Origin of the sequence: Nonomuraea sp. NPDC052116, assembly GCF_040680035.1 — a bacterium.
Classification (GTDB): Bacteria; Actinomycetota; Actinomycetes; order Streptosporangiales; family Streptosporangiaceae; genus Nonomuraea; species Nonomuraea angiospora_A.
In genome coordinates, this window is the sequence record NZ_JBFAWA010000020.1 from 64,278 (window position 1) to 120,897 (window position 56,620).

56 protein-coding genes (1 of these 56 running past the window's edge) are annotated in these 56,620 nt (G+C 69.5%); 24 read left to right on the top strand and 32 right to left on the bottom strand.

What is annotated here, in order from left to right; translation table 11 throughout:
* Positions 1-61: 61 nt before the first annotated feature.
* Both AB0L65_RS33945 and AB0L65_RS33950 read right to left on the bottom strand, forming a co-directional pair.
* On the bottom strand, positions 62-286 hold the full coding sequence (locus tag AB0L65_RS33945; protein WP_350739697.1) for a DUF397 domain-containing protein: 225 nt from the start codon (positions 284-286) through the stop codon (positions 62-64).
* A gap of 53 nt (positions 287-339) precedes the next feature.
* On the bottom strand, positions 340-1,203 hold the full coding sequence (locus AB0L65_RS33950; protein WP_350739694.1) for a helix-turn-helix transcriptional regulator: 864 nt from the start codon (positions 1,201-1,203) through the stop codon (positions 340-342).
* Positions 1,204-1,911: 708 nt separating this feature from the next.
* Between AB0L65_RS33950 and AB0L65_RS33955 the strand changes: the two genes are divergently transcribed.
* The 6 genes from AB0L65_RS33955 to AB0L65_RS33980 all read left to right on the top strand — a co-directional run bounded on the left by AB0L65_RS33955 (position 1,912) and on the right by AB0L65_RS33980 (position 7,433).
* Entirely contained in the window at positions 1,912-2,070 is a 159-nt protein-coding gene (locus tag AB0L65_RS33955; RefSeq protein ID WP_364253693.1) for a hypothetical protein, read from the top strand.
* Position 2,071: 1 nt separating this feature from the next.
* Positions 2,072-2,719 carry a hypothetical protein gene (locus tag AB0L65_RS33960; protein WP_364253696.1) on the top strand — a complete coding sequence of 216 codons (648 nt, stop codon included), beginning with the start codon at positions 2,072-2,074 and terminating at the stop codon, positions 2,717-2,719.
* 124 nt (positions 2,720-2,843) lie between these two features.
* On the top strand, positions 2,844-5,024 hold the full coding sequence (locus tag AB0L65_RS33965; RefSeq protein ID WP_364253699.1) for a molybdopterin-dependent oxidoreductase: 2,181 nt from the start codon (positions 2,844-2,846) through the stop codon (positions 5,022-5,024).
* Between the two features lies 1 nt (position 5,025).
* Complete coding sequence (locus AB0L65_RS33970; protein ID WP_364253702.1) at positions 5,026-5,637, top strand: HD domain-containing protein; 612 nt, start codon at positions 5,026-5,028, stop codon at positions 5,635-5,637.
* 63 nt (positions 5,638-5,700) lie between these two features.
* A complete protein-coding gene (locus AB0L65_RS33975) occupies positions 5,701-6,579 on the top strand; it encodes a Rieske 2Fe-2S domain-containing protein (RefSeq protein ID WP_364253705.1) in 879 nt (292 codons plus the stop codon).
* Positions 6,580-6,608: 29 nt separating this feature from the next.
* Positions 6,609-7,433: an NAD(P)H-binding protein gene (locus AB0L65_RS33980; protein ID WP_364253708.1), complete on the top strand. Its 825-nt coding sequence runs from the start codon at positions 6,609-6,611 to the stop codon at positions 7,431-7,433.
* Here AB0L65_RS33980 and AB0L65_RS33985 read toward each other — a convergent pair.
* From AB0L65_RS33985 to AB0L65_RS34000, 4 genes are all read right to left on the bottom strand, one after another.
* A complete protein-coding gene (locus AB0L65_RS33985; protein ID WP_350739673.1) occupies positions 7,426-7,647 on the bottom strand; it encodes a hypothetical protein in 222 nt (73 codons plus the stop codon). The two genes, AB0L65_RS33980 and AB0L65_RS33985, sit on opposite strands and share 8 nt — an antisense overlap.
* 30 nt (positions 7,648-7,677) lie before the next feature.
* Positions 7,678-8,433 (bottom strand): sulfite exporter TauE/SafE family protein, encoded by a 756-nt coding sequence (locus tag AB0L65_RS33990; RefSeq protein WP_364253711.1) that lies wholly within the window; start codon positions 8,431-8,433, stop codon positions 7,678-7,680.
* Positions 8,434-8,442: 9 nt separating this feature from the next.
* Entirely contained in the window at positions 8,443-9,363 is a 921-nt protein-coding gene (locus tag AB0L65_RS33995; RefSeq protein ID WP_350739667.1) for an SPFH domain-containing protein, read from the bottom strand.
* A gap of 87 nt (positions 9,364-9,450) precedes the next feature.
* Entirely contained in the window at positions 9,451-10,239 is a 789-nt protein-coding gene (locus AB0L65_RS34000; RefSeq protein WP_364253715.1) for an ABC transporter ATP-binding protein, read from the bottom strand.
* Between the two features lie 68 nt (positions 10,240-10,307).
* On the opposite strand from AB0L65_RS34000, the gene AB0L65_RS34005 reads away from it, so the two are divergent.
* Positions 10,308-11,027, top strand: coding sequence for a hypothetical protein (locus tag AB0L65_RS34005; protein WP_364253718.1), 720 nt, complete (start codon positions 10,308-10,310; stop codon positions 11,025-11,027).
* Positions 11,028-11,035: 8 nt separating this feature from the next.
* Here the strand turns inward: AB0L65_RS34005 and AB0L65_RS34010 are convergent, their stop codons facing one another.
* Positions 11,036-13,918: a protein kinase gene (locus tag AB0L65_RS34010; protein WP_364253721.1), complete on the bottom strand. Its 2,883-nt coding sequence runs from the start codon at positions 13,916-13,918 to the stop codon at positions 11,036-11,038.
* A 170-nt stretch (positions 13,919-14,088) separates the two neighbouring features.
* Between AB0L65_RS34010 and AB0L65_RS34015 the strand changes: the two genes are divergently transcribed.
* Positions 14,089-14,739 carry a hypothetical protein gene (locus tag AB0L65_RS34015; RefSeq protein ID WP_364253724.1) on the top strand — a complete coding sequence of 217 codons (651 nt, stop codon included), beginning with the start codon at positions 14,089-14,091 and terminating at the stop codon, positions 14,737-14,739.
* A 42-nt stretch (positions 14,740-14,781) separates the two neighbouring features.
* Here the strand turns inward: AB0L65_RS34015 and AB0L65_RS34020 are convergent, their stop codons facing one another.
* Positions 14,782-15,393, bottom strand: a complete 612-nt coding sequence (locus tag AB0L65_RS34020) for a response regulator transcription factor (protein ID WP_357751265.1) — start codon at positions 15,391-15,393, stop codon at positions 14,782-14,784.
* On the bottom strand, positions 15,390-16,505 hold the full coding sequence (locus AB0L65_RS34025; protein WP_364253727.1) for a GAF domain-containing sensor histidine kinase: 1,116 nt from the start codon (positions 16,503-16,505) through the stop codon (positions 15,390-15,392). Before AB0L65_RS34025 ends, AB0L65_RS34020 begins: the two co-directional genes overlap by 4 nt.
* Before the next feature lie 94 nt (positions 16,506-16,599).
* Here AB0L65_RS34025 and AB0L65_RS34030 point away from each other — a divergent pair, with 94 nt between their 5' ends.
* The 4 genes from AB0L65_RS34030 (at position 16,600) to serB (ending at position 20,280) form a co-directional block, all read left to right on the top strand.
* Positions 16,600-17,256 carry an SDR family oxidoreductase gene (locus AB0L65_RS34030; RefSeq protein WP_355210142.1) on the top strand — a complete coding sequence of 219 codons (657 nt, stop codon included), beginning with the start codon at positions 16,600-16,602 and terminating at the stop codon, positions 17,254-17,256.
* A complete protein-coding gene (locus tag AB0L65_RS34035; RefSeq protein WP_364253730.1) occupies positions 17,253-18,263 on the top strand; it encodes an S-adenosylmethionine:tRNA ribosyltransferase-isomerase in 1,011 nt (336 codons plus the stop codon). The genes AB0L65_RS34030 and AB0L65_RS34035 overlap by 4 nt, the downstream gene beginning before the upstream one ends.
* A 101-nt stretch (positions 18,264-18,364) precedes the next feature.
* Positions 18,365-18,901, top strand: coding sequence for a hypothetical protein (locus AB0L65_RS34040; protein ID WP_364253733.1), 537 nt, complete (start codon positions 18,365-18,367; stop codon positions 18,899-18,901).
* A 155-nt stretch (positions 18,902-19,056) separates the two neighbouring features.
* Positions 19,057-20,280: a phosphoserine phosphatase SerB gene (serB, locus tag AB0L65_RS34045; RefSeq protein ID WP_364253736.1), complete on the top strand. Its 1,224-nt coding sequence runs from the start codon at positions 19,057-19,059 to the stop codon at positions 20,278-20,280.
* 222 nt (positions 20,281-20,502) lie between these two features.
* Here serB and AB0L65_RS34050 read toward each other — a convergent pair whose 3' ends face one another.
* From AB0L65_RS34050 to AB0L65_RS34065, 4 genes are all read right to left on the bottom strand, one after another.
* Entirely contained in the window at positions 20,503-20,976 is a 474-nt protein-coding gene (locus tag AB0L65_RS34050) for a histidine phosphatase family protein (RefSeq protein ID WP_364253739.1), read from the bottom strand.
* 599 nt (positions 20,977-21,575) lie between these two features.
* Positions 21,576-23,891 carry a sodium-translocating pyrophosphatase gene (locus AB0L65_RS34055; RefSeq protein WP_364253742.1) on the bottom strand — a complete coding sequence of 772 codons (2,316 nt, stop codon included), beginning with the start codon at positions 23,889-23,891 and terminating at the stop codon, positions 21,576-21,578.
* Positions 23,892-25,338: 1,447 nt separating this feature from the next.
* Positions 25,339-25,758 carry an ATP-binding protein gene (locus tag AB0L65_RS34060; RefSeq protein WP_350739630.1) on the bottom strand — a complete coding sequence of 140 codons (420 nt, stop codon included), beginning with the start codon at positions 25,756-25,758 and terminating at the stop codon, positions 25,339-25,341.
* A 1-nt stretch (position 25,759) separates the two neighbouring features.
* Positions 25,760-26,110 carry an STAS domain-containing protein gene (locus AB0L65_RS34065; RefSeq protein ID WP_043629845.1) on the bottom strand — a complete coding sequence of 117 codons (351 nt, stop codon included), beginning with the start codon at positions 26,108-26,110 and terminating at the stop codon, positions 25,760-25,762.
* Between the two features lie 409 nt (positions 26,111-26,519).
* On the opposite strand from AB0L65_RS34065, the gene AB0L65_RS34070 reads away from it, so the two are divergent.
* The gene (locus tag AB0L65_RS34070) at positions 26,520-29,156 is read left to right on the top strand and encodes a DEAD/DEAH box helicase (protein WP_364253745.1); all 2,637 of its coding nucleotides are present in this window, start codon (positions 26,520-26,522) and stop codon (positions 29,154-29,156) included.
* Between the two features lie 272 nt (positions 29,157-29,428).
* Here AB0L65_RS34070 and AB0L65_RS34075 read toward each other — a convergent pair whose 3' ends face one another.
* The gene (locus AB0L65_RS34075) at positions 29,429-31,099 is read right to left on the bottom strand and encodes a hypothetical protein (protein ID WP_364253748.1); all 1,671 of its coding nucleotides are present in this window, start codon (positions 31,097-31,099) and stop codon (positions 29,429-29,431) included.
* A 768-nt stretch (positions 31,100-31,867) separates the two neighbouring features.
* Here AB0L65_RS34075 and AB0L65_RS34080 point away from each other — a divergent pair.
* Positions 31,868-32,608 (top strand): class I SAM-dependent methyltransferase, encoded by a 741-nt coding sequence (locus tag AB0L65_RS34080; RefSeq protein WP_364253751.1) that lies wholly within the window; start codon positions 31,868-31,870, stop codon positions 32,606-32,608.
* Positions 32,609-32,637: 29 nt separating this feature from the next.
* Here the strand turns inward: AB0L65_RS34080 and AB0L65_RS34085 are convergent, their stop codons facing one another.
* The 5 genes from AB0L65_RS34085 to AB0L65_RS34105 form a co-directional block, all read right to left on the bottom strand.
* Positions 32,638-33,066: an Rv3654c family TadE-like protein gene (locus tag AB0L65_RS34085; protein WP_364254095.1), complete on the bottom strand. Its 429-nt coding sequence runs from the start codon at positions 33,064-33,066 to the stop codon at positions 32,638-32,640.
* Complete coding sequence (locus AB0L65_RS34090; protein WP_364253754.1) at positions 33,032-33,424, bottom strand: TadE family type IV pilus minor pilin; 393 nt, start codon at positions 33,422-33,424, stop codon at positions 33,032-33,034. The genes AB0L65_RS34085 and AB0L65_RS34090 overlap by 35 nt, the downstream gene beginning before the upstream one ends.
* A complete protein-coding gene (locus AB0L65_RS34095) occupies positions 33,421-33,888 on the bottom strand; it encodes a DUF4244 domain-containing protein (protein ID WP_364253757.1) in 468 nt (155 codons plus the stop codon). Before AB0L65_RS34095 ends, AB0L65_RS34090 begins: the two co-directional genes overlap by 4 nt.
* A 348-nt stretch (positions 33,889-34,236) precedes the next feature.
* A complete protein-coding gene (locus AB0L65_RS34100; protein WP_364253760.1) occupies positions 34,237-34,569 on the bottom strand; it encodes a hypothetical protein in 333 nt (110 codons plus the stop codon).
* A gap of 1,527 nt (positions 34,570-36,096) precedes the next feature.
* Positions 36,097-36,771 (bottom strand): SAM-dependent methyltransferase, encoded by a 675-nt coding sequence (locus AB0L65_RS34105; protein ID WP_364253763.1) that lies wholly within the window; start codon positions 36,769-36,771, stop codon positions 36,097-36,099.
* Between the two features lie 267 nt (positions 36,772-37,038).
* On the opposite strand from AB0L65_RS34105, the gene AB0L65_RS34110 reads away from it, so the two are divergent.
* Positions 37,039-37,440, top strand: a complete 402-nt coding sequence (locus tag AB0L65_RS34110) for a hypothetical protein (protein WP_364253766.1) — start codon at positions 37,039-37,041, stop codon at positions 37,438-37,440.
* A 462-nt stretch (positions 37,441-37,902) separates the two neighbouring features.
* On the opposite strand, the gene AB0L65_RS34115 is transcribed toward AB0L65_RS34110, so the two are convergent.
* From AB0L65_RS34115 to AB0L65_RS34135, 5 genes are all read right to left on the bottom strand, one after another.
* Positions 37,903-38,691 (bottom strand): type II secretion system F family protein, encoded by a 789-nt coding sequence (locus AB0L65_RS34115; protein ID WP_364253769.1) that lies wholly within the window; start codon positions 38,689-38,691, stop codon positions 37,903-37,905.
* A 456-nt stretch (positions 38,692-39,147) separates the two neighbouring features.
* A complete protein-coding gene (locus AB0L65_RS34120) occupies positions 39,148-39,813 on the bottom strand; it encodes a type II secretion system F family protein (RefSeq protein WP_364253772.1) in 666 nt (221 codons plus the stop codon).
* Positions 39,814-39,877: 64 nt separating this feature from the next.
* A complete protein-coding gene (locus AB0L65_RS34125; RefSeq protein WP_364253775.1) occupies positions 39,878-41,056 on the bottom strand; it encodes a TadA family conjugal transfer-associated ATPase in 1,179 nt (392 codons plus the stop codon).
* Positions 41,053-42,093: a septum site-determining protein Ssd gene (ssd, locus tag AB0L65_RS34130; protein ID WP_364253778.1), complete on the bottom strand. Its 1,041-nt coding sequence runs from the start codon at positions 42,091-42,093 to the stop codon at positions 41,053-41,055. The genes AB0L65_RS34125 and ssd overlap by 4 nt, the downstream gene beginning before the upstream one ends.
* 1,423 nt (positions 42,094-43,516) lie before the next feature.
* Complete coding sequence (locus AB0L65_RS34135; protein WP_363976925.1) at positions 43,517-44,299, bottom strand: oxidoreductase; 783 nt, start codon at positions 44,297-44,299, stop codon at positions 43,517-43,519.
* Between the two features lie 311 nt (positions 44,300-44,610).
* Here AB0L65_RS34135 and acs point away from each other — a divergent pair, with 311 nt between their 5' ends.
* A complete protein-coding gene (gene acs / locus AB0L65_RS34140; RefSeq protein ID WP_364253780.1) occupies positions 44,611-46,584 on the top strand; it encodes an acetate--CoA ligase in 1,974 nt (657 codons plus the stop codon).
* 173 nt (positions 46,585-46,757) lie between these two features.
* Here acs and AB0L65_RS34145 read toward each other — a convergent pair whose 3' ends face one another.
* Complete coding sequence (locus AB0L65_RS34145) at positions 46,758-46,889, bottom strand: hypothetical protein (protein WP_350732724.1); 132 nt, start codon at positions 46,887-46,889, stop codon at positions 46,758-46,760.
* Between AB0L65_RS34145 and AB0L65_RS34150 the strand changes: the two genes are divergently transcribed.
* The 3 genes from AB0L65_RS34150 to AB0L65_RS34160 are packed head-to-tail and all read left to right on the top strand — an operon-like array spanning position 46,888 to position 48,678.
* On the top strand, positions 46,888-47,328 hold the full coding sequence (locus AB0L65_RS34150; RefSeq protein WP_192789404.1) for a phage holin family protein: 441 nt from the start codon (positions 46,888-46,890) through the stop codon (positions 47,326-47,328). The genes AB0L65_RS34145 and AB0L65_RS34150 overlap by 2 nt on opposite strands.
* Positions 47,318-48,238 carry an alpha/beta hydrolase gene (locus AB0L65_RS34155; RefSeq protein WP_363976932.1) on the top strand — a complete coding sequence of 307 codons (921 nt, stop codon included), beginning with the start codon at positions 47,318-47,320 and terminating at the stop codon, positions 48,236-48,238. The genes AB0L65_RS34150 and AB0L65_RS34155 overlap by 11 nt, the downstream gene beginning before the upstream one ends.
* On the top strand, positions 48,235-48,678 hold the full coding sequence (locus AB0L65_RS34160) for a DUF309 domain-containing protein (RefSeq protein ID WP_364253783.1): 444 nt from the start codon (positions 48,235-48,237) through the stop codon (positions 48,676-48,678). Before AB0L65_RS34155 ends, AB0L65_RS34160 begins: the two co-directional genes overlap by 4 nt.
* A 10-nt stretch (positions 48,679-48,688) precedes the next feature.
* On the opposite strand, the gene AB0L65_RS34165 is transcribed toward AB0L65_RS34160, so the two are convergent.
* Complete coding sequence (locus AB0L65_RS34165; RefSeq protein WP_364253786.1) at positions 48,689-49,879, bottom strand: MarP family serine protease; 1,191 nt, start codon at positions 49,877-49,879, stop codon at positions 48,689-48,691.
* 81 nt (positions 49,880-49,960) lie between these two features.
* Here AB0L65_RS34165 and AB0L65_RS34170 point away from each other — a divergent pair, with 81 nt between their 5' ends.
* A complete protein-coding gene (locus AB0L65_RS34170) occupies positions 49,961-50,473 on the top strand; it encodes a HEAT repeat domain-containing protein (RefSeq protein WP_364253789.1) in 513 nt (170 codons plus the stop codon).
* Here the strand turns inward: AB0L65_RS34170 and AB0L65_RS34175 are convergent.
* Both AB0L65_RS34175 and nth read right to left on the bottom strand, forming a co-directional pair.
* Positions 50,470-51,087, bottom strand: coding sequence for a CoA pyrophosphatase (locus tag AB0L65_RS34175; RefSeq protein ID WP_364254098.1), 618 nt, complete (start codon positions 51,085-51,087; stop codon positions 50,470-50,472). The two genes, AB0L65_RS34170 and AB0L65_RS34175, sit on opposite strands and share 4 nt — an antisense overlap.
* Before the next feature lie 70 nt (positions 51,088-51,157).
* Positions 51,158-51,880, bottom strand: coding sequence for an endonuclease III (gene nth / locus AB0L65_RS34180; protein ID WP_364253792.1), 723 nt, complete (start codon positions 51,878-51,880; stop codon positions 51,158-51,160).
* 85 nt (positions 51,881-51,965) lie between these two features.
* On the opposite strand from nth, the gene AB0L65_RS34185 reads away from it, so the two are divergent.
* Complete coding sequence (locus AB0L65_RS34185; RefSeq protein ID WP_364253795.1) at positions 51,966-52,406, top strand: hypothetical protein; 441 nt, start codon at positions 51,966-51,968, stop codon at positions 52,404-52,406.
* 212 nt (positions 52,407-52,618) lie between these two features.
* A complete protein-coding gene (locus AB0L65_RS34190; protein ID WP_225965682.1) occupies positions 52,619-53,254 on the top strand; it encodes a Crp/Fnr family transcriptional regulator in 636 nt (211 codons plus the stop codon).
* On the opposite strand, the gene AB0L65_RS34195 is transcribed toward AB0L65_RS34190, so the two are convergent.
* Genes AB0L65_RS34195 through AB0L65_RS34210 form a run of 4 tightly spaced genes read right to left on the bottom strand, consistent with a single transcriptional unit; the run spans position 53,236 to position 55,456 of the window.
* Positions 53,236-54,024, bottom strand: coding sequence for an MBL fold metallo-hydrolase (locus tag AB0L65_RS34195; RefSeq protein WP_364253798.1), 789 nt, complete (start codon positions 54,022-54,024; stop codon positions 53,236-53,238). The genes AB0L65_RS34190 and AB0L65_RS34195 overlap by 19 nt on opposite strands.
* Positions 54,021-54,839: an NUDIX hydrolase gene (locus AB0L65_RS34200; protein WP_364253801.1), complete on the bottom strand. Its 819-nt coding sequence runs from the start codon at positions 54,837-54,839 to the stop codon at positions 54,021-54,023. The genes AB0L65_RS34195 and AB0L65_RS34200 overlap by 4 nt, the downstream gene beginning before the upstream one ends.
* Before the next feature lie 6 nt (positions 54,840-54,845).
* Entirely contained in the window at positions 54,846-55,304 is a 459-nt protein-coding gene (locus AB0L65_RS34205; RefSeq protein WP_319713134.1) for a RidA family protein, read from the bottom strand.
* Complete coding sequence (locus tag AB0L65_RS34210) at positions 55,301-55,456, bottom strand: DUF4177 domain-containing protein (RefSeq protein WP_217708645.1); 156 nt, start codon at positions 55,454-55,456, stop codon at positions 55,301-55,303. The genes AB0L65_RS34205 and AB0L65_RS34210 overlap by 4 nt, the downstream gene beginning before the upstream one ends.
* A 149-nt stretch (positions 55,457-55,605) precedes the next feature.
* On the opposite strand from AB0L65_RS34210, the gene AB0L65_RS34215 reads away from it, so the two are divergent.
* Positions 55,606-56,607: an ArsA-related P-loop ATPase gene (locus AB0L65_RS34215; RefSeq protein ID WP_364253804.1), complete on the top strand. Its 1,002-nt coding sequence runs from the start codon at positions 55,606-55,608 to the stop codon at positions 56,605-56,607.
* Positions 56,604-56,620 carry the 5' end (the start) of an ArsA family ATPase gene (locus tag AB0L65_RS34220; RefSeq protein ID WP_363976962.1) on the top strand. It continues 1,111 nt past the right edge of the window, so the window shows 17 of its 1,128 coding nt (coding positions 1-17); the start codon lies at positions 56,604-56,606; its stop codon lies beyond the right edge, outside the window. The genes AB0L65_RS34215 and AB0L65_RS34220 overlap by 4 nt, the downstream gene beginning before the upstream one ends.

Consider the following 56,620-nt stretch of genomic DNA (forward strand, 5'->3'; position numbering starts at 1 on the left):
GCGAAATATCCCTGAGCCGTCCTGCCGCGCGAGAAGAAATTGCTGCGGCGGTTACGGTTTTTCAGGCACCTGGTACGAGCGTGGCCAAGTCGAACTCGCCCTCACGCACTCCCGCGGTGAAGGCGGCCCACTCCTCAGGAGTGAAGACGAGAACGGGCCCGTCCTGCTCCTTGCTGTCCCTGAGCGCAACGTTGCCGTCAGCCAGGGGGGCGACCTCGACGCAGGCCGATGCGCCGTTGCAGAATCTGCTCTTCCGCCAGGCGGCCGCCGTAGTGTGGATGTACATTCTCTCCCCAAATGCGTAAAGGGGCTCCGTTGCCCCTTCCTGAGGTCTCGCCGTTAACGTCTCCACAGCATGGCCTTCCGCTGGATAAGAACGCGTGATTCGTCCTCGTCCAGGGCCTCCGACTTGATATGGTCGAAAGCCGCTTCGTACCCGGCCACCCGTTCGAGATCATCGACGAAGTGAGCAGTATACAGCTGCTCTAGGTACACAACATCATCAAATGCCGCAAACTTAAGATGAATAAACGCACCGGTGTTAACCGGATGAAGTGAGTCCAGGGTCAGGACGTGAATGCTGACGTGCGGCAGCAGGGAGACCTCCAGGAGATGCTCCATCTGCTCGCGCATGACCGAGGGCTCGCCGAAACGGCGTGTCAGCGCCGACTCGTCGAGAACCACCGTCAGCTCGCAGGGATCGGCCCGGTGCAACACCCGCTGCTGCCTGTCGAGGCGGGCTTCGACCCGGCTCCTGACACCGCTGTGCGTGATGCGCGCGATGCCACGGGTCGCCAGGATGACCTCCCTGGCATAATCCTCGGTCTGCAAGGTGCCAGGCACGATCTGGGGTTCCCAGTTGCGCTGGAATTTCGCCTCGGCCTCTAACCCGAGGAATCTTGTGTACTCCTCAGGTAGGGCGTCCTCGTAATCTTCCCACCAGCCGCGCTGCTCCGCATCCCGCAACAGGCCGAAGAGCTCGTCAAGTTTCTCCTCGTCCACGCGGTAAAGCTGCGCCATGACCTTGATGTCGTCGGCGCTGGGCATGGTCTTGGCGGCCTCGATGCGGCTGACCTTGCTCGCGGACCAGCCGAGCTCGCTGGCCGCCCTGGCCCCGGTGAGCTTCTTCCGCTCCCGGAGGAGGCGCAGCTCCTGACCGAGCCGGAGCCTGCGTACAGTCGGACTGCCCTGCTGCGATGGCACCGCCACTCTCCTTGTTCGGGAATGAAGGTGTAGCCGGTGGGGATCGTTTGGGGCCCGGCTTTTGGGGCCGTTCGCCCAATCTTACACTGCAAGTTGCATGTGGAGTGCCGCTCGTCCTTGTCAGAAGGCTTTCATGGGGAGAGCGTAGGGGCAAGACGAACTACGGCCAGGGGTGGGCCTGGGGTGGAACATCTCCCGTTGCACGCCGTGCATGACACTTCTGGTGCAAGTTGCACGGCAAGAGGTGAAGAAATGTAAATCTTCCCTTGCTTAAAGTATTGCAGCATCGCTCACCTCGGGGGACGATCGGTTCCAGGAGGGTTCTCGAGTGGTGAGGAGGCCGGGCATGACGACACGGCCGTACACATCGGGCCTTCCGACTTCGATCGCGCGGCCCCGCCCGGGCCGCCTCGCCGGCAACGTCGCCGCCCCGGATACGAAACTCCGCCCCAGGGAGGCCGCTTGCCGGAAGGACTTCGGAATCGCCTGAAGAACTCAGCGAGAGTCCGCTCATTCGAGCCTGGAAAAAACCGGGCCGAGGCTGACCACCAGCGCGCCGCATTCGGGCTGCCACCCTGCGGCGAGACCGGTCATCAGCCGTCGGTCCGGCGAAGAAGCCACCTCTGAAAATGCCGCGAAAGGGGTCTTCTCATGTACTCACAAGGTACCAAGGGACTCGCCCGAATCAAGTGCCGGATCCGAGAGCTTATGGCTTGGGCCGATCGCGAGATCTGCATGGAGCCCGACGAGTTCGCCCACCACGTCGGATGGACCGTGAGCAGGACCGGGTTCGGCTCCCGTCGCTACCGCGACCCACGGTTCGACCAGCTCAGCGTGCCACAGCGCGTGACGGAGGAGGTGTCCTGACGTGCCGAGGAACCCGCGCAACCAGATCTACCCCGCCAACGAGGACCTTCCCGCCGCCGGGCGCGGCGGGCCGCTGGTCAGGCTGTGGCGGGTCCGTACCGAGCTGATGCTGCTCGCCGCGCTGGCGCTGCTGACGCTCACCCTGCTGGGGGCCACCCAGGAGGGCCGGTGGTGGCCGTTCGTCCTGCTGACGAGCGCCGTCTCGGTGCCGGCCGCCACCAGGAGCGGGCGCAACTGGGTGAGCGCCCACTTCTGGTGCGTGGTCTCCAGGCACCGCCTGCACCGGGTCTGCCTGGAGACCACGATGCACACCAGGGCCGGGCGGATCCCGCTGGTGCTCTGGATCACGCCGACGACCACGGGCGAGAAGGCCCTGATCCTGACCAGGGCCGGCATCTCCGCCGAGGAGTTCGAGGCGTACAGCGAGGAGATCGCGGCCGCCTGCTGGGCCAGGAGCGCGAACGTCTACCGGCACCGGCGCCGGGCCCAGTTCGTGATCGTGGAGATCGTCAGACGCGACGAGGTCCCGGGGGCGACCTCTCCCGGACTCGACCGGCTGTACGGCAGACGGGCCTGGATCTCGCTGAGACCCGACCTCGAGGAGCCGCCTGATCTGCGCGCACCGGCCGCGCTGGCCAAGGCGGGCTGAGGACCTGGGGGAATCCGGGACATTTCCCCGGGTGGGAAGCCCCGGAGACCGCGGGGGCTCCGGGGCTTCCCCATGTGCGCGGTACGGGCCAAGATGAGTTCAGCTGGCGAACTCAGGAGTCGTGATGACGTCGACCGTCCACCGGACCTGTCCCCTCTGCGAGGCCGTCTGCGGCCTGACGCTCACCCTCGACGAGGGCGGGCACGTGACCAGCGTCCGCGGCGACAAGGACGATCCGTTCAGCAAGGGGTTCATCTGCCCGAAGGGGGCCAGCCTCGGCCGGCTCGACGAGGACCCCGACCGGCTGAGCAGGCCGCTGATCAGGGAGGGCGACCTGTGGCGCGAGGTCGGCTGGGAGGAGGCGTTCGCCGCCGTCAAGGCGGGCCTCGACCGGGTCGCCGACCGCCGGTCCGCCGCGATCTACCTCGGCAACCCGAACGCCCACAGCATGGCGGGCGCCCTGTACGGCGCGCCCCTGATCAAGGCGCTCGGCACCCGCAACGTCTACTCCGCCAGCACCGCCGACCAGATGCCCAAGCACGTCGCGAGCGGGCTCATGTTCGGGCACCCGCTGGCCATCCCGGTCCCCGACCTGGACAGGACCGACTACCTGCTCATGCTGGGGGCCAACCCGCTGGAGTCCAACGGCTCGCTGTGCACCGCGCCCGACTTCCCCGGGCGGCTGAAGGCCCTGCGCGGCCGCGGCGGCCGGCTCGTCGTGGTGGACCCGCGCCGTACGCGCACCGCCGCGCTGGCCGACGAGCACGTCTTCGTCCGCCCCGGGACGGACGCCTACCTGCTGTTCGGCATCGTCCACACGCTGTTCGCCGAGGATCTCGTCAAGCCGTCACACCAGGTCAACGGGTTGGCCGAGGTGCGCGAGGCGGCCAAGCACTTCCCGCCGGAGGCGGTCTCCGGGCGCACCGGGGTGCCCGCCGAGGTGATCGTGCGGCTGGCCAGGGAGCTGGCGGCAGCCCGTACGGCCGCCGTCTACGCCAGGATCGGCACCTGCACGGCCGAGTTCGGCACGCTGGCCCAGTGGCTCGTGGACGTGCTCAACGTGCTCACCGGCAACCTCGACCGGCCGGGCGGCGCCATGTTCCCCAAGCCCGCGACCGAGTTCGGCGCGCGACGCAGGCCGTACACGGTGGGCCGGTGGAAGAGCCGCGTCAGGGAGCTGCCGGAGAGCAACGGCGAGCTGCCGGTGGCCACGCTCGCCGACGAGATCGAGACGCCCGGCGAGGGGCGGGTCACGTTCCTGATCACGGTGGCGGGCAACCCCGTGCTGTCGGCGCCCCACGGGGCCAGGCTCGACGCGGCCTTCGGGCGGCTCGACTTCATGGTGAGCGTGGACCCGTACCTCAACGAGACCACCAGGCACGCGAACGTCATCCTCCCGCCACCGCGGATGCTGCAGTCGGGCCACTACGACTTCGCGCTGCTCGGGTTCGCGGTCCGCAACTACGCCCGCTACTCGCCGCCGCTGCTGCCACTGGACGGGCAGCCCTCCGAGGCCCAGATCCTGGCCAGGCTGGCCATGATCGCCTCGGGCCTGGAGGGGGACCTGGACGAGTTCGTGATCGGCGAGATGCTGCGCAAGGCCACCGAGACGCCCGGCTCCGGGGTCGAGGGACGGGACGTGGCCGGGCTGCGCGCCGAGCTGGAGGGCGAGACGGGCGGCGAGCGCCGGCTGGACCTCATGCTCAAGCTCGGCCCCTACGGCGAGTGGACCGGCAAGGGCGACCTGTCGCTGCGCAAGCTGCTCGACAACCCGCACGGCCTGGACCTCGGCCCGCTGGAGCCCCGGCTCGGCGAGGTGCTGAAGACCGCCTCGGGCCTGATCGAGCTGGCGCCGCCGCAGATCGTCGAGGACGTGGAACGGCTGCGCGGCAAGCTGGAGGAGGACCCGCCGGAGATCGTCCTGATCGGGCGGCGCCACCTGCGCTCCAACAACAGCTGGCTGCACAACGTGGGCCCGCTGGTCGGCGGCAGCAACACCTGCACGCTGCAGATCAACCCGGCCGACGTGACCAGGCTCGGGCTCGACGGCGAGGCGGTGGTCCGCTCCGCGAAGGGGCAGCTCACGGTGCCGCTCGAACCCACCGACACGATCATGCCGGGGGTGGTCAGCCTGCCGCACGGCTGGGGCCACGCGGGCAGCTCACAGAGCGTGGCGGCCGAGCACGCGGGGGTCAGCGTCAACACGCTCACCGACGAATCCACCGTCGACGTACTGAGTGGTAACGCAGTGTTCAACGGAGTTCCGGTCACGATTTCACCAACCGGGGTGATCATCGCACAATAGGGTGTCGCGCGTGACTATCGCGCCAGAAGAGGACCGCCTGAACGCCCAGATCGCCTTCGCCATCGAGATCGACAAGTTGAAGCGGATCATCCGCCGCAACCATTTGATGGACGGCTCGCGGCGGGAGAACACCGCCGAGCACTCCTGGTACGTGGGCACGTTGGCGATGATCCTCGGCGAGCATGCCCCACCCGGGACCGACCTCCAACGGGTGGTGGCCATGTTGCTCGTGCACGACCTGGTCGAGATCGACGCCGGCGACACGTTCATCTATGACCCCGTGGAGGTGGCCGCGCAGGCCGGCGCCGAGCGCGCCGCCGCCGACCGCATCTTCGGACTGCTGCCCGCCGACCAGGGGCAGTGGATGCGGGAGCTGTGGGACGAGTTCGAGGCCAGGAAGACGCCGGAGGCCAGGTTCGCCAAGGCGCTCGACCGTTTCTCCCCGATCCTGGCCAACCACCTCACCGAGGGTGGCACGTGGCCGCTGTTCAAGGTCAAGGCCGCACAGGTCAGGGAGAAGGTACAGATCATCGAGGAAGGTTCGCCGTCCCTCGGCGCGTACGCGCTGGAGCTGGTCGAACTCTCCGTGGCCAGGGGACACCTGTCCGAGTGATCCCCACATGGGCGGGGTAGGGGACTTGTCGTGAAAGAGGAAGTGCGAGCGAAACGTCGGCCGTTGCGGGGTTTGGCCGGGCCGGTTGCTCTCGCCGACCGGCTGGAGAAGTCCAAGACCCTGGACACGCCGATCAGAGTGCTGGCCAAGACCGTACGCCAGCGCATCCGTCCCGGCCGGCTACGTGACCTGCTGCACGGCGTCCCCACGGGCAAACCACTGCACCCGCCGCTGGCCACGGTCAGCCTGGGCTGCTGGCTGTCCGCGGCGGTGCTGGACCTGACCGACGGCGATCCGCGGGCCTCGCGCGTGCTGCTGGCCACGGGCATCGCCAACGCGCTGCCCACGGCGGCGGCCGGGCTGACCGACTGGTCCTCTCTCCACCGCGAGCAGCAGCGCGTGGGCTTCGTCCACATGCTGTCGAACGTGGCCGCGCTGGGCCTGTTCTCCGGCTCCCTGCTGGCCCGGGTACGCGGGCGCGAGCAGATGGGCCGCACCCTGACCCTGGCCGGGCTCGGCCTGGCCGGGCTCGGCGGCTATCTCGGCGGCCACATGGCCTACCGGCAGGCGGCCGGGGCCAACCACGCCCCGCAGGTCTCCCACCTGGTGCCGCTGGGCTGGCACGACCTGTGCCTGCTCAAGGACCTGCCGGAGGGCCGGCCCGTCGCGCGGCGGCTCGGCTACATCCAGCTCTTCGTGCTGCGCCAGGGCGAGGCCGTCACCGTGCTCGCCGACCGCTGCCCGCACCTGGCCGGCCCGCTGCACCAGGGCAGGCTGGTCATGGAGAACGGGGAGGCGTGCGTGGTCTGCCCGTGGCACGGCAGCACGTTCCGGCTGGCCGACGGCTCGGTGCGGCACGGTCCTGCGACCGCCCCCGCGCCCATGTTCGAGACGCGGATCCGGCGTGACGGCACGCTCCAGGTGCGGCCGGGGTTGACCTGAAGTTCGCTTGAGGTTTTACCGTCGGCCCCATGAGCACGATTCTGGTGACCGGCGCGACCGGCAATGTCGGCAGGCATGTGGTGTCCCAGCTCGCGGGAGCGGGGCTGGAGGTGCGGGCCCTCGTCAGGGACCCCGGGCGGGCGAGGCTGCCCGAACACGTGGAGGTGGTGCGCGGCGACCTGTCCGCGCCCGAGACGCTGGAGCCCGCGCTGAAAGGCGTGGAGAGCGTGTTCCTGCTGTGGCCCGATTTCACGGCGGACGGCGCCGCCGAGGTGGTCACGGCCATCGCCGGGCAGGCGCGGCGCGTGGTCTACCTGTCGGCCAACGTGGCCGACGAGCCGGTGACGCACTACCACGAGATCGAGCGGCTGATCCGGCTCTCGGGGCTCGGGTGGACGTTCCTGCGGCCCGGCGGCTTCGCGGCCAACACGCTGGGCTGGGCCGGGCAGATCAGGCAGGGCGTGGTGCGCTGGCCGTACGGGCAGGCTTCGAGGCCCCTGATCCACGAGCGGGACATCGCGGCCGTGGCCACGCACGTGCTCACCTCGGCGGGCCACAACGGCGCCACGTACGTGCTGACCGGCCCCGAGCGGCTCACCCAGGCCGAGCAGGTGCGCGTGATCGGCGCGGCGACCGGGCGCGAGGTGCGCTGGGAGGAGCAGCCGCCGGAGGAGGCCCGCGAGCAGCTCATGGCCTCCTGGGGGAACGCGGTCTTCGTCGAGAGCGCTCTGAAGGCATGGGGCAGCTTCGTGACGGCTCCCGAGCAGGTCACCGACACCGTGGAGCGGCTGCTCGGCAGGCCCGCTCTGACGTTCGGCCAGTGGGCGGAGGACCACGTGGCGGACTTCAGCTGACCTCGTCCACGGGGTGCTCCACGAGGGCCAGGATGCGGCTGGACATGAACCTCGCCGTGCGCACCGGCGTGCCGGTGCGGGTGACCTCGCTCACCTCGACGAGCCCCCGCCTCGTGGTCACGTCGACCCGCCGCCCGGCGCGAGTGGCCCTGATCTCGTACGTACGCGGTGTGCCTCCGGCATCGATGACGATCTCTACCCAGTCGCCCTTCATGTACGGATTCATACCCGCAAACGCGACATTCTATCCGTACACCAGTACGAAAATCGCCGCAATGCCGACGCAGACGATGATCCCCCGGAGCACGGGCGCCGGGATGCGCCGCCCCACCCTGGCGCCCAGGAAGCCGCCCGCCACCGCGCCCATGGCCACCCCCGCCACGGCGAGCCAGTTCACGTGCGCGACCACGATGAACAGCGCGGCGGCCACGGCGTTGACGATCAGCGCGAGGACGTTCTTGGCCGCGTTCACCCGCTGGAGGTCGTCGTCGAGGAAGCTGCCGAGCAGCCCGATCAGCAGCACACCCTGCGCCGCGCCGAAGTACCCGCCGTAGATCCCGGCGGCCAGCACGCCGAACCACAGCTCCAGCCCTCCGTGCGGGTGCGCGTGCCGGCGCCGGTCGGCCAGCCACCGGTTGAGCCTGGGCTGGACCAGGACCAGCACGCAGGCCAGCGCGATCAGCGCGATGACGACGACCTGGAACACCGACGGGTCCAGGAACAGCAGCAGGATCCCGCCGGCCAGCGCTCCCAGGGCCGAGGCCAGGCCCAGGCGCAGGAGGCGTTCGCGCTGGCCCCGGAGCTCGGGGCGGTAGCCGTACGCGGCGGCGAACGAGCCCGGCACGAGCCCGATGGTGTTGGAGACGTTGGCGGTGACGGGATCGACGCCGATCGCCAGCAGCGTGGGGAACGTGATCAGGGAGCCTGACCCGACGACCGCGTTGATCGCACCGGCCACCATCCCGGCCACGCAGACCGCGGCCAGCTCCCACCCCGTCACAAGCCCTCCTTACGTGTCCGGGCTCTTAGGGGGTGTGAAGAGGCCGCCCAGATTCTCCAGAACTTTGCCCATCTCTGATGGGACGATCCAGATCTTATTGGCGTCGCCCTTGGCGATCTCAGGCAGGGTCTGCAGGTACTGGTAGGCGAGCAGGTGCTGGTCGGGCTGCCCCTCGTGGATGGCCTTGAACACCATGCCGATCGCGTCCGCCTGGCCCTTGGCCCGCATGGCCTGGGCCTCGGCCTCCGCCTGCGCGCGCAGCACGGCCGCCTCCGCCTCGCCGCGCGCCCGCAGCACGGCCGCCTGCTTCTCGCCCTCCGCCTGGAGGATCGCCGCCTGGCGCTGGCCCTCGGCGGTCAGCACGGCGGCGCGCTTGTCGCGGTCGGCGCGCATCTGCTTCTCCATCGAGTCCTGGATGGAGGAGGGCGGGTCGATGGCCTTGAGCTCGACCCTGTTGACCCGGATGCCCCACTTGCCCGTCGCCTCGTCGAGCACGCCGCGCAGCGCGGTGTTGATGTCCTCGCGCGAGGTCAGCGTGCGTTCCAGATCCATGCCGCCGACCACGTTGCGCAGCGTCGTGACCGTGAGCTGCTCGACGCCGATCAGGAAGTTCGCGATCTCGTACGTGGCCGCCTTCGGATTGGTGACCTGGAAGTAGATGACGGTGTCGATGGACACGACCAGGTTGTCCGAGGTGATCACCGGCTGCGGCGGGAAGGAGACCACCTGCTCCCGCAGGTCGATCATGTCCTTGATGCGGTCGATGAACGGCACCACGAGGTTGAGCCCCGGGGTCAGCGTCCGGTGGTAGCGCCCGAGGCGTTCGATGATGGCGGCAGTGGCCTGGGGGATGATGCGGACCGTTCGGGCCACTCCGAAACCCACCGCCGCGACCACGACAAGGGCGACGATGAGCTGCTCGACGGACATGGCGACGCTCCGAAGTCGAGGGGACCGACTCCGTTGATCCTATTTCCTTTCAGCTTTCGGCGGCTTTTATGTGGATAAATAGGGGGATTAGTGGGCGCGCGCGTACCAGCGGCCCTCGGCGCTGCGCTCCAGCGAGAGCGGCACCCCGAACGTCTGCGACAGGTTGTCGGGCGTCATCACGTGCTCCAGCGGCCCCTGCGCCACCACCGAGCCGTGCCTCAGCAGCAGCCCGTGCGTGAACCCGATCGGCACCTCTTCCACGTGGTGCGTCACCAGCATGAGCGTCGGCGAACGGTAGTCGCCCGCCAGCACCGAGAGCCGGCGCACCAGGTCTTCGCGCCCGCCCAGGTCGAGCCCGGCCGCGGGCTCGTCGAGCAGCAGCATCTCGGGGTCGGGCATGAGTGCGCGGGCGATCTGCACCCGCTTGCGCTCCCCCTCCGACAACGTGCCGAACCGCCGCCTGATCAGATGGGCCGCGCCCATCATGTCGATCAGCTCGACCGCCCTGGTCACGTCGTTGGAGTCGTACTCCTCCGTCCAGCGGCCCATGATCCCGTACGAGGCGGTCAGCACGAGGTCGATGACCTTCTCCTCCGGCGGGATGCGCTCGGCCAGCGCGGAGCTCGCCAGCCCGATCCGCGGGCGCAGATCGAAGACGTCCGCCTGTCCCAGCCGCTCCCCGAGCACCTCGACCAGGCCCTCGCTCGGGTAGAGCAACGTGGCCGCGACCTGCAGCAACGTGGTCTTGCCCGCGCCGTTGGGGCCGACGACGACCCAACGCTCGTCGGCGTTGACCGTCCAGTCGATGCCGCGCAGCAGGGCCGCTCCGTCCCGCCTGACGGCGACGTCCTGGAGCCGCAGCACCTGACCACCCATCCCCGATACCTCCTTAGGAGTCACGCTCGGGACAAACCTATTGCAGGGCGAGCGCATATCGTGGATCGGTGCGCCCTGAATCGCCTGTCTGTCCCTCCCTGGTCGCCTGGGGCAACGCGTGGCTCGCCGGTCACGTCGGTCTCGACGAGGCGGCTGACCACGTGGAAGCCGCCGGCGGTCCCACCGTGGCCGACGACGTCCCGTTGCGTAAATACCTCGCAAACCTGCGCTCCGACGGCCTGCGCGAGTTCCGCCTCGCGCTGCCCGCGCCCGGCGATCCGCTGGGGCTGTCGGGGCCCGCGCCGTTCAACTCGGCCGCGGTGGACGCCGGCGAGGCCGCCATCGCGGTGCTCGACGGCCGCAACCTCGGCCTGGTGCCGGTGCCCGACCTGCGCGGGTCGTCTTATGTCGGGGTACGCCTGGAGATCCACGACTCCGGGCCCGTACGCCATGATCTGCCATCGCTGTCCGAGGCCGAACGCGAGCTGTCGGAGGCCATGCGCTCGGCCACCGACACCCTGTCCGCCGTCGAAGGCCCCCTGCAGTCCCGCCCCTCGTCCGTCGGGCACCGGGGCGGCGAGCTGGCGCCCGGCTATCCCGCGCGGGCGCACCGCGTCTCCACCCTCGCCACGAGGCTGGCCACCGTGGTGCGACTGGCCGACGAGCGCGGGCTCACGTCGGGGCAGGTCGCCGCCCGCGCCACTGCCCTGCGCGACCTGGACCGGGCGGTACGCCGTGCGCTCGTGGCCGCCCATCACGCGATCTTCGAACCGCTCAGGAGCACGTAGCCGGCCCACTAAGAGCCGCTCGCGATCTTCCACAGCCTGACCACCTTGTCCTTGCCCGCGGACATGATGACCGCGTCCCCGTCGAGTGCGACGATGCCCACGGCGTACACGCCCTTCTTGTGAGCCTTGACCGGTTTGCCGAGCGTCTTGCGGGTCTCGGGGTCCCAGAGCCTGATCGTGCCGTCGGTGCCGCCGGACAGCAGCACCGTGCGGCCGTCGAGGGTGCCGAAGGAGAGCGAGTAAACGATCTTCTTGTGGCCGGAGAGGGTGGCGACGGTCTTGCGGCTCTTCGGATCCCAGAGCCTGATTTTTCCGTCTTTACCGCCAGATGCCACGACCGTCTTCCCACCCACCTTGCCGACCGCGACCGAGTACACGCCCCTGGAGTGGCCCTTGTACGCCTTCCCGTACGCCTTGCGCCGGGCCATGTCCCACATGCGCACCGTCTCGTCCTCGCTGGCCGAGATGGCGACGGCCCGGTCGCCCATGTGGGTGGCGCTGAGCCAGTTGACCGGCTTGCGGTGGGCCCTGATGATCTTGCCGGTGGACTTGCGCTTCTTCAGGTCCCAGAACCTCAGATAGCCGTCGGCGTCGCCGGTGACCGCGACGTACCTGCCCTTCACCTTGGTGACGGCGACCGCGTAGACGGCGTCCCCGTGCCAGCCGAGCACCTTGCCCTTGTGGGTCTTGAGGTTCCACAGGCGCACGCTGCCGTCGTACCCGCCGGAGACGGCCATGGGGGTCTTGCCGACCATCACGCAGGCGACGGCGTACACCTCCTCGCTGTGGCCCTTCATCGTGGCCAGCGACTTGTGCCCGGCCAGGTCCCACAGCCGCACCCGGCCGTCCTGCCCGCCGGTGACCAGCCACGCCTTGCCGCCCGCGGAGATCGCGGAGATCGTCTGGACGCCCTTGGTGTGGCCCTTGAACGACTTCCCGTCCTGCTTGCCGAGGACGGGGACGACCTTCTGCGTGGGGGTGACCGTCGGGGTGGGCGTGACCTGGGTCGGTGTCGGCGTCGGGGTCTCGGTCTGCGGCTGGGCCTGCGTCTGAGCCGGGCCCGCGCTCACGGAGGTGGTCGCCTGGGCCGCGTTCCCGCCGGTCGGCGCGCCGGTGCCGAACATCTTCGGCCCGAAGTACAGCACGCTCCCGGCCAGGGCCAGCGCCACGACGAGCGCGCCGGAGACCATGGCGGCCCGCCTGCGCCTGGCGTTGGTCTCGTCGGGCCGCTCCTCTGCCGGCGCATGCTTGAAGAACGCGTCATTGTCCCCCCGCCCGCCGGCCTCCCGCGCCGACGGCTTCCGGGCCGGGGGCTGCGCGGCCGACGGCTGCCGGGACGGGGGCGCCTGCCCCGGCCCTTGCCCCCGGCTCCCTTGCCCCTGGCCCTGCCCCTGGTTCCCTTGCCCCTGGCCCTGGCCCTGGCCCGGCACCGACGGCGCCCGCCCGGGCGGCCCCTCCCCTCCCGCAACCGCCCCCGACCCCGGCGCCACCGGGCCGGGCGCCGGTGGACGGGGCGCGGCCGGGTGGGGCGTGGCGCTCATCGGGTAGGGCGGCGGCACCTGTGACGGACCCGACGGAGGCTGCTGCCGAGGCACGTAAGGCACACCATGCGGCCCGCCCCCGTGCTGCGGTGCGCCACCGCGCTGCGGCCCGCCTCCATGCTGCGCCCCGCCTCCGTAGCCGGGCGTCGCACCCTGCCCCGGCACGCCACCCTGCCTCGGCGTGCCGCCGTAGCCCGGCGTCGCACTCTGCCCGCCGGGCGCGCCACCCTGCCCCCACGCGCCGCCCCGTCTCGGCCCGCCGCCCTGTTGCGGCGGCACGTAGGGCGCCGCAGGTGGTCCGGCCGCAGGGCCGTGGGACGGCGGATATGCCTCCCCCGACGGGTTCGCCCACCCGTACCCGCCAGGAGGGGCGGACGACGGAGGGCCACCGGGATTCGCCCACCCGCCGCCGCCCGGCGGAGCCTCGGGCGCGGGCCCGGGGTTCGCCCAGCCGGCGGCAGGCGAGGGCGGATCCGGCGGGGTCTGCTCGGCCGCGAGTTGCGAGCCCGTGTTGAGCACGTCCTCGGGCCGCGGCGGCTCCCCCTCGTTCGCCAGCAGCGCGAACAGCACGTCGGCCGCCACGGGCCGCTCGTCGGCCCGCTTGCGCAGGCACGACCCCACGACCGGCCGCAGGGTCTCGGGCAGCGCCGAGAGGTCGGGCTCCTCGTGCATCACCCGGTAGACGACCGCGGGCAGGCTGTCCTGGCCGAACGCGGGCCGCCCCGTGGCCGCGAACACCATGGTCAGGGCCCAGCTGAACATGTCGCTGGCCGGCCCCACCCGCTCGGCCGAGATCTGCTCGGGCGACATGTACGCGGGCGTCCCCACGACCCCGCTGCTGATCGTCATGGCCGAGTCCAGCGCCCGCGCGATGCCGAAGTCGATCACTCGCGGCCCGTCGTGGCCGAGCAGCACGTTGCTGGGCTTGAAGTCGCGGTGCACGATCCCGGCGCGGTGGATGGCGGCCAGCGCGGTGACCGTTCCGACGGCCAGTCGGTAGAGCGCGCCGCCCGTACGAGGCCCGTCCCGCTGCACCACCGCCTGCAGGGAGACCCCGTCCACCAGCTCGCTGACGATGTACGGATGCTCGCCGTCCATGTGGGCCCCCAGCACCTGCGCGGTGCAGAACTGGGCCACCCGCCGCGCGGCCGCCACCTCACGCAGGAAGCGTTCGGAGTCCAGTCCGGGCCTGTCCAGCCGGGTGTTCAGGAGCTTGATCGCCACGCGCCGCCCGTCCGGCGACTCACCCTCGAAAACGATCCCCTGCGCCCCCTTGCCCAGGCGGCCGAGCAGCCGGTATTCGCCCAGTGTTCGCGGATCGGTCGGCTGTAAGGGGTGCGTTTCCGGCACCTGGCCCTCCCCGTTGTGCTAGACCCCCGTTCACAAGTGGGATAGGCGCGGGCAAAAACCCACAAACCACCCCAGGTCACGAAAGATCATCGCTCTTTGCGAAAAATTTGCCCTACGCAATAATCGTGGAGAAGATCGGGGATTTCCAGCACCGTACGGGGAGCCGTCATATGCGCAGAAGCTTCAGCCTGTTCTTAGCCGGCGGTCTGGCCGCCGCGCCGCTGGCCGTACCCGCCCCGGCGAGTGCCGCCACCGCTGCCGCCCCCGCCACCGCGGCGGTCGCCCGGGTGAAGCCGTACTCCAGCTTCAAGATCTCCGTCAAGCACAGCGGCCGCACCAAGCGCGGCGGCAAGATCACGTATTACGTCCGCGCCAAGAACCTGGGCCCCTACTACGCCGACTACTACTGGATCGGCGGCCAGGTGCCCAAGGGCGTTGTGCCCACCCTGCGCTGGGGCGCCGCGAAGGGCACCAAGTGCACCTGGGAGGACCGCTGGTTCTGGTGCTGGGGCCCGCTGCGGCTGGAGAAGGGCAAGACCGACTGGCTCAACTTCCAGGTGACGCTGAAGAAGGGCACCAAGGGCACGGCCACGGCGCGGGTCGGCGTGATGTCGTTCGACGTCGACCAGGGCATGGAGAACATCGACGAGGAAGAGCTCAAGCGCCTCGGCATCAAGGGCTACTACTGGCTCAAGAAGGTCAACACCAGGATCGTCTCCCCGCCGCGCCGGCCGGGCCGCAGCTGGTCGCCGCCTCCGCCGGTCAAGACGTACAACCCGCCCGCCAGCCACGAAGAGAGCAACAAGAAGAAGGACACCTGACCTTCACCCCAGGCCGCCTCCGCGGAGCGGAGGCCATAAGCGCTATCCCAGGCCGTGCCGTACGGCGTACAGCGCGGCCTGGGTGCGGTCCTGGACGCCCAGCTTCATCAGCACGTTGGAGACGTGGGTCTTGACCGTCTTCTCCGCGACGGCCAGGCTCCTGGCGATCTCCCGGTTGGACCGGCCGGCCGCGATGAGCGCGAGCACCTCGCGTTCTCGGTCGGTCAGCGGCACCGGTGGCGGGCCGTCCGGCGCCGACAGCATCGCCTCGGCGGCCTCGGGCGCCAGTAACACTTGCCCTCCGTGCACGGACCGCACGGCCTGCACCAGCGCCGTCGGATCGACGTCCTTGTAGAGGAACCCCGACGCCCCCGCCCGCATGGCCGGGCCGACGTCGGACCGGTCGCTCACCGACGTCAGCACGACCACCCTGGTCGCCGACCCGGCCAGCCGTTCGAGCGTGCCGAGCCCGTCGAGCACCGGCATCTTCAGGTCCAGCAGCAGCACGTCGGGTGCCAGCTCCCCGACCAGCTCGACGGCCTGCGCCCCGTCGCCCGCCTCACCGACGACCGTGATGTCGTCCTGCAGGTCGAGGAACGTACGCAGCCCCTGCCGCACCACCGGATGATCGTCGGCGATCAGCACCCGGATCAAACGCCCACCTCCACACGTACCGTGGTCCCGCGGCCGTGGGCCGACTCGACGGTCATGGCCCCGCCCACGGACTCCGCCCTGTCGCGCATCGACACCAGGCCCAGGCCGCGCGACTCCGCCTGTTCGAAGCCGTTGCCGTCGTCGCGCACGATCAACACCAGCCTGCCGTCCGCGTACGTCAGGCGCACGGAGACGCTCGCGGCCTCCGCGTGCCTGAGAGCGTTGTGCAGCGCCTCCTGGGCCACTCTGAGCACCGCCACCTCGACCGCCGGGTCCACCGGCGGCAGCTCCACGCACTCGAACGTGACCAGGGACGGATGGAGCCGGTCCAGCAGGCGCACGTGCTTGCGCAGCGTCTCGGCCAGGCCGTGCCGGTCGAGCTCGGCCGGCCGCAGCTCGACGATCACCGCCCGCAGCTCGGACAGGGCCTCCCCGGCCAGGCGCTGGACGCGTTCGAGCTCGGCGGCGGCTTTCTCGGGCGCCCGGTCGAGCATGGCGGAGGCGGCCTGCGCGGTGAGCCTGAGCGAGAACAGCTTCTGCGTCACGGCGTCGTGCAGCTCGCGGGCCACCCGGTTGCGCTCCTCCAGCATGGCCAGCTCGCGCCGGCGCTCGTAGAGCCTGGCGTTGGTCAGCGCGATGGCCGCGTGCGCGGCGAACAGCGTCAGCAGCTCCTGGTCGGCCTGCGTGAAGCCGCCCGGCGTGCGCTTGTTGGCCAGGAAGATGATGCCGAGCACCTGGTCGCCGTCGCGGATCGGGACGCCGAGGAAGTCCTTCATCACCGGGTGGGCCTTCGGCCACCACTCGAACCTCGGGTCCTTGCGCAGGTCGGGCAGCCTGACGGGGCTCCCCTCGCGGAGCATCGCGCCGAGCATGCCATGCTGTCTGGGCAGCGGCCCGATCGCGTCCCACTGCTTGTCGGTGATGCCCTCGGCGACGAACTCGCCGAACGACCCCTCGTCGTCGGGCACGCCGAGCGCGGCGTAGCGGGCGTCGAGCAGCCGTTGCGCCGAGCGTACGATGACCTGCAGCACCTCCCGGACCGACAGATGGCGGGTGACCGCGAGCACCGCGGAGCTCACCGCCTGCAGGATCTCGTCTCGGTCGGAGGTCACGGGACCCAGCTTATGGTCCTAGGACGATGTGCCCAGGCGGCGGCGGGACTTCGGCCCGATGTGCGTCGCCCGCGGCGTTCCTAACGTCGGCACCATGACGAACACCGCACTCATCACCGGCGCCTCCCGCGGTCTCGGACTCGCCCTGGCGAGGTCTCTGGCGGGCGCCGGCTGGAACCTCGTGCTCACCGCCCGCGGCGCGGACGACCTGGAGCGGGCGGCGGCCGAGCTGGGCGCCGTCGCGATCCCCGGCGACGTGACGGAGCCCGCGCACGTCGAGCGGCTGGCCCGGGCGGCACCCGAGCTGGACCTGCTGGTCAACAACGCGAGCGACCTCGGCGTGACGCCGCTGCCGCCGCTGGCGGGCTACCCGCTGGAGGCGTTCAGGGTGCTGCTGGAGACCAACGTCACCGCCCCGCTCGCGCTGATCCAGGCCACGCTGCCCGCCCTGCGCGCGGCGGGCGGGGCCGTCGTGAACATCACCTCGGACGCCGCCACGGGCGCGTACGAGGGCTGGGGCGGCTACGGCGCCACCAAGGCGGCTCTGGAGCAGCTCTCCAACGTGTTGTCGGCCGAGGAGCCCGCCGTCCGGGTCTGGTGGGCCGACCCCGGCGAGATGAACACCCGCATGCTCGCCGACGCCGTGGGCGCCGACGAGGCTGCGGGCGCCACCGACCCCGCCAAGGTGGCCGCGGCGCTGCACGACCTGGTGCGGTCCCGTCCGGCCAGCGGCAAAGTGAGCCTGCAATGACCGTCGCGCTCGACTTCGCGCTGCCGCCGGGCCTGTCGGCGAGCGAGCCGCCCGAGGCGCGGGGGATGTCCAGGGACGCGGTACGCCTGATGGTCTCGCGCGGCGACCTCGCCCCCTCGCACCACCACTTCGTCGACCTGCCGGGGCTGCTCGACCCCGGTGACCTGATCGTCGTGAACAACTCGGCGACCTTGCCCGCGGCCGTCCGGCTCGACCGCCTGGCCGTGCACTTCTCCACCGCCAGGGAGGACGGCACCTGGCTGATCGAGCTGCGCCGCCGTACCGCCACCGCCTCCGAGCCCTACGGCGGTGGTGAGCCCGGCGAGTGGCTGCCGCTGCCGGGGCGGGCCACGCTGCGGCTGATCGAACGGGAGACGCCGCGGCTGTGGCGGGCGTCGCTGGACCAGGAGGTGGAGCCGTACCTGCGGGCGCACGGGGCGCCGATCCGCTACTCGTACGTGAGCGAGGACTGGCCGATCGAGGCGTACCAGACCGTGTTCGCGACGGTGCCGGGGAGCGCGGAGATGCCGAGCGCGGCGCGGCCGTTCACCGCGGAGCTGGTGACGGCGCTCGTGGCGCGCGGGATCGGGATCGCGCCGATCACCCTGCACACGGGGGTGGCCTCGCCGGAGAAGGACGAGCCGCCCTACGCCGAGCGGTACGAGGTGCCGGAGGCCACGGCGCGGCTGGTCAACCTGGCGCGCGAGAGCGGCAACCGGGTGGTGGCCGCGGGCACCACCGTCGTACGGGCGCTGGAGACGGCCGTGGGGGCGGACGGGCTGGTCAGCGCCGCCGCCGGGTGGACCAGGCGGATCGTCACGCCTCAGAGCGGCGTACGGGCCGTCACGGGGCTGATCACCGGGCTGCACGAGCCGCGCTCCAGCCACCTGCTGATGCTGACCGCGATCGCGGGCGAGACGGCGCTCGCGCGGGCCTACGGGGAGGCGCTACAGAACGCATATCTGTGGCACGAGTTCGGTGACACGCACTTGATTCTGAAGAAATAGCCTTTACATAGATTTTGCCAACATGATAGGAACAGCGGGCATTTACGGGGGCTTCAAGTGTGTGCGCCTCCCCGTGACCACTTCCTCACCGGAGACGTTTAATGCGTAACCTGACCAAGGCCGCGTCGCTGGCATTGCTGGCGGCGGCCCTGCTTGTCCCGGCTGTTCCGGCTTCCGCCTCTGCCACGACGGCCGCCGGCGAGCCGTTCTCGGCCTTCGACGTCAAAGTGAAGGCTGCCAAGACGGCCAAGGCCGGCGGCAAGCTCAACTTCGGCATCATCGCCACCAACAAGGGGCCCTACCAGGCCGACGCCTACTTTGTCGGCGGCGAGTTCCCCAAGGGGGTCGACCTCAGGCGGATCATGTACCGCACGAGTGTCAAGGGCACCGAGTGCGGGCTCGAGGGCCGTGCGTTCTTCTGCTTCCTGCCCAAGGTCCTGGAGAAGGGTGACTCCATCTCCCTGATCTTCGAGACCAAGCTCAAGAAGACGGCGACCGGCACGCAGATCGCCAAGCTCGGCGTGATCTCCTACGACGTCCAGACGGGCATGGAGAACATGAGCAAGGAAGAGCTCGACCGGCTCGGCATCCCCGAGCACGGCTACGTGAAGACGGTCAAGACCAAGATCGTCCGCTAGCGTCCCTTGGAACGTTACGGCCGATGAAATGTTGTCCGTACGTCCGCAGGACATTCACCTAGGCGTCACCTGCTAGGACACCCACGGTCGCGCCCGCGCCCGAATGCCCGCCCTGCTTCGCGAGCATCGGGCCGGGCGCAGTACCGTGGCTGGATGTGGACCAGCGCAGCCTCCTGATCACCCTGACCGGCCCCGACCGGCCCGGCGTCACCTCGCGGCTTTTCTCCGTTCTGTCTGCCTTTCCGGTGACTGTGGCGGACATCGAACAGGTCGTCATTCGCGGCCGGCTCACGCTCGGCGTGCTCGTCACGTACGCCGGCGGCCCCCCGACAGGCACCGGCACGACCCTCGGCGCCATGTGGACCGCGGTCGAGCAGGTGGCCGAGGACCTCGGCATGGAGGTGGAGCTCTCCACCGGCTCCCAGACCAAGGAGCAGCGCCGCCGCGGCCGCCTGTCGGTCAGCGTGCTGGGCGCCACGCTCCAGCCCGCCGCCATCGCGGGCATCGCCGGGCGCATCGCCGCCGCCGGCGCGAACATCGACCGCATCGAACGCCTCGCCCAATGGCCCGTCACCTGCATCGAACTGTCCGTCTCCGGCGCCGACCCCAGCTCGTTGCGGGTCGAGCTGGCGGCCGAGGCGGCCGTCCTGGCGGTGGACGTGGCCGTGCAGCGCACCGGCCTGTCGCGGCGCGCCAAGCGGCTGATCGTCATGGACGTCGACTCGACCCTCATCCAGGGCGAGGTCATCGAGCTGCTCGCGGCCCACGCCGGATGCCTGGACGAGGTCGCCAAGGTCACCGAGCAGGCCATGCGCGGCGAACTCGACTTCGCCGAGTCCCTGCGGCGCCGGGTGGCGCTGCTGGAGGGGCTGCCGGCCGAGGTGTTCGAGGAGGTGCGCAAGGAGGTCGTGCTCACGCCCGGCGCCCGCACCCTGGTTCGCACGCTCAAGCGGCTCGACTACCGCTTCGCCATCGTCAGCGGCGGGTTCACGCAGATCACCGACGGGCTCGTGGAGGAGCTCGGGATCGACTACTCGGCGGCGAACGTCCTCGAGGTCATCGACGGCCGGCTGACCGGTCGCGTCGTGGGCGAGATCGTGGACCGGCCGGGTAAGGCGCGGGCGCTGGAGCGGTTCGCGAGGGAGGCCGGCCTGCCGATCTCGCAGACGGTGGCCATCGGGGACGGGGCCAACGACCTCGACATGATCGCCGTGGCCGGGCTGGGGGTGGCGTTCAACGCCAAGCCGGTGGTGCGGCAGGCGGCCGACACGGCGGTCAACACCCCCTACCTCGACTCGATCCTCTACCTGCTGGGGATCTCCAGGGACGAGGTGGAGGCGGCGGACGCAGAGGACGGCGCCACCCTCACCGCAGGCTGACCCTCACCCGACAATGCCCATCCTGGGGCCCCAGGATGGGCCCTCCAGCCCTCCAGCCGGCTCCAGCGTCCCCTTGGGAGCATCGGTGCTCTTTGGCGGCCTCCGCGCCCCCTGGGGCCTCTGCCCTCCTCAGAAGCCTTCGTGTCCCTTGGGGGCCTTCGTGCGCCGGAGCGCTTCTGTACCCTTCCTCACCCAAGGAGCCTCCGTGCTCCTTGGGGTTCTTCAGCCCTCGTGCTCCTTAGGGTCCCAGAGCGTCACCAGGCGCCCCTCACCCATCCAGAGCTCATCCCAGTCGGACTCCACCTCGATCACCGCGAACGCGCCCGGCCGGAACACGTACTCCCCTCCGGCCAGCCCCACGGCCAGCTCGTGCACCCCCGGGTTGTGCCCGCACAGCACGACGGTGCTCGCCTCGGGATCGACCCGGCGGACCAGCTCCAGCAGCTCATCGGGATACGCCTCGTAGATGTCCCGCTCGTAGCTGATCTCCACCTCGGGAAAGGCGATCTCGGCGGTGCGCTTGGTCCTGAGCGCCGGCGAGCACAGCACGACGTCCGGGTTGAGCCCGGCCGCCCGTATCTCGTCGCCCGCCCGCTTGGCGTCCCGCTCGCCCCGCCCGGTCAGCGGCCGCTCCCGATCGGCCAGCCCGGGAACGTGGGCGGCCTTCGCATGCCGCAGCACAATCAAGGTCCGCACCAGATCACCCCGTCCTCGAAGCCCAGACGGCCAGCCCGACGATCACGGCCAGGATGACGAGCATCCCCAGCAGAATGAGGCCCAGGGTCTTCCCACCGCTGGGCTGCTTGTCACCTTTCACGCGCCCAGTTTCCCACCACACCACCCCGCCCCCACGCCCGCCTTCACCCCCACCACCGCCGAGCCTGCACCTCATACACGCCGGCACCCCGCAGACCCCGGCACGCCGCATTCCCATTTCATACACATCCGCACCACCGCATAGCGCGCACGTCCTGCACGCCCGCACCCCGCGATACCTGCACGTCCGCCACCAAGACGCCCACTGTCCACGCGCCGCAAACCGCACCTACCCCGGCCCCGAATCGCCCGACGAGCCCGCTCATCCCGTTCGTCCCGCCAGGTCCCACATCGACGTCCGCGCCCCTTTCAGCACCCCCTCGCCCATCCCACCCGACGAGACACCCTCGACCGCGTCACCCGGCGCAGGAGCCGACGACCAGCGGCCCCGGACGTCCGAAGGCCCGGAGGAGCCCGGAAAGACGAGACGCCCGCCCCTACGCAGTAGGGCGGGCGTCTCTCCAGGGTATTGCGGCGTGTTACGAGGCCACGGGCTGGTGCTCGCGGTTGTCGTTGTTGGCCGGTTCGGTGCTCACGGAGCGCCGCTTGGACACCACGATGGCCCCGACCACCACGGCCACCGCCACCACCGTGACGCCGATCCGCAGGGCCGGGTTGCCCGCATACAGCACCACCGCGGGCGCGACCAGCAGCGCCACCAGGTTCATCACCTTGATCAGCGGGTTGATGGCAGGCCCGGCCGTGTCCTTGAACGGGTCGCCGACCGTGTCGCCGATGACGGTGGCGGCGTGCGCCTCCGAGCCCTTGCCACCGTGGTGACCGTCCTCCACCAGCTTCTTGGCGTTGTCCCACGCGCCACCGGAGTTCGACAGGAAGACGGCCATCAGCGTGCCGCACGCGATGGCCCCCGCGAGGAAGGCGCCCAGCGACGCGTACCCGAGGGCGAACCCGACCGCGATCGGCGTCATGACCGCCAGCAGACCGGGCGTGGCCAGCTCGCGGAGCGAGTCACGGGTGCAGATGTCCACGACCCGGCCGTACTCCGGCGTCTCCGAGCCGTCCATGATGCCCGGCTTGTTGCGGAACTGGTCGCGTACCTCGAAGACCACGCGCATCGCGGCCCGTCCGACCGCCATGATCGCGAGCCCCGAGAAGAGGAACACGACCGCGGCCCCGATGATCAGGCCGACCAGGACGTTCGGCTGGTCGATGCTGAGGCTGAAGGTGGCGAACTCGCCGAGCGCGGACTTGACCGCCCCGCTCGCCTTGGCCAGCTCGCCCTCCACCGCGGTGCGGAAGGCGCCGAACAGCGCGGTCGCCGCCAGCACGGCCGTGGCGATCGCGATGCCCTTGGTGATGGCCTTGGTGGTGTTTCCGACCGCGTCCAGGCTGGTGAGCACGCGGGCCCCCTCGCCCTCGACATCGCCCGACATCTCGGCGATGCCCTGGGCGTTGTCGGAGACCGGCCCGAACGTGTCCATGGAGACGATGACGCCGACCGTGGTCAGCAGACCGGTGCCCGCCAGTGCCACCGCGAACAGCGCGATCGTCACGTTCCCGAACCCGAGCAGGAACGCCCCGTAGACCGCGCCGCCGATGACCAGGGCGGAGTAGACGGCCGACTCCAGGCCGACGCTGATGCCGGCCAGGATGACGGTGGCCGGGCCGGTGGCCGAGCTCTCGCCGATCTCGCGTACGGGACGGCGGTTGGTCTCGGTGAAGTAGCCGGTCAGCAGCTGGATGGCGCTGGCCAGCACCAGGCCGATGAGCACCGCGCCGATGGCGATGAGCCGCGGGTTGGCGTCGGACTGCTCGGTGGCGCCGGTCAGGGCGCTGAAGCTGTCGGGCAGATACAGGAACGCGGCCACGGTGACGAGCACCGCGGAGATCGCGGCCGAGATGAAGAAGCTGCGGTTGATCGCCGACATGCCGTTGCGGTCGCGGTCGCGCATTCCGGTGACGAAGATGCCGATGATCGCCGTGATCACGCCGACCATGGGGACGATCAGGGGGAAGACCAGCCCCTGCTCGCCGAAGGCCACCTTGCCCAGGATGAGGCTGGCGACCAGCATGACCGCGTACGACTCGAACAGGTCGGCCGCCATGCCCGCGCAGTCACCGACGTTGTCGCCCACGTTGTCGGCGATGGTCGCGGCGTTGCGCGGGTCGTCCTCCGGGATGCCCTGCTCGACCTTGCCGACCAGGTCGGCGCCGACGTCGGCGGCCTTGGTGAAGATGCCGCCGCCGACTCGCATGAACATCGCGAGCAGCGCCGCCCCGAACCCGAACCCCTCGAGCACGCCAGGGGCGTTGCCCTGGTAGATGAACACGACCACGGCCGCGCCGAACAGGCCGAGGCCCACGGTGAACATCCCGGCCACACCGCCGGTGCGGAACGCGATGCGCATGGCGCGCTTCTCGCCCGAATCGTTGGCCGCGGCGGCGACACGGACATTTCCGCGCACGGCCAGCCACATGCCCATGAACCCGGTCAGCGCGGAGAAAACCGCACCAACCACGAAGAAGATCGAACGTCCGACGACTACGTCCGATTCCCCCGGTAGTAGGAGCAACAGGATAGGTATTGCGACGACGAAGATCGCCAATGTGCGGAACTGGCGCGCCAGATAAGCGGCGGCGCCTTCTTGTACGGCACGCGCGATGTTCTGCATGCGCTCCGTGCCTTGGCCGGCGGACAGCACTTCGCGCACCAGGCCGCCGGCGACGGCTAGTGCGATCAGTGCGACCGCGGCGACCACGATCACGATGGTGAGATTGTTTCCACTCAGGGCCAGATTGGACGCTGGCTCCGCTGCCAGCATGTGCCTGCTCATCGTTCTCCTCGGCAAGACCGGTCGTCCTGCCCGGGCGGTGCTGCAGTTTTCCTCGGCGGGTGTTGCGGCACCATCCGGGTTGTGGGTGCCGCTTCCGGTTGAATCCGCGTTCCGCCGGATCACCTTGGCCGGTGCCGGGAGTCTACGCAGGCACTGAACGGATATGAAGGCTCTCGAGGTGGCTATTTGTGCGCGCGTCCAGTAATCCCCTGACAGCGGGCCGGTTTGCGGCCTGACAGGCGAAATTTCCCCGGGTTTAAGGTCATGAAAACCTCCGGATAGTGACGGACCGAAACTTGGGCCGCCTGGAGCGATGCTGGAGGGACCTGAGAGGCGGAGGCCGACCACCGAAACGACCGCCCAGCATGGTCACCGCCACCTACCACCGCCACCCGACCACGGCACCACCGCCCAGGACACGGCACGCGGGCCCCCTACCCGCGACCACCCCACCGGGTCCCCGTGAACGAGGCCACATCGAGGGCCCGCCCACGCCGCGAACCGCACCTCATCCGACGACCGGAATCGCCCACCGCCCCCGTCGCCTGGACTCGCCACGCGACGACCGGACCCACCGTCCGCCTTGTGCGCTCATTCACCCACATGGCCACCCACACCACGGCCGCGTTCCCGCCAGAGGCTCATTCACCCCACATGACCGCCCCACGCCATGGGCGTGTTCACCCCATACGACCGCCCCACACGGCGGGCGTGTTGCGCGTCATACGACCGCCTCACGCTACGGGCGTGTTCACGCCATAGGACCGTCCATGCCGGGGACATGTTCACCCCACTGACCGCCCCGCCACGGGCGTGCTCACGCCTTACGACCGTCCATGCCATGGGCGTGTCAGCCCCACGAGCCGGTCCACGCCGCTGAGGCCTTCGTTCCGAGTGGCCGTCGCGCTATGGCCGGCCTCGTCGCATCCCGCAGTGTCGCTCGCCTCGAGAACCCGCTTGCCACGCGGCCGCCCCACCACGAACCCGCCCACTCCGCGAGCCCGCCTGCCCGCCTGCCGAGCCCACCCATAGGACCGTCCTCCCCGCGAACCGTTCGCCCCGCGCGACAGCCCACCCACGAACTCCGACCACCCGTCGCGACCACCCGTAGGGCCGACTCCGCCTCACGATCCCACTCACCCCACGCGACAGCCCACCCACAAACCCGGTTTGCCCGTCGGGGCCACCAGTAAGGCCGACTCCGCTCCACGAACCCCACTCGCCCCGTAGGGCCGACGGAAGACGGAAGCCATGGTGCCCGTGCGCCGTGACGGTGGCCGGCCATGTGCGGGTCAGCGGGCGTCTCCCTGGAGGCGCTCAGCCACGTGTGGCGGGTGGCGCCGCCCGTGCTCCGCCGTACAAGATGGGGTTTTTGAGCACAGAACAGCCGCACGCCGGGCGCCACAAAGGGACGCCCGGCGGAACGAGGCGGGACGGCGGAGCCCGCTCAGACCTTGGCGGTCGCGGGCCAGCTCATGCGGATGTTCGTGCCCTTCGGGCTGGGGAAGATCTCGACGTCGTCGGCCAGGCCCTCGATGACCGCGAGGCCGAAGCCCGACATGAACGAGTCAGAGAGCATACCCAGATCGAGGGGTTGCTCCTGCTTGATCTCATCGCTGGGGGCCTGGTCGCTGACCGTGACCTCGAAACGCCCGGAGTCGTCACGCAGCTCGATGCGGATGGGCTCGCCCGGACAGTGGACGCGGTGCGCCTCGACTGCCCGGGAGCAGGCCTCACCCACAGCGAGCCTGACCTCGTCCAACAGGGACTCCTCCACGCCGGTGCGGCGAGCGATCGCCGTCGCCACCAGCCGCGCGGTCCGCACATGGGCGGGAAGAGCGCTGAACGTCAGCTCGACGGTAGCCATGCTACTTGTCTTTGCCGTGAGCTTCCTTGGCCTCGTCGACCGAAGCGTAGATCCCGAAGACCTTGGTCAGACCGGTAATCCGGAAGATCTTCAGGATGCGCTCCTGCGTGCAGACAAGCTCGAGCGAGCCGTCGTGCGCACGAACCCGCTTGAGCCCCCCGACCAGGACGCCAAGGCCCGTGGAGTCGAGGAAGTCCACCTTCTCCATGTTGACGAGCAGGTGGAAGTTGCCCTTGTTCACCAGGTCGATGAGGAGCTCACGCAATCTCGGCGCCGTGTAGACATCGATCTCACCCTCGACCTCCACGATGGTGAGTCGGTCTTCGGTGCGGTGATCCAACTTCAGATCCACAGATCCTCCAGCGCCTCGCCTGCGAAACTACTCTCTTGGGACTGGCAATCTGGAGCGTGGCCCCAGATCGTCCGACCCTGACGCGCGGCATTCAACCATGCGTCTGGCTTGTGTCTATACGAAATCACGATTCCCGGCGACTTTGCCCATCGATGCAAGACTGGAAACAGTGACTTCCTCCGCATCCTCCCCACAACAGGCGGGTCCACTCCTCCGCCACCTGCTCGGTGTTCCCGCACGTCATGAGCGTGTCACCCATGTGGAGCATGTTCCAGCACGTCGGGCGGGTCAAGCGGGATGGCCCAAATGGACGCCAGAAGTACTTGTTACGCGCTTGGCGAACCGCGGGGTGACAGGACTCTGGCCTCACCAGTACGAGGCCGCCGACCTGGCATTCCGTGGCCGAAACGTGATCATCTCAACGGGTACGGCGTCGGGGAAGTCGCTGGCGTACCTCACCCCCGCCGTCGCCTCGTGCCTCGACGGCGGCACGGTCCTGTACCTGACCCCGACCAAGGCCCTGGCCGCCGATCAGCTGCGCGGCCTGCGCGAGCTGCGCATCACCCAGCTCCGCGCGGCCTGCTTCGACGGCGACACGCCGTTCGAGGAACGTACGTGGGTGCGCCAGCACGCCAACTACGTCCTGACGAATCCGGACATGTTGCACCGCAGCATCCTCCCCCGCCACGCCCAGTGGTCCTCGTTCTTCCGCCGGTTGCGCATGGTCGTCATCGACGAGTGCCACGGCTACCGCGGCGTCTTCGGCTCCCACGTCGCCCAGATCCTGCGCCGCCTGCGCCGCGTCTGCGCCCGTTACGGCTCGCGCCCCACGTTCCTGCTCGCGTCGGCGACCGCCAGCGAGCCGGGCGCGTTCGGGATGAGGTTGACGGGGCTTGAGATGGACGAGGTGACCGTGGACGCCTCGCCCAAGGGTTCCACCACCATCGCGCTGTGGGAGCCGCCCCTGACCGAGCTACGGGGCGAGGGAGGGGCTCCTGTGCGGCGGACGGCCACGGCGGAGGCGGCGGATCTGCTGGCGGACCTCGTCCTGGCCGACGTCCGCACACTCGCCTTCGTACGTTCCCGCCGCGGCGCCGAAACGGTCGCCCTGACGGCCCGCGCCAAGCTCGCCGACGTGGCCTTCTCCCTCTCCACCCGCCACCCCCGCCCCTCCACCCCCCGCCATCCGAACACAACGGACACCACCCTCAACCACCACCTGGACGCGGCGAAGCCACCCCACACCACCCAGCCGACCCCGCCAAAAGCAGATCCCGCCCTCAACCACCGGTCGGGCACAGCCGGCACCACCCAGCCCACCCCGCTGGAACCAGCCCCCACCACCCATCACCAACCACCAACCACCGACCAGCCCACCGCGCCGGAAACGGACCCCACCCTCAACCACCAGCCCGGCACAGCCGAGCCAGCCGACACCACCCAGCCGGCCCTGCTGGAAACGGACCTCACCACCCATCCACCAGCCCGCGCCACCCAGGACATCCCGCCGGAAGCGGATCCCGCTCTCAGCCACCAGTCGGGCACAGCCGAGCCGACGGGCCCCGCCACGCCGGAACCATCTCGGACCACCAGCGGGCTCTCCGCGACAACCACGGCGGTCAGCACGTCAAAGCATGAGGGCCCGGCAGCCGCCCCGGCCTCGGAGAGCTCCCTCAGGTGGGCACTCCCCGACGCCCCCGCCCAGCCGGACTGGACCGACCTCCCCAACAAGATCGCCGCCTACCGCGCCGGATACCTCGCCGAAGACCGCAGGATCCTGGAGAAGGCCCTCCGCTCGGGCACGATCATGGGCCTGGCCACCACCAACGCCCTCGAACTCGGCGTGGACGTCTCAGGCCTCGACGCCGTGCTGATCGCGGGCTGGCCCGGCACCCGCGCCTCCCTCTGGCAGCAGGCGGGCCGGGCGGGCCGCGACGGCCAGGACGCGCTCGCCGTGCTGATCGCCAGGGACGACCCCTTGGACACCTACCTCGTCCACCACCCCCAGGCCCTGTTCGGCCAACCCGTCGAGGCGATCGTCCTCGACCCCGACAACCCCTACGTCCTGGGCCCCCACCTCTGCGCCGCGGCCGCCGAGATCCCGCTGACCGACGACGACCTGCCCATCTTCGGCACCACCACCTCAACGGTCCTCGATGACCTGGTCTCCCAGGGGCTGCTCAGGAGGCGCCCCGCGGGCTGGTTCTGGACCAGGCGGGAGCGTGCCACCGACCTCGCCGACATCCGAGGCGGCGGAGGCGCTCCCATCCAGGTCGTGGAGTCGTCCACCGGCCGCCTCCTGGGCAGCGTGGACGAGCCGTCCGCGCACACGACGGTGCACACGGGCGCGGTCTACCTCCATCAGGGCGAGACCTTCCTGGTGGAGCTTCTGGATCTGGAGGCCGGGGTCGCCCTGGTGTCCAACGCGACTCCAGATTTCACGACGTTCGCTCGCGACATCACCGACATTTCCATCCTCGCTTCCCAGCGCTCCCATCCCCTGGGCCCAGGCACGCTCCACTTCGGCGAGGTGGAGGTGACCCGGCAAGTGGTCTCGTACCTCAAAAGACGCCTCCAATCAGGCGAGATGCTCGGCGACGAGCCCCTGGACCTGCCACCCCGCACCCTCCGCACCCGCGCCGTCTGGTGGACGCTCCCCGCCTCGGCGGTCGCGCCGCTCGCCGAAGCGGGCATCGACCTCGGTGGCGCCGCCCACGCCGCCGAACACGCCTCCATCGGCCTGCTCCCCCTCTTCGCCACCTGCGACCGCTGGGACATCGGCGGCGTCTCCACCGAACTGCACGCCGACACCGGGCTGCTCACCGTCTTCGTGTACGACGGCCACGAGGGCGGGGCGGGTTTCGCCGAACGCGGCTACGCCCGTGCGGCCGAGTGGCTGACCGCCACGCGCGAAGCCATAACCTCATGCGAATGCGAACGCGGCTGCCCCTCCTGCATTCAATCCCCGAAATGCGGCAACGGCAACGAACCCCTCGACAAACGAGGCGCCGTCCGCCTCCTCAACACCCTGCTGTCTTCTCAGTAAAACGCCAAGACATCCACACAAGAACTGTCACCGAGAGCGCGTCACCTGGCGCTCATTTTCCCGCGCGAGCGAGCGCCTGCCACCCGTAAATACGGGTCCGCCGGACCCGTTGGCCCGATCACCCGGAACCCCTCCGGAGCCGCCGTCCCGAGCACCCCGCGACCCTCTGGACCTGCCATCCCGAGTACCCCGAACCCATCTCCACCTGCGCTATCGCACGCCAACCCAGACCTCGGACCCGGTCGATCGATAAGCCGAATCAAATAGCCGATTTAGCTTTCGCCATCTCTATGCCGAGGACCCACAAAAGCGCGTTCCTCGCCTTCACCCTTGTCATCGTCTTCGCCGGACCAGAAATCGGCCGCCCCCGGCTGCGGACGTTCCCAGAATCCGCTGTCCTCCATTGACCGAGGAGACGGCGGCAGATAATCATCCCAGCGATCCTCCATCCGCGCGGCGGGCCGAACGGGGGACACATCGGGCTTGGGGACATCCGTGACCGCGGAACTGGGCAAGGTGATGCGAACAGGCCCCTGGCGGGTTTCCGGGGCGTCTCGCACCTCCTCCACCACCCCGAACGCGGCGGAGGCATCCTCACGCTTCCGGTCGAGCGCGGGCGGCGCCGACGACCGTTCCGGAGTCACCCCTTCGGAACTCTCATCTGACACCGGCCGCTGATCCCGGGACTGATCGGGAACCCGAGTCTTGGCGACGGCCAGGATCACGGCGGGCCGCCGCCGGGGCGGGGCCGTGGTGACCGAAACGCTTTCGTTCGCGTGAGCGGCCTGAACCCCGCCGACCGGCGACGCGCTCACACCCGGCGCCGCTGCCGTCATACCAGGCGTGGAGCTCTCACCCGTGGCGAGCGCCCGCCGCCGCGCCCAGGCCCCCGCATGGGCGCCGAACAGCAACAGGAGGACGCCCGCTGCGACGTAGAGGCCGTACTGGCCGAGGTTCCCGATCGGTGACTCGCTCGACTGCGCCTTCACGTCGGGCTGGACGGGAGCGGTGTCCGCGCCACGCTTCGCGTCGGATGGGCGCAGACCCCCCCTTTCGTCGGCCGTGGGGATCGGCAGGTTCCCGTTCGGGTCGGCGTCGGGTATTTCCGGAAGCTTGGCTGTCGTCCGCTTGTGTGTCGTCGGCTTCGTCGTCGGCAGGGTCTGTCTCTTGGCGGGCAGCGTGGGGAGCGGGTCGACGTTCTTGGTGGTCTTCGGGGTCCGGGTGCCGGTGGTCCTCTTCTTCGTCGGCGTGGGCGTCGGTGCGGCGGGGAAGGCGACGTACGCGGCGGCCGAATTGCCCGACCCGATCGACCCGCCGTCGCCGTCACCCCTGAACGCCTTGACCGTGAACCCCACCTTCTGGCCCTTCGCCTTGGCCGGCACGGCCAGCACCGCCTGGCACGTGGACCCGGCGCACGCGCTGTCGGCGGGCAACCTTCCCACGATGCCGGACTGGCTGTTGGAGACCTCGTACGACTGCAGGTCGGGCTCCGAGCCCTTGCTCCAGGTCAGCCGGACCTTGGCGCTGCCCTGCCGGGTCGCGTTCACGTTGCCCGGCGCCCCGGGCGGCCGCCGGAGCTTGAACGTGCTGCTCGCGTATTGGCTCCCCGTGAGTTCTCCCTTGAGGGTCACGGTGAAGGTCCCGTTCGGGGCGTTGCCGGCGTCGAACGTGCCGGAGATCGTCTGGCTCGCTCCCCCTCCGGCGACCTTCTGGCTGGGCGTGGAGGGCCCCTCGACGTAGAGGCCCACGGTCAGCTGTATCACGCCTGTTTGCGCGGAAACGGTCACAGACGAGCTCGAAAGCACCTGGCCGTCAGCGGGCGAGGTGATCTGCCCGGACGTGTCGGCCCGCCAGGTCACCGCGGCGGCCTGAGCGGTCCCGCCAAGCGCGATGGAGCCGGCCACGATCATCCCTGTGGCCACCACTCTGCCGACTACCGTCACGACGCTTCCCTCCATCGAGAGCCTCGCGCCGCCTGACCACCCTGGGGCGTTCACGCGACGACCGGAAGTGCAGTCCACCCGGCCGATACGGTCACCGACCGTCCCCGTCCCCGCACCCTAGCGACTTCGCTCCGGCGCTCACAGGCGCCTTGTCACATACGGCATGGACTGAGGGTAAGCGGAACCTTACGGTACATACACAACTCTTGGACACCACGTCCAAGAACTCGTGACTGGATCGCGACCTAGCCCCGCAATCCCCAACCGCCACACCCGTTTTCGGCCAATCAGTCGATTCATTCGCGCGTTTCGCATCAACCGAAATGTCGCCATTCACCACATTTACTCCCCAGCGACCGTGCCACCCATTCGCCAGCGAAGAACACCCGGTCGACGACTCACGAACGCGACAAGGACGGTGCACCGCGGGGCAACTCACCCGAAGCGGACCCCAGGCACAGACCAACCCCAGCGCAGACTGACCCCAGGCACAGACCAACCTCAGGCACAGACCGACCTCAGACGCTCACGACCTCAGACGCTGACAACCTCAAGCACAGACGACCTCAAGCACAGACCGAGAGCGATCTCGGCCCTCGCCACCTGCTCCTCAGCCAACAACCGACCTCACCTTCGCGCCCGACTCCCCACCCACCCATCTCCCTCCTTCGCCATCAGCTCCCACACCAGCCAGCCCGCCCCACCCTCCGCCACCAGATCCTCGGCAACGATGCCTCCGGCAGGGTCACCGATCTACACTTCGGGGCCGTGGCTGCAACCAAGCGCGGTGGGTCCTTCTACGACGCACCCCAAGTCGTCGGGCGGTACCTCGGCCATCGGCATAGTGGCGTGTCGAGCCCCAACCATGTGATGGAGGAACCGGCTTTCCTGGCGGAGTTGGGTGAGGTCGCTGGGCTTCGGGTGTTGGATCTCGGGTGCGGGGATGCGGCCATCGGACAAGTCCTGTTGGATGCCGGCTGTCGTAGCTACCTGGGATTGGACGGCTCCGCGGCGATGGTCGAGGCTGCCAACGCGGCGTTAGGCGGAACAGCCGGCCGCGTCGAGATGGTTGACATCGAGGACTTCTCCGCTCCGCCCTCTTCGTTCGATCTGGTTGTTTCGCGGCTGGCCTTTCACTATGTCGAGGATATCGAGCCGGTGCTGGCCACCCTCCATGGATGCCTGTCACCCGGCGGACGCATCATCTTCACGGTCGTTCATCCGGTTCTGACCTCGCACGACTCCGGCGTTCGGGAGAAGCGAACGTCTTGGGTTGTGGATGACTACTTTCTCCAAGGGCCACGGGAAAGGGAGTGGATGGGCAGCACCGTCACGTGGTTCCACCGCACTGTAGAGGATTATGTTGTCGCGCTCACGAAGGCAGGATTTTCGCTGACCTCGCTGCGCGAGTGTGCACCTTTCGAGGATCGCTTCGCCGGGGATGCTGATGAGTTGACGCGTCGGCGTCGCGTTCCGTTGTTTCTCCTGCTTTCCGGCATGCGCGCTTGATCACTAGGTGTGTACGCCACCGACGACGATCAGGGAGCCATTTCCGCTGGACCGGCCCTAGACCTGGCCATGAGCGTACGGGGGCCTAATACCGGTAGTGAGATCGACAGCGAGATCCAAACATCGGCGATTTCTTCAGCGATTTTGCATTGGGTCAGCTTCACGCCGTTCTGGCTGGCCAGGGTAGCGGCTCGGGCGCAGGCGGTTTCTGGATTGATTATCGCTAGTTTGGCCGCGGCAAGGGCGCTCAGATCAGCGGCACTGTTTACGCGATGGCGTGCCACGCGTACCGAGCCCAGCGTGGCGAACGCCGTGGCCACCGCCATCAGAAGACCCATGAGAGCTACACCCCACAGTGTGGCTGAGCCCTTTTCTTTAGTATTGATGGGGACCTCCTCGCCTGCCGGGCTCGTTTTCCTGTGGTTATGGGGAATATCCAGGCTCGGTGTCGGCGACAGCCGCGGCGGATATTCGTACTGCGGGCAATGATTGAGCCCAGGGTGGTCGTACTTCTACAGTGATCTGAACCTTTGTGGTTTCCGTGTCGCGGGTTACGGCTACCTGCGCCCCCGGGCGGATGGCCGTACGGGCTCGGATGATGACCTGGTCGAGGGGCTCGCCCCTGGCCGCGGCTCGTGCCGCCGCGCGGGCCACGTCCACGCACTCGAGCTGGGCGCTGACGGCTTGGACGGCCCACAGCGCGGCTGCGAGGACGACCATGAGCGCGGGCAGCATCGCGGCGGTCTCGGCCGTGACCGAACCCCGCGATGCCGACCGCTTCCTGCCCAGGGAGGTCCGCGCTTGGCGGACGGTCATCCGGTGGTGGTATTGAGCGCTCGATCTATAAGGGCTTTCAGCATTTCCTGAACCTCTGGACTGCTCACCACCTTGAACAAAAGTGCGGCGAAGGCGCAGGCCGCAATCGTGCCTACTGCGTATTCGGCTGTGGACATACCGCGCTCACGATTGACCGTCGCGTAATGAAGCCATCGGTTGGCTCGCGTCGGAGCGAGGCGGGTGGCGAGCCCAACTGAGGCCGGCTCGGATGATCCGTTTTGCGTGCTCGTGGTGATCTTGGATGTCGTCGAGTTTTCCCTCAGAGACTTGGTCGAGGTTTCCCCTGACGGCCAGGCGGTGTGAGCAGTGGCTTCCGCGGCGGCATTGAGGGCTGATGGGGCGCTTCGGGTGATGTGGATGCGGCTGAGTGAGAACTTGCCGACTGTTTCGTTGCTCGATGTGGGGTGACTGAGTTCTGGGGTGGCTTTGATGTCGTCTGGCATGGTGGCGGGACTGTGCATCGTGCCTCCAGGTAGTGCTCGGAGCCGGGGTCTTGTCCGGCGGGAGTCCTTAGGGTGGCCGAAGCAGGGTCGCAGGAGATGGACCGAACGGCGTTCTGTGGAGGACGTTGAGTTTTCCACAACCAGGGGGTTGACCTGGGCCTTTGTGGTTACTTAGTCACGTACTGGACTAGTTGGCCCGCGAGTGGCCCGTTGTTCACGTTTTCGCAGGTCGGATCACTATCGGGTGGTCGTTTGCCCTGTTAGGGCCGCCTCGATGCAGCGGCCAGCCGTGCGGTAAGCGCCAGGCGTGCACCCGCGCGTTCTCGCTCGAAGCGATGACCAGATCCATCAGCCCTCGCCCTCGGACTCACCCGCCGCCGAGGCGACCGAGTGGCGCGCGGCCCCGAGCGGGTTACGCCCCCGCGTACCCGCCATCGACTCACCGGCCGCCGAAGCGACAAGGGCGGCCGCCGCCCCGTTGATCGGGACCACGGCGGTCGCGCTCCAGCAGCGCACCCCACCGTCCTTGGCCATGTCGTAGGCCAGGCCCTCCACCCGCACCGGCATGCCCGGCACCAGGCGATGCTGCACCCCCTCCAGGTTGAACTTGATCATGGTGGAGTCGTTGCCGTCCATCGCCAGCAGCTTCACCACCATGACCGGCTGACCGTTCTCGGCCACCTTGACCTTCTTGGTGGCGAAGTCCTTGGCCGCAGCGGGCGCGGACGTGACCGTGAACCCGAGACCGCTCGTGTCGATCGGGAATCACATCCGCACCTCCCAGCATCTGGGGCGTTCCGGTGATAGCCACAATGCCAGACCATAATCAAACACATGTTCGATTGATTCATTGCCATACCCGCACGGCACACCAGCGGCCCCAGCACCCTGGGGCGTGCTATGGGCCGCCCCTCCTCCCGGACCGGAGCCGCTCATCACCGTTCCAGCATGGCCCGCGCCACCGAGCCGCAAAGGTTCGGCCACGAACCCCTCTGAGGGGAAATCCGGGGAAGGTGTCGAGGACTCATTGGGTTTACGGTTGCGAGGAGGGGTGCCTATGTAGGTATCCATCCGGCATCGGGCGCTCTCCCCAGCCGCTATTCGCATGGGGGATCACTATGGCTATCCACAACTATCTCGTCGGCGCGTCTATCCGCCTGATGCAACCCGGGCCAGGAGACGACTGGACGCACAGGCAGTCACGCCGTCGCGCCCGACGACGCGGCTACCGCCGCTGAGCGAACCAACAAGTCAGGGCGCCCACAGGGCGCTCTGACAGCTTGAGCGCCCCGAGCGCTGTGTGATGACCTTCCCTTCTACATCAAGCCCGTCCGGCCGAGGGGCTACGCCCCGCGGGAATGATCTTGGTGGGGCGGTAGCCCACCACCCACCCCCCTCACCCTCCCGCGTAGCCGCCCCCATAAGTGGGAGTGCGGACACGCCGCAGCCGTTGCCACCCAACGCGCCCGCGTTGGGTCCGCCTCGCCGTTCCCCCTCTTCGCCCCGGGGAGGGGTTCCCCTCCCCGGTCCCCTTCCCAGGGGGAGAGGCTGCCGCCCCTCCCCTTGCCCCCACCCCGCTCGCACATCGCTTCGCTCGCGCGTGGCCCGCATTGCTTCGCTCGCGGCCAAACCCACCCCACGGCCGTTTCCCGGCCGTATCGGGCACGCGGCGACACCCGGGTTCCCTCCCCGCCCAGATGGACACGGCCACGGGACGTGCCGGCCGGACCGGCATCGGAACTGCGCGCGGCGCTGACGCGCCGTGCTCGCCCTCCGCGTCCACCGCCGAGCGTGCAGACCAGCGACTCCGCCTCACCCGTCCAGCCGATCACATACGGGTAGCTAAAGCCCGTCGCTGCGGCTTGATCTCCGATCACAACGCACCCTCACCAGCACTCAGTGAAGCCGTGCCATACAGCCGCTCCCACCGATCCCGGTACAAGCGCGTCAACCGCGCCACTTCCGTCTCCATCGCCGAGCACGGGCACGAGGTGTATGTCCATCGCTCACCCGTTGCGTTCAGACACCAGCGAAACCGCCATCCATACGGCCCGCACTCACACCACACCGCCAGGCCGACCGGCCAGATCCCCACCAGCGCGATCCCCTGGCACTCCGAGACCTGCGACGCGATTCCGTACTACTCCGGGTCCTCAGCCAGCGTCCGCGCCAGACTCCCCGCCGGGCTGACCACCCCCGCCCCCGGGTTCACGCCTTCCTCCCGACCCCGCCCAGGACATCCACCCTCTCGGCGTCGTTCTCGGCGAGTGGATTACTGCCATCCGGCCGCCACGACGGCACCCGCACCAGCCCCGGCTCCACCATCTCCACGCCCGCCGCCGTGAACATCCGGCCGACCTGCGTTTCCGTCCGCAGCGTCACCGGCGCAGACGCATCCCGGTAGGCATCAGCAGCCGCGACCGTCCTCGCCGTCTTGATCGCATGCGAGATGACCAGATAGCTTCCCGGCCCTGTGGACCGCATCAGCCGTTTCACGATCCTGTACGGATCTTCTTGCGCGGTGACGAAATGCAGACACGCCACCAGAAGCACGCATACCGGCTGACCGAAGTCCAGCAGACCGGCCGCCTGCTCAAGGATCTGTCCCGGCTTGCGTAGGCCCTCTTCCAGCATCACAGTGCGCTCGTCCGTAGCCAGCAGCGCCCGCCCATGCCGGACCACGACCGGGTCATAGTCATAGTCCACGTACACCGTCCGCGCGTCACCATGGACGCTCTGGGCTACCTCGTGCACATTGCCCATCGAGGGGAAACCCGTCCCGACATCCAGGAACTGCCGCGGTCGGTCGCGCGGGAAGCGTCCAGAAAGGGCGCTGCAGAGGTCCGTGGGCGGGCGGCCGCTCCAGCGCTGCCGCTTGTACATCGGTCAGATCCGCCCTGCCTCGCCACCGACGAGGTGCCAGTCGGTTATCCGCGTAGACCGGTCTTCAAGGTGTCGGCGAGGTCTTCGGCGGATGGGTCTCTTGCTCATTTACGTATCTGGCGCAGACCCTTTTTGTTGTAGATCTTCGATGCGCCGTCAGGCTACGAATTTGTCACTTCTCTCCGCTTCCGCCGGTCATGGGCCTATTTACGCCCGCACCTACGGCGTCCGATTATCTCCTGCGGGAGAAACAACATCAGCTTGCGCATGAAGAACTCCACCCTTGCTACAGGCGATGACTGCCATGGACGTAGGCTTTCTGTCATCGTGTGCTCATACAGTCAAATCCGGCCCGTCACCAGACCCTACAATCCGTCTGAGCTGGCACAAAGGCAGGAATTCATGGACCTAGAGGCACAGATCCTCGAGTTGCTGTTGCACCTCCGCACGCTCAAAGCGGGCCAGAGCCACGGCAACGACGGCACCGCGACCAGCATGGCTCAGTTGAAGGCCGAGATCAGCAACGTCCAGACCGAGATAAGACAAGACCTCGCCGCTCTTGGCAGCGAGGGGGACGAGATGGCAGCTCTACGACGGCATATGAACGAGCACTTCGCATCCCACCGACCACGATGCTGCAAAGACCCCACTCATGATCGAGCGCAGTGATCGGCTGAGGATTCAGACTCAATCGCTCGCCGAACCTGCATGCGGCTTGGCCTGGTCTCTCCGGTCTGCGCCGAAAGCTCAGGCCATACCCGATATAGGGGTGGTTGCGTTTGGTCGGCTGCCCATGCGACGGCGCGCTGGCCTGGAAGGATTCTTCGGCGGTCGCTGCCTCGGCGAGGACTCGATGCCGGTGGGTGGTGTGAGGCGGCCTGGCGTGGTCGTTTGTCTGGATGGCCTTGTGTTCCTCGATCGCGAGGCTCGGTGCTGGGCCGCAGGTGTTACCCCTCATTGGTGATCAGCGATCCCGTGGGCCGGGGAACTCGGAAGAGGGTGGGATTGTGAGGGCTTTCTTCCGGTGTGCTGGGCGGACTTGATGTTGAGGGTTGATTTTCGCGAGTCCGGGGTTGGCGAGGGTGATTCTTCGGCTCTTCGTGATCAGCTTGTTCTGGAAATGTAGGAGCTTCAGGGGATGATGATTGTGGAGGCCAGGCCGGCTATTACGGGGATGATTCCCAGCAGGACGAATGCCGGGAGGAAGCAGAGGCCGAGCGGGGCTACTGCTTTTACGCCGACGCTTCTGGCTGAGGCGACGGAATCGGCTCTGGCTGCTTCGCGGGCGTCGTCGGCCAGGCGGGTTAGTACGTCCGCTACCGGTGCGCCGCTTTGAGCCGCTCGGCTCATGGCTCGGGAGAGTTGGGCCGTGGCTGGGTCCTTGGCGAGCGTGGCCCAGGTGGGGTCAGGATCGGCGCCCAGGCGTAGCTGGGTGCTGACCCATTTCAGCCGATGGCTCAGGGGCCCGCCGATCGCGTTGGCGGCGATTTCCGTGGCGTCGCTCGCCGGGCGGCCGGCGAGCAGGCATGCGGTCATCAAGTCGGCGGCGAATGGGAGGTCGGCCGCGATTCGGCGGCGGTCGTGGTGGGTCTGCTGGGGTTGTTTCTTGTGGAGGAAGGCTGCGGCGGCTGGGGTGATCAGGAGGCCGGCGATGGTTCCCGGGATGCCGCCGATCAGGAGTGCGGTGAACAGGCCGGTGCAGGTGGCGATGGTGATCGTCTTGCGGGTGATGCCGGCTGGAGGGGAATCTTGCCAGAGTGGCTCGTCAGCGCGGGCTTGCGTTTGCTGGTTTGGATGTGGCTCTTGAGGCTTGGGCTTGGCTGGCGGGCGTAGTCGGGAGAGGCGCTCTGCTGGGGTTCGGGGAGAGAGCCACAGCCATATGGCCAACCCGGTGAGCAAGGCGGAGAGCCATTCGAGCATTGGGCGGGGTCCGATCGGTTCAGTGGGGTGGGGCTTGGCGAGCGACCACCTTGGTGGGTGACGGGCCTGGTGAGTGGCCAGGCCTAAGCGGTAGCGGACCTGATGAGTGGCCTGGTGGATGGGGCGCTTGATGGCTGGGCGTGGTGGGTGGCTGGGCTTGGCCGGTGGTCGGGACTGGGCGATGGTCGGGAGGGCGGCGGCGGGACTGGTGGATGGGGAGTGCTGGGCGCTGGGCTCTGCTGGGGGCCTTTCCGGCTGGGGGTGGAAGGTGAGTGGTCGGTTGCGAGTGGGGCCGGGGGTTTCCGAGCGTGCGGCCGGTTCTGAATGGGTGAGGGCGCTGTGTGGTTGGCGATGCCGTGGGGCCTGTTCCGTGTAGGTGGCGGTGCTGTGTGGGTGGTGGCTGTTCGGCCTGTGCGGGTTGCGCTCTTGGGCTTGGGGCGGCGATTGGGGTGTTGGTTAGGTTTGCGCTTGGGTTGCCATGTGGTTGGTCCACCACAGGCCACAAGCGTCGAGGGCGATGCCCGCTATCAGGCACATGAGGCCGGGGAGGCTGCCCAGGAGGAAGTCCAGAGGGTGCATGTTGAGGGCGGCGGCCATGAGGAGGCCGAGGGCTGGGAGTACGGCCAGGAGGCGGGCTGTGGTGCGAGGGCCCGCGAGTTGGGCGGCGACGTCCTGGCGGTGGCTTTGGGCTGCGCGCAACGTGCTCGCGACTCGCTCGACCAATGCGGCCAGGCCCGCGCCTACCATGACGCCTACTTCCCAGCAGGCCGCCAGTTGGCGGAGGCCCTCGCCGCCCTGCTGTGGGGCCGACGAGGTGAGGGCCGCGGAGACGTCGCCGCCGTCTCTTGCCGCGGCGACGACCGGGCGCAGGGTTTCTGCGGCCGGGAAGTCCACTGAGGCGATTGCCCTGGTCAGTGCCTCTCCTGGCGTGCGGCCCGCCGACAGCTCTGCTGACAGGGACTGGCACAGCTCGATTGAGGCGTGGCGCCAGAGCTGGGCGCGGCGGGCGGGGGTGGGGCGGGTGAGGCGGGTGGTCAGGGATGTCCAGCGGGGTTTGTCCCTGCCTGTGACGAGCCTGGTCAGGCGGGTGGTGGGGGTGTCCGGGGCTGTCCACAGCCACACTGCGCAGGCTGTGGACAGTGCCGTTATGAGGGCGCCGGTCATTGCGTGGCCTTGGTGGTGGGAATCATGGCTGGGCTCTTTGGGAGAGGGTGTCGTAGGCGGGGCCGGGTCGGGAGTTGCCCTTCGCGTCGAAGGTGAGGGCCGGGATCGACTCGACGAAGCCGGCTGACGTTCTGGAAAGCAGGCAGATCTCGGCTATGCGGCGTCGGCCGTCCGGGCGGCCGCGGGTCAGGTGGATGACCGCGTCGAGCGCCGCGGCCAGCTGGCTGTGTACGGCTTCCCTGGTCAGGCCCGCTGCGCAGCCCAGTGCTTCCAGGCGAGGGGGTACGTCGGCGGCGGTGTTGGCGTGAAGGGTGCCGCAGCCGCCTTCGTGGCCTGTGTTGAGGGCGGCCAGCAGATCCACCACCTCGCTGCCCCTGACCTCCCCGACCACCAAGCGGTCCGGGCGCATGCGCAGCGCTTGGCGTACCAGGTCGCGCAGGCTCACACCGCCCGCGCCCTCGAGGTTCGCCGGGCGGGTTTCCAGGCGGACGATGTGGGGGTGGAGGGGGCGGAGCTCGGCTGAGTCCTCTACCAGGAGCAGGCGTTCTGCCGGGTCGGCGAGGGAGAGCAGGGCAGACAGGAGTGTCGTTTTGCCGGTGCCTGTGCCGCCCGTCACCAGGAACGCCAGCCTGGCGGTCACCATGGCGGTCAACACCAGGATGGCGGATGGGGTGATCGTGCCCGCCGACACCAGGTCGTCCAGGGTGAACGTACGGCGTGGCGGAAGACGTAGCGAGACGCAGGTGCCACCGGACGCCACCGGCGGAAGCACGGCGTGGAGGCGGACGCCGCCGGCGAGTCTGGCGTCCACGTACGGGGAGGCGTCGTCGAGTCTCCTGCCCGCGACGGACGCCAAGCGCTGGGCCAGCCGGCGTACGGCCCTGTCGTCCGCGAAGGTCACGGAGGTACGGCGTAGGCCGCCGCCATCATCTATCCACACCTCGCGCGGGCCGTTGACCAGGACGTCTGTTACGTCTGGCCGGGCCAGGAGCGGCTCCAGAGGGCCGGCGCCGATGAGGTCGGCGCAGAGTGCCCTGGCCACCGCGAGGATCTCCGCGTCGCCGTACACGGATTTCTCGGCTCTCAGGGCCACTGCCACCTGGGCGGCGCTGGGTTCCACGCCCGCTCTGGCCAGGCGTACGCGGACTGCTTCGACCAGTTCCTGGGACACCGCCCCCGCGGGTGATTTCAGGGTGCTCATGTCGGGAGGAGATCTTGTAGGAGTGTGCCGCACAGGGCGCCCATCACGGTGCGGGGGCCCAGCTTGGGCAGCTCGCCCCGGTTGAGGGTGGCGGTCAGTCTCGGCTGGTCGGGCAGGGTGCCGGCGGACGGGATGCCCAGGGCACCCGCGGCCATGTCGTCGTCCACCACGCCTGGGCGGAGGATCGCGCGGATGTCCGAGGTGTGCTTGCGGGTCTCGCCCAGCACCTGTACGGCCGAGAGGATGCCGCGTACGTCGGCAGTGGCGACCATCAGCGTGGTCTTCGCCCTGGTGAGGGCCTCGATCGCGGCTGGGTCGAGGTGCCGGGGGAGGTCGACGACTATCAGGTCGAAGCCTCGCTGGCCTGCCTCGAGGACGGAACGCATGGCCTGGGCGGGGATCGCCGCCACCTCACCTCTGTGGAAGGAGAGGACCGCCAGGTCACCGAACGACGGCAGCGCGGCCTGAAGTGCGCTGGAGTTGATCCGGCCCTCTCTGGCGACCAGGTCTCCCCAGCGGGCGCCCGATGCCTCCTCGTGGCCCAACAGGGCGTCTATGCCGCCGCCCAGCGGGTCGGCGTCCACCAGCAAGGTCCGGAGGTGATCGCCCGAGGCGCGCAGGGACAGGCATGCCGACAGCACGCTCGCGCCTGCCCCGCCTCGGCCGCCGATCACGCAGATCACGGATCCTGAGCGGGGGTCGGGCTCCATGGCGTCCGCCAATCGCTCCACCAGGTGGCGCTCGTCGGTGGGGAGGGTCACGACGGCCTGGGCGCCCACGGCCACGCATTTTCGCCAGGTGTCCGGGTCGTCGGGGGCCCGGGTCACGAGGACTACCTGGTCTCGGGTGGGGGGTGAGCTCGCGGCCACGGCGTCTGCCTGATCGGCGCCTACTGCTATCAGCGGGGCCAGGTTCCAGAACGGGCGGGCGTGGGCGGGGACGTGGGCCACATCGAGTTGGGCGCCTGCTGCGGCGGCTATGCGGACCAGGTCGTCGAGCAGGGCGTGGTCTTCGGTGATGACCAGGGGGCGGTGCATGTCGGCCTCTCCGGGGGTGGTGTCGGGAGGCCAACCTTGCTGGAGGTGGGTGGGGTGGGGAGAGGGTGAACGGGGTTCTGGGGATTGTTGGGTGGGGGTTGTGGTGTGCCTGTGGATAAGTGGCCTGGCCTGGACGCGTAGTGGGGGCTTGTGGTGCTGCTGTCGCGGAGGCGGTGGGTGGGTGCCGGGAGCGCTCGGGCGTGTGTGGGTGGGTCCGGATGCGGGTGGGGGACGCTGGGATGTGTTGGTGTTGGCTGCTGGGGCTGTCATGGGTGCGGGTGCGCTGGGGAGCGGAGTGCTCAGGCGCGGGCGGTGGGCTCGGATGCGGGTGAGGGATCCTGGGGTGCCTTGGGCGAGGGGCGGTGGGGGCCCGGAATGCTCAAGCGGGGGCGATGTGGGTCGGAATGCTCGGGCGCGACCGTGGGTTCGGAGGCAAGTGCAGCGGTCGAGTCTCGGCACCGACGGTGGCCGGGCGCACGGATGCGGCGGGGTGGTTGGGTGCCGCTGCGGTGGAGGGCGCGGTGCCGGGAGGTGCTCGTAAAGGCGCCACGGGTGACTGCGGCGCGAGGTGGTTTGGTCGCAGGGCTGCTCGGCGCGAGGCGCGGTGGGAGGGCGCGATTGGTCGAAGCGCCTCGCAGAAGGGCGCATTGGTGGAGACGCGCCGTAGAAGGGTGCGAAGCGCGCCGTAGGAGGGTGCGAGGCGCGCGGGGGCGCTCGGTGAGAGGCATGCCGTGGGAAGGCACCGAGGCCGTGGGAGGGCGATTGGCGGTGTGGAGGGCGTGGTGTACGGACTTGGGGTGGAAAAGGGGCGACCCCCGCCGGGGGGGAGAGCGGGGGTCGCCTGATCGGTCCGGCTCCGGGGGGGTAGAGCCGGTCCCGTTTCAGAAGAAAGCTTTCATCACTTCACCAGAGCCTGGCAAGGGACTGGCAAAGGTCCCCCGTGCACGGTTGCTCCAGTTTCGGGCGATACCCCCGTATGCTGCCCGATGGACTCGAGTTTCGTCGAGGAGCAATCTCGCATTTTCGCCAAGTTTTTTGTCTGCGCCATAACGATCACATAAAGAAGGTCACTCTCTGTAATCATCACAGGTTGGTAACCAGATCACGGAGGGTGGCGATGGCGACGTATGCCGGGGCCCTGCTCATAGGCGGGTAAAGGTCTTGGTCCGAGGGCTTCCCATCAGGGCGGATCCGACGTAGAAAGGTGTCACGGACCTCTTGTCCGGGCGCATCAGCCGGGTACCCACGCGCGACCAGCCGCGGGAGGCGCGTCGTGACGGGCTTGACCCGCTCCGACGAATAGAGGTGCACGCTTGGTAACCCGGTGTGATGCGCCAGCAGACGGCGTCTCTTGACTGAGGCGCCGTCAGCTATGTCGGCGGCCCAGCCCAACGCTCCCACCTGCGCTTCCGCCGCGGCGACCTCAGCCTCGTTGCATCGCCTCGCAGATGGCGGTCGCCTCGCGCACCCCGAGACTTACTGCGGAGGCACACTGTTGTACCCACTGGGCGACGCCCTCCGGGGTCCCGCTCAGGTACGCGCTCAGGCCCCCGGCGTACGAGGCGTGCTCCAGGTGCCCCACCTCCACGGCCACGAGGGACTTCGGGTCCAGGCCGTACTCGACCAGGGTCAGGCGCTCGGCCGCGCGCGCCACGATCCCGTCCGCCGCGCCGAAGGGACGCAGTACGGCCAGCTCGGCGTGCATGACGGCGGCCAGCACGATCGCGGGCGCCTTCGTGGGCCGTTCGAGCAGCCCGAGCAGCCCCTCCATGCGCGTCGCCGTCTCCGAAGCGCCCGGCGCGGGCCCCAGCCCCAGCGGGTCCGGCGCCTCGTCCACCGCCCGCGGACGGCCCAGGGCGGACTGCGGCGCCAGGCCGGCGGCCGCCACCGTGTGCAGGCGGGCCAGCACCTGCCTCGGCGCCGTCCGCCACAACGAGCCCAGGCGACCCAGCTCCGCCGACGCCCGGAGGGCTCCCTGGACCAGCGGGTCGTGGACCTCGTCCCGGCGCAGGGCGTCGAGGGACACGTCCACGCCTTCCAGGGACGCCGAGGCCCGGGCGCCGCGCAGGGACGACTCCGTCGAGACGGCCGGGCTGGCCCGGCGCAGGACTCGATGGCGGTACAGCCGGTCGACGTCCTGCCTGGCGGAGTCGACCGCCTCGGGGACGCCGGGGAACTCCGCGATGACAGCCAGTGGGTCACTCACGGAAACCGACCTTACCGGCGGGTACGACCGCTCTCGCTCCACCGGGTGACGACCGTACCAGCGCCTCGACGGGAGGCGGGGCGCGCTCAAAAGGTGACCGTGGGTTGAGAAATCACCGGGCGCCGAATATGCGGAGTCCTTTATGGGTCCCCGCCAGATTTCAAGATGACAACGTTTCAATAGCGGTTGTCATGCGACCTGATAAGCGGGGACCCCTCGGTACAGACCTGTCTAGACCTCTTGTGTGTAGAGGCCGTGAGCTGGTGAAGTGGGACACGACCTATCCAATCTGGCCATAGAAGGAGCACGAGGTGGCCCCGGAGACCCCCGGCAACGAGACCCAGGCGCTGTCGAACCTGCTACAGGAGAACCGCCGGTTCGCACCGCCGGCTGACCTGGCGGCGGCCGCGAACGTGACCGCCGCCGCATATGACGAGGCCGCCGCCGACCGTCTCGCCTTCTGGGAGCGTGCGGCCGAGAGGCTGGCGTGGGCCAAACGGTGGGAGACGACCCTCGAGTGGAACGCCCCCTTCGCCAAGTGGTTCGTCGGCGGCGAGCTCAACGTGGCCTACAACTGCGTCGACCGCCACGTCGAGGAGGGCCGCGGCGACAAGGTCGCCTACCACTGGGAGGGTGAGCCCGAGGGCGACACCCGTACCCTGACCTACAGCGACCTCCAGCGCGAGGTCAGCAAGGCCGCCAACGCCCTCCAGGAGCTGGGCGTCGGCAAGGGCGACCGGGTGGCCGTCTACATGCCGATGATCCCCGAGCTGCCGATCGCGATGCTGGCCTGCGCCCGCATCGGGGCGATCCACTCGGTGGTGTTCGGCGGCTTCTCGGCCACGGCGCTGAAGAGCCGGATCGACGACGCCGACGCCAAGCTCGTCATCACCGCCGACGGTGGCTACCGCAGGGGCAACCCGTCGGCGCTCAAGCCCACGGTGGACGAGGCCGTCGCCGAGTGCCCGCAGGTCGAGAACGTCCTCGTCGTACGCCGTACCGGCCAGGACGTCGCCTTCGGCGAGAAGGACGTCTGGTGGCACGACCTGGTCGACCGACAGAGCGACCAGCACACCGCCGAGCCCCACGACGCCGAGGACCCGCTGTACATCCTCTACACCAGCGGCACCACCGGCAGGCCCAAGGGCATCCTGCACACCACCGGCGGCTACCTCACCCAGACCGCCTGGACGCACCACGCGGTCTTCGACCTCAAGCCCGACACCGACATCTACTGGTGCACGGCCGACATCGGCTGGGTGACCGGCCACTCCTACATCGTGTACGGCCCTCTCGCCAACGGCGCCACCAGCGTCATCTACGAGGGCACCCCCGACACCCCGCACCGCGGCCGGTTCTGGGAGATCGTGCAGAAGTACAAGATCACGATCCTCTACACGGCGCCCACCGCGATCCGGACGTTCATGAAGTGGGGTGACGACATCCCCGCGAAGTTCGACATGTCCAGCCTGCGCATCCTGGGCTCCGTGGGCGAGCCGATCAACCCCGAGGCGTACGTCTGGTACCGCGAGCACATCGGCCACGACCGCTGCCCGGTGGTCGACACCTGGTGGCAGACGGAGACCGGCGCCATCATGATCAGCCCGCTGCCCGGCGTCACCGCGGGCAAGCCGGGCGCCGCGATGCGCCCGCTCCCCGGCATCGCCGCCGACGTGGTGGACGACCAGGGCAACAGCGTCCCCGACGGGGGCGGCGGCTTCCTCGTCGTACGCGAGCCGTGGCCGTCGATGCTCCGCACGATCTGGGGCGACGACCAGCGCTACATCGACACGTACTGGAGCAGGTTCGACGGGATGTACTTCCCCGGCGACGGCGCCAAGAAGGACGACGACGGCGACCTGTGGCTGCTCGGCCGCGTGGACGACGTCATGCTCGTCTCCGGCCACAACATCTCCACCACGGAGGTGGAGAGCGCGCTGGTCAGCCACCCGAAGGTGGCCGAGGCGGCGGTGGTCGGCGCGACCGACCCGGTCACCGGCCAGGCGATCGTGTCGTTCGTGATCCTGCGCGGCTCGGCGGAGGAGAGCGACGACATCGCCGCCGACCTGCGCAACCACGTGGCCAAGACCCTGGGCCCGATCGCCAAGCCGCGCCAGATCCTGGTCGTGCCTGAGCTGCCCAAGACCCGCTCCGGCAAGATCATGCGCCGCCTCCTGCGCGACGTCGCGGAGAACCGCAGCGTCGGCGACGTCACCACGCTGGCCGACAGCACGGTGATGAACCTGATCTCGGAGAAGCTCCCGTCCGCCAAGTCCGAGGACTGATCCACCTTCCAGGCGCATGTCCCGAAATATGGGGACATGCGCCTGGCTCTTGAGAGCCTGGGGCGAAGCCCGGAGTACCCGGCGCGGGCGCTATCTTGTTCGATCGGGTAGTTCTGGGAGTGATAGCGGGACTCGCGCTCGACAAGTTTCGGCGTGTTCGGGGCGCCTGGCTGTCAGCGCGGCTCGGCCTGGCGAAACTGTCGGAAGAGCTCCTGGCGGCGGTACCGCTTCACACGGTACGCGAGCGTCGCATCGCGCTGGATGATGTTTGACACGGCCACCAGGCCTCGATAGGAGACGTTCATGCCGCAGACTCCCGAGGAAGAATCCCTGGGCTCGCTGGTCGCCCAGGCGAGCAGTCAGATCTCGGACCTGGTCCGCTCGGAGATCGAGCTGGCCAAGGCCGAGTTCAGGTTCGACGCCAAGCGGGTCGGCACGGCGGGCGGCCTGTTCGCCGCCGCCGCCTTCATGGCGCACCTGTGCCTGATCCTCGCCTCGTTCACGATCGCGTTCGTGCTGGCGCAGTGGCTGCCCAACTGGCTGGCCTTCCTCATCGTGACCGTGTTCTACCTGGTGGTGGCGGGTCTGCTGGTGTTCATCGGGGTCAGGCGGCTCAAGGGACTGGCCGGGATGAAGCGCACCGCCAGGTCGATCAAGGGGCTCAAGGAGATCGCCACGCCCGAGGACGAGACGCTGCCGGCGGTTCGTCCCGATCGTGAGCCGGTGACACGTGATGGCACCTGACGAGTCGGTCGTACAGATCGAGGGACCCTGGACGCACCGCGCGGTCCACGCGGGCGGCACCCGCTTCCACGTCGTCGAGGCGGGGGAAGGGCCGCTGGTGCTGCTGCTGCACGGGTTCCCGCAGTTCTGGTGGACGTGGCGCAACCAGCTCGTCTCGCTGCCGAAGGCGGGTTACCGGGCCGTCGCGGCCGATCTGCGCGGCTACGGCGGCAGCGACAAGCCGCCGCGCGGCTACGACCTGCCCACTCTGGCCGCCGACGCGACCGGCCTGATCAGGGCCCTCGGCGAGACCGGCGCGATCGTGGTGGGGCACGACTGGGGCGGGCTGCTGGCCTGGACGATGGCCGTGCTCGACCCCAAGTGCGTGCACCGGCTGGTCGCCGTGTCCGCCCCGCATCCCCTGCGCCTGCGCAAGGCGCTGCTCGGCGACCCGTTCGGCCAGCTCAGGGCCAGCCGGCAGTCGCTGGGCCACCAGCTGCCGCTGCTGCCCGAGCACCGGCTCAGGCGCCGCGAAGGGGCCCTGGTGGGCCGCTTGCTCGACGACTGGTCGCGGCCCGGCTGGCCCGATCCCGAGACCGCGCGTACGTACCGCGAGGCGTTCCGCATCCCCGCCGTGGCACACTGCGCGCTGGAGTACCACCGCTGGTTCGGCCGCTCCCAGTTGCGCCCGGACGGCCGCCGCTACGCCAGGGCCATGCGCACCGCGGTCGAGGCCCCCACGCTCCACCTGCACGGGGCGCTCGACCCGCGTGCCCTGCCGCGTACGGCGCACGGCTCGGGCCGCTACGTGGCGGCCCCGTACCGGTGGCGGCTGCTCGAAGGAGCCGGCCACTTCCCCCATGAGGAGATCCCCGACGTGTTCGACACCGAGTTGCTCGGCTGGCTGGCCGATCCGGAGCCCGACCGATGAGAGACCGCGATCCCGAGGGCAGGCCCCGTAACGCCAGGCCGCGCGACGCGTACGGCAGGCCGCTCCCCTACGGCGAACCCGGCGTGCCCCGGGTCCCCGACGACTACGCCCCCACCACCGAACAGGCCCTGGCCGACGCCCGCGGCTTCCTCGGCGAGGGCCTGCCGTTCAACGCGCACGAGGTGTTCGAGGGCCGCTGGAAATGCGCGCCGGAGGACGAGCGCGAGCTGTGGCAGGGCCTCGCGCAGATCTGCGTCGGGCTGACGCACCTGCAGCGCGGCAACGGGCGCGGGGCGCTGACCCTCTTCGGCCGCGGCGCCGCCAGGGTCCAGGGGTACGGCGGCGCGTACGACGCGGTCGGCAAGGCGGCCTCGGGGTTCGGTCAGGACAGCGACCCCGACGAGGCCATCGCCACGATCCTGGACAAGCTGCCCGGCTGAGAGCCGGGCGTCAGTCGCACTTCTGGGTGCTGGCCGGGGTGGTGTCGTTGCGGCCCTGGGCCGCGTCGGGGGCGACCTCCTCGGCCGTCAGGACGTAGCCGGTCTCCTCTTCGTTGATCGCGGCGGCGAAGATCACGCCGTAGACCCGGCCGTCCACCGTGAGCAGCGGGCCGCCCGAGTTGCCGGGCAGCACCTTCCCGCGGATCGCGTACACCTTGCGCCTGACCGTGGCGTCGCGGTAGATGTCGGGCCCCTCGGCGTCGAGTTGCCCGCCGATCCTGGCCGGCTCCGCGGTGAACCCCTTGCTCTTGGGGAACCCGGCGATGATGGCGCTGTCGCCGCGCGAGCCGTCGCCGTCGAAGGAGAGCTGCGGCAGGTCGAGGCCGGGCACGTAGAGGACGGCGATGTCGCGGCGCGGGTTGTAGCGCACGACGGTGGCCGCGTGCGGCGTGTTGTTGGAGTCGATGACCTGCAGGTCGCGGGTCACGCCGGCGACCACGTGGGCGTTGGTCATGATCCGGCCGGGGGCGTAGACGAAGCCGGTGCCCTCGATGTGCTTGTTGCAGCTTTCCGCGTTGCCCTGCACCTTGACGATGGCCCGCCGGGCGCGGCTCAGCTTGGCGCCCTGCAGCACGCTCTGGTCGGGCGGCGGCACGTCGACGATCGTGCCCGCGCCGATGGCGTCGAAGACGGGCGGGAACTCCGACCGGTCGATGAACTTCTTGAACGGCTGCTGCCAGTTGCGCGCGGCCTGCGGGATCACGTCGTCGACGGTGGTCAGCAGCGCGGAGTTCTTCACCTGGTCGACGAGGGGGCTGAAGGCCGTGGAGACGATCAGCGAGCCGATCAGCCAGGCGATCACCAGCACGGACAGCGCGCTGGAGAACGTGCCGCCGACCGCGTCGGCCACCTTGGCGGGCTCCCACGTGACGTGGCTGCGCACGACGGCGCCGAGCGTCGAGGACGCGAACTGGCCGATGGTGGCGGCCAGGAAGACGATCACGATCGCCAGCAGCGCCTGCGGGGTGTCGCCGCTGACCAGGGCCTTGGAGATCGGTGGCGCGATGAAGACGCCGAGCACGGCCCCGCCGACGAACCCCACGAAGCTCATCGCCCCGATGATGAAGCCCTGCCGGTAACCCGAGACGCCGAAGGCGATCACGAGGCCGATCAAGATGAGGTCAAGCAGATCACCGCGCACGTTTCAAAGCTAACCAGGGATACGGTCAAGTGTGCACGTCTTCCGCCAGGACGGCGTCACCGCGTGGCTACCTTGAGCGGTATGCCGTCGGCCGGGGAAACAGTGCGCGATCTCATCGAGGCAGCTCTGTGCGACACCGACCCCGACGGCCCCCTGCGCTGGCACGTGATCTCCGTGCTGCGGCAGCGCGGTGATCTGGAGTCCTTCATCGAGGCGCGCCGGCTGTGCGCCGCGGACACGGTGGCGGAGCGGCTGCTCGGCGTGGACATCATGGGGATGCTGGGGCCGTTCGTGGACCGTACGCTGCCGGTGCTGCGCTACCTGGCGGCCAGCGAGGACGACGCCATGGTGCTCTACTCGGTGCTGATCGCGTTCGGGCACCTGGCCGACCCGCGGTCGCTGCCGTCGGTGATCGAGCTGGCCGGCCACGACGACGCGAGGGTGCGCTACGGCGCCGCGTACGCGCTGCAGCACGTGCTCGGCGACCCCCCTGACCGGGCCGGCCTGGAGACGCTGCGCGCGCTGGCGGCCGACAGCGACAAGGACGTGGCGGGCTGGGCCTCCCTGGGCGTGGCCCTGCGCTCGTCCCGCTAACCCCTGGACGCCAGGTCGATCACTTCCTGCGGGAGGTCCTCCACCTGCGCGGAGTCCCACGGGCGCGCCAGCCCGCCCTCGCGCAGCACGGTGTCGAGCACCATCGCGGTGAACCCCCACACCAGCATCCCCCGCACCCGGAACGCCGGCCCCGCCGACCCTCGTGGATGCCGCAGCGTGACCCGGTTGGCGGGGTCGACCAGCTCGGCGATCGGCACCCGCTCCACGGACTCCACCTCGCTCGGCGAGGCCGCGTGCACGGCCGACGGCTCGCGCCACCAGGCGATGACCGGCGTGACCCGGTTGTCGCTGTGGCTGAGGTACAGCTCGGGCATCGTGCACAGCACGTGGACGCCCGCGGGATCGACGCCGGTCTCCTCTTCGGCCTCGCGCAGCGCCGCCGCGACGGGTCCTCCGTCGTCGGGGTCGACGCCGCCGCCGGGAAAGGCGGGCTGGCCCGCGTGCCTGCGCCCGAGCGTGCTGCGCTGGATGAGCAGGACGTCGGGGCCGAGCGCCCCCTCGCCGAACAGCATCAGCACCGCGGCGGCCCGCCCGCTGCCGTTGGGGGGCGTCCACCATCCCGGTACGTCGAAGCGCTGAGCCTGCGCCGCCAGTCGGTCGAGCCAGTCGGGCACTTGGGTCACGCATCCTCCAACACGCCGGGACACCGGGGACTTCCCGCGATCACGAGAAGGGGCCGGACCTGACGAGCTTCTCGGCCTCGGCCGCCGCCGTGGGGCCGGTGCCGTACGACGGGCAGAGCGCGGCCAGCGGGCACACACCGCACGCGGGCCGCCGTGCGTGGCAGATGCGGCGGCCGTGCCAGATCACCCGATGGGAGAAGATCGTCCACTCGCGTTTGGGCAGCAGCTCCCCCACGACGTGCTCGATCTTGACGGGGTCGGTCTCCTCCGTCCAGCCGAAACGCCGCACCAGCCGCTGGAAGTGGGTGTCGACGGTGAGCCCCGGCACGTCGAACGCGTTGCCCAGCACCACGTTGGCGGTCTTGCGGCCCACGCCGGGCAGGGTGACCAGGTCCTTCAGCTTGCCGGGCACCTCGCCGCCGTACTTCTCGCACACCGCCTGCGCCATGCCGATGATGCTGTTGGTCTTCGCGCGGAAGAAGCCGGTCGAGCGGATGATCTCCTCCATCTCGGACCGGTCGGCGGCGGCGTAGTCCTCCACTGTCGGATATTTCGCGAAGAGGACGGGGGTGACCATGTTGACCCGCTTGTCCGTGCACTGGGCGGAGAGGATGGTCGCGACCAGAAGTTCTAACGGGTTGCCGAAATCGAGCTCGCAGTGGGCCTCTGGATAGGTGTCCGCGAGGATGCGGTTCATCTTGCGGGCCCGCCGTACCAATGCGAGCCGGGTCTCCGGCTTGCGCCCCGCCGCGTTCGTGGCCATGCCGCAAGACTAGAAGCTTCCGCGAACCGTTGAACCCAGGACGGCCCTGCTCGCGTACAAGGGGGCGACACGGGAGGCGGTGGCCATGAGCGGTCAGGGTGCGGTGCTGTCGGAGTTCGTGCGTACATCGGGGCCTTTACGGGGGCAGGCGCTGCATCGCCTGGCCCTGACCTGCGCCTCCGCGGTGGCCAAGCTGCACGCCCGCGGCAACGTGGGGCTCCGGCTCAGCCACGAGAGCGTCGCGCTCGGGGCCCACGGCCAGGTGCTGATCGGCTGGCAGCCCGGCGTCACGCCTGGCTCGGCGGCCGACGACGTGCTGGCCTGGGCCGACCTGGTGGTCTTCGCGGCCACGGGCCGCACGGACGGCGACCCCGCCGTCCTGCCTCCCGCGCTGCACCTGGCGGTACGGCAGTGCCGCCAGGCCGACCCCACGGCCCGCCCGCGCGCGGCCGACGTGCTCCGCGTGCTGCTCGGCCAGTCGGTGGCGGCCGCGGTGGCCTCCGTGGACGGTCTGCTCGCCTCCTGAGACTCTTCTGCGGCACAGGGGAGGGTCGATAAGCCCTGAAACCAGGGCATCAGGTACCTTTCCCCTGGATACGACTCATCCGAAAAGCGCAGAACACTCCAGCATTCCCATAACCTGTGTGTGCCACGCAGAGTGGGGTGAGTCACAATGGCAGCAGAGGAGGCAGAGTGAACACCGAAGACGTGCTGGGCAAGGCCCCCCTGTTCGCCGCGCTGGACCGCGAGAGCGCCGCGGCGCTGCGTACGAGCATCACGGAGGTCCAGCTCTCCAAGGGACAGACGCTCTTCCACGAGAACGAGACCGGCGACCGGCTCTACGTCGTGCTGGAAGGCAAGATCAAGCTGTCCCGCACCTCGCCCGACGGACGGGAAAACCTGCTGAGCGTGCTCGGGCCGAGCGAGATGTTCGGCGAGCTGTCGCTGTTCGACCCGCGACCGCGTACGGCCTCGGCGACGGCGCTGACCGACGTGCGGCTGGCCGGGCTCGGCCACGACGACCTGCGCCCCTGGCTGACCGGCCGCCCCGAGGTGGCGCTCCACCTGCTGCGCGCGCTCGCCCAGCGGCTGCGCCGCACCAACGACGTGCTGGCCGACCTGGTCTTCACCGACGTGCCCGGGCGCGTGGCCAAGCAGCTGCTCGACCTGGCCGAGCGGTTCGGCACCAAGACGGACGACGGTCTGCGGGTGCACCACGACCTGACGCAGGAGGAGCTGGCGCAGCTCGTCGGCGCCTCCCGCGAGACGGTCAACAAGGCGCTGGCCGACTTCGCCCAGCGTGGCTGGCTGCGGATCGAGGCCAAGGCCGTGGTGATCCTCGACATGGACCGCCTCTACAACCGGTCCAGGTAGTCGAGCTGGGCCACCACCGACATCTCGGCGGCGGCCCAGAGCGAGCGGTCGACGTCGGCGTACACGATCTTGACGATCTGCCGCGGCGTGCGCGCGCCCTGGGCGCGCGCCGCCCTGATCTGGTCGAGGCGCTGCCGCCGGTGCGCGATGTAGCCGTCGAGCGCGGCGATCGGGTCGGGCAACACCGGGCCGTGGCCGGGCAGCAGCGCCCGCGCCTCCAGGCCCTCCGCGGCCGCCCTGAGCCGGTCGAGGCTGCGGAGATAGTCGGCCAGGCCGCCGTCGCGGGCGATGATCGTGGTGCCCCTGCCGAGCACGGTGTCACCGGTCAGCATCGCGCGGTCCTGCGGCAGCCAGAAGCAGAGCGAGTCGAACGAGTGGCCCGGCGTGCCGTACACGTGGAGCTCCAGGCCCGCCACGCTCACCACGTCACCGTCGTCGAGCCCCTCCTCGCCCAGCCGGTGCCGCGGATCGAGCGCCCGGACGGGCGCTCCCACCATCTCGGCGAAGCGCCTGGCGCCGCCGCTGTGGTCGAAGTGCCCGTGGGTGAGCAGGATCTCGGTGACGCGCCGCTCCCCGAGATGATCGCGTACGCGGCGCAGATGCGACTCGTCCTCCGGCCCCGGATCGATCACCACCACCTCGTCCCCGCCGATGACCCAGGTGTTGGTGCCGTCGAGCGTCATGGCGGACGGGTTGGGCGCGAGCAGGTTCTCGGCGTGCTCGGTACGGGAGCCGTCGGGCGTCCCGATCGGGATGTGCAGCCCGCTCACCGGGTCACCAGCCGCATCTCGCCCTGGATCTCCACGGCCTTCGGCATGATCGGCACGATCTCCCTGGGCTCGGCCAGGATCCCCGCCATGCCGCCGTGGGCCGCCAGCTCGCTCAGCGTGTGGTACGTCGGCGGCATCAGGAAGATCTCCCCCCGGTGCGCCAGCTCGATCGCCTCCGCGGGGCGCTTCCAGGCCACCTGATCGGCCTCACCGCCGACGTCACGGGTGCGCTGGCCCTCCGGGAGCACGGCGACGAAGAACCGCGTGTCGAAGCGCCTGTGCTCGATCTCCGGGGTGATCCAGTGGGCCCACGGTTTGAGCAGGTCGGACCGGAGCACCAGGCCGCGCCTGGCGAGGAAGTCGGCGAAGCCCAGGCTCCTGTCGATCAGCGCCAGCCGGTCGGACTCCCAGCCGTCGCCCGTCGTGTCGGCGACCACGGAATCGGGCCCGGGACCGGCCAGCAGCACGCCGGACTCCTCGAACGTCTCGCGTACGGCCGCGCACACCAGCCCGCGCGCGACCTGCTCGCTCGCGTTGAAGACCGTGCCCCACTCGGCCGGTGACGGGCCGGCCCAGGCCACGGCCTGGTCGGTGTCGCGGGCGTCCACCGAGCCGCCGGGGAAGACGTACGCGCCCGCCGCGAAGGCCATCGTGGCCTTCCGCCGCAGCAGGTAGACCTCCGGCGAGGCACTCTCTCGCAGGATCACCACGGTGGCGGCATCGCGGGTCGGGACCGGCTCGACCCGCCCGGCGAGGAGGTCCCGCGCCCGCGCGGCTAGCTCGGCTGGAAGCGGCAATCCGGTCACATCGGTCATAGTGCCTCAGGCTACTTCGGCGATCAGCTCCACTTCCACAGGCGCGTCCAGCGGGAGGACGGCCACGCCCACGGCGCTGCGGGCATGCCTGCCCGGCTCGCCCAGCACTTCGGCGAGCAGCTCGCTGGCGCCGTTGCCGACCTTGGGCTGCTCGGTGAAGGACGGCTCGCTGGCCACGAACACCACGACCTTGACGATCCGTACGACCTTCTGCAGGTCACCGACCTCGGCCTTCAGGGCGGCAAGCGCGTTGAGCGCGCAGATGCGGGCCTGCTCCGCGCCCTCCTCGGTGGTCAGGTCGGCCCCGAGCTTGCCGGTCCGCTGCAGCTTGCCGTCGACGAACGGCACCTGGCCGGAGGTGTAGACGAGGTTGCCCGTGCGCACGGCCGGCACGTAGGCGCCCGCCGGCGCCGCCACCTCGGGCAGCGTCAGGCCGAGATCCGCGATCTTCTGCTCGGGGGTCACTGCTTCTCCCTCTTGAAGTAGGCGACGAGCTGCTCCGGCGAGGCACCCTGAACGATCTGGACCAGCTCCCAGCCGTCGGCGCCGAAGTTGTCCAGGATCATCTTGGTGTTGTGGATCAACACCGGGGCGGTGAGGTACTCCCATTTCTTCATGAAGGTCAGCTTCTCATAAGAAACCCGCCCGCCGGCCTGCCTTGTGCCTGCTCAAGGCCGTGGTCGCCGGTAAGTTCCCGCCAGGGTGTGAGGAATCTCAAACGGTGGTCGTCGGCTTCCGGCAAGTGACCCTTCGGTAGCCTCGAATAGTGGACTCTCCGGACACGGATTGGGCCGGTGTGCGGCTGCACGTCGTCACCGGCAAGGGCGGCACCGGCAAGACGACCGTGGCCGCCGCTCTCGCGCTCGCGCTGGCCGCGGGCGGTCGCAAGGTGCTCCTCGTCGAGGTCGAGGGCAGGCAGGGCATCGCGCAGATCTTCGACCTGCCGCCGCTGCCCTACGAGGAGCGCAAGATCGCCGTGGCGCCCTCCGGCGGCGACGTGTACGCGCTGGCCATCGATCCCGAGGAGGCCATGCTCGAGTACATGGAGATGTTCTACGGGATGCGCCGGGCAGGCCGGGCGCTGACCAAGATGGGCGTCGTCGACTTCGCCACCACCGTGGCCCCCGGCTTCCGCGACGTGCTCGTCACGGGCAAGACGACCGAGGCCGTGCGCAGGCGGGGCAAGAACGGCCGCAGGATCTACGACGCGGTCGTGCTCGACGCGCCGCCCACGGGCCGCATCACGCGCTTCCTGAACGTCACCCAGGAGGTGGCGGGCCTGGCCAGGGTCGGGCCGATCAAGAACCACTCCGACCTGGTCCACGGGGTCGTGAAATCTCCCGAGACGGCGGTGCACTTCGTGACGCTGCTGGAGGAGATGCCCGTGCAGGAGACGCTCGACGGCATCACCGAATTGCGTTCGGCCGGGCTCCCCACAGGGGGAATTTTCGTCAATATGGTGCGTGAATCACTGATCCCACAGGCCGCTCTTGACACAGCTGTCAAGGGCCGCTTCGACCCCGGGGAGCTCGTGCTCGGGCTGAAGGCCGCCGGGGTGGCCGACGGGGCGGAGGCCTCGGCGATCGCCGAGGCGCTCGCGGAGGAGATCTCCGAGCACGCCCACCGCACCGAGCTGGAGCGCGCCGAGCGCGAGTCGCTGGGCGAGGCAGGGCTGAAGAGCTACGAGCTGCCGCTGCTGGCCGACGGCGTCGACCTGGCCGGCCTGTACGAGCTGGCAGAGAGCATGCGCACCCAAGGAGCAGCGTGAAGAAGCCCGCCGC

Coding starts and splice junctions, on each gene's coding strand:
- AB0L65_RS33945 (WP_350739697.1), bottom strand. CDS start 286: ATGTACATCCACACTACGGCGGCCGCCTGGCGGAAGAGCAGATTCTGC.
- AB0L65_RS33955 (WP_364253693.1), top strand. CDS start 1,912: ATGGCTTGGGCCGATCGCGAGATCTGCATGGAGCCCGACGAGTTCGCC.
- AB0L65_RS33965 (WP_364253699.1), top strand. CDS start 2,844: ATGACGTCGACCGTCCACCGGACCTGTCCCCTCTGCGAGGCCGTCTGC.
- AB0L65_RS33980 (WP_364253708.1), top strand. CDS start 6,609: ATGAGCACGATTCTGGTGACCGGCGCGACCGGCAATGTCGGCAGGCAT.
- AB0L65_RS33985 (WP_350739673.1), bottom strand. CDS start 7,647: ATGAAGGGCGACTGGGTAGAGATCGTCATCGATGCCGGAGGCACACCG.
- AB0L65_RS33995 (WP_350739667.1), bottom strand. CDS start 9,363: ATGTCCGTCGAGCAGCTCATCGTCGCCCTTGTCGTGGTCGCGGCGGTG.
- AB0L65_RS34000 (WP_364253715.1), bottom strand. CDS start 10,239: ATGGGTGGTCAGGTGCTGCGGCTCCAGGACGTCGCCGTCAGGCGGGAC.
- AB0L65_RS34015 (WP_364253724.1), top strand. CDS start 14,089: ATGCGCAGAAGCTTCAGCCTGTTCTTAGCCGGCGGTCTGGCCGCCGCG.
- AB0L65_RS34030 (WP_355210142.1), top strand. CDS start 16,600: ATGACGAACACCGCACTCATCACCGGCGCCTCCCGCGGTCTCGGACTC.
- AB0L65_RS34035 (WP_364253730.1), top strand. CDS start 17,253: ATGACCGTCGCGCTCGACTTCGCGCTGCCGCCGGGCCTGTCGGCGAGC.
- AB0L65_RS34040 (WP_364253733.1), top strand. CDS start 18,365: ATGCGTAACCTGACCAAGGCCGCGTCGCTGGCATTGCTGGCGGCGGCC.
- AB0L65_RS34055 (WP_364253742.1), bottom strand. CDS start 23,891: ATGAGCAGGCACATGCTGGCAGCGGAGCCAGCGTCCAATCTGGCCCTG.
- AB0L65_RS34060 (WP_350739630.1), bottom strand. CDS start 25,758: ATGGCTACCGTCGAGCTGACGTTCAGCGCTCTTCCCGCCCATGTGCGG.
- AB0L65_RS34090 (WP_364253754.1), bottom strand. CDS start 33,424: ATGACCGTCCGCCAAGCGCGGACCTCCCTGGGCAGGAAGCGGTCGGCA.
- AB0L65_RS34095 (WP_364253757.1), bottom strand. CDS start 33,888: ATGCCAGACGACATCAAAGCCACCCCAGAACTCAGTCACCCCACATCG.
- AB0L65_RS34105 (WP_364253763.1), bottom strand. CDS start 36,771: ATGTACAAGCGGCAGCGCTGGAGCGGCCGCCCGCCCACGGACCTCTGC.
- AB0L65_RS34110 (WP_364253766.1), top strand. CDS start 37,039: ATGAAGAACTCCACCCTTGCTACAGGCGATGACTGCCATGGACGTAGG.
- AB0L65_RS34115 (WP_364253769.1), bottom strand. CDS start 38,691: ATGCTCGAATGGCTCTCCGCCTTGCTCACCGGGTTGGCCATATGGCTG.
- AB0L65_RS34125 (WP_364253775.1), bottom strand. CDS start 41,056: ATGAGCACCCTGAAATCACCCGCGGGGGCGGTGTCCCAGGAACTGGTC.
- ssd (WP_364253778.1), bottom strand. CDS start 42,093: ATGCACCGCCCCCTGGTCATCACCGAAGACCACGCCCTGCTCGACGAC.
- AB0L65_RS34150 (WP_192789404.1), top strand. CDS start 46,888: ATGCCGCAGACTCCCGAGGAAGAATCCCTGGGCTCGCTGGTCGCCCAG.
- AB0L65_RS34145 (WP_350732724.1), bottom strand. CDS start 46,889: ATGAACGTCTCCTATCGAGGCCTGGTGGCCGTGTCAAACATCATCCAG.
- AB0L65_RS34155 (WP_363976932.1), top strand. CDS start 47,318: ATGGCACCTGACGAGTCGGTCGTACAGATCGAGGGACCCTGGACGCAC.
- AB0L65_RS34160 (WP_364253783.1), top strand. CDS start 48,235: ATGAGAGACCGCGATCCCGAGGGCAGGCCCCGTAACGCCAGGCCGCGC.
- AB0L65_RS34170 (WP_364253789.1), top strand. CDS start 49,961: ATGCCGTCGGCCGGGGAAACAGTGCGCGATCTCATCGAGGCAGCTCTG.
- nth (WP_364253792.1), bottom strand. CDS start 51,880: ATGGCCACGAACGCGGCGGGGCGCAAGCCGGAGACCCGGCTCGCATTG.
- AB0L65_RS34185 (WP_364253795.1), top strand. CDS start 51,966: ATGAGCGGTCAGGGTGCGGTGCTGTCGGAGTTCGTGCGTACATCGGGG.
- AB0L65_RS34200 (WP_364253801.1), bottom strand. CDS start 54,839: ATGACCGATGTGACCGGATTGCCGCTTCCAGCCGAGCTAGCCGCGCGG.
- AB0L65_RS34210 (WP_217708645.1), bottom strand. CDS start 55,456: ATGAAGAAATGGGAGTACCTCACCGCCCCGGTGTTGATCCACAACACC.